The 57671-nt window shown below is 39.4% G+C and carries 50 protein-coding genes (2 of these 50 running past the window's edge); 11 read left to right on the top strand and 39 right to left on the bottom strand.

All coding sequences use genetic code 11. The features are described 5' to 3' along the window. Together E7274_RS07440 and E7274_RS07435 are read right to left on the bottom strand one after the other, a co-directional pair. Window positions 1-1278 carry the 5' end (the start) of a hypothetical protein gene (locus E7274_RS07440; RefSeq protein ID WP_304174928.1) on the bottom strand. The gene continues 3255 nt to the left of window position 1, outside the view, so 1278 of the gene's 4533 nt are visible here — the first part of the coding sequence; it begins with the start codon at window positions 1276-1278; its stop codon lies beyond the left edge, outside the window. 10 nt (window positions 1279-1288) lie between these two features. Continuing rightward, complete coding sequence (locus tag E7274_RS07435; RefSeq protein ID WP_304174925.1) at window positions 1289-2785, bottom strand: glycoside hydrolase family 32 protein; 1497 nt, start codon at window positions 2783-2785, stop codon at window positions 1289-1291. A gap of 229 nt (window positions 2786-3014) precedes the next feature. Between E7274_RS07435 and E7274_RS07430 the strand changes: the two genes are divergently transcribed. Beyond that, window positions 3015-4070, top strand: a complete 1056-nt coding sequence (locus tag E7274_RS07430; protein ID WP_304174923.1) for a LacI family DNA-binding transcriptional regulator — start codon at window positions 3015-3017, stop codon at window positions 4068-4070. Between the two features lie 16 nt (window positions 4071-4086). On the opposite strand, the gene E7274_RS07425 is transcribed toward E7274_RS07430, so the two are convergent. The 11 genes from E7274_RS07425 to E7274_RS07375 all read right to left on the bottom strand — a co-directional run bounded on the left by E7274_RS07425 (window position 4087) and on the right by E7274_RS07375 (window position 18832). Beyond that, window positions 4087-4983, bottom strand: coding sequence for an alpha/beta hydrolase (locus E7274_RS07425; RefSeq protein ID WP_304174921.1), 897 nt, complete (start codon window positions 4981-4983; stop codon window positions 4087-4089). Between the two features lie 21 nt (window positions 4984-5004). Beyond that, window positions 5005-7584: an ATP-dependent chaperone ClpB gene (gene clpB, locus E7274_RS07420; RefSeq protein WP_304174919.1), complete on the bottom strand. Its 2580-nt coding sequence runs from the start codon at window positions 7582-7584 to the stop codon at window positions 5005-5007. Window positions 7585-7699: 115 nt separating this feature from the next. After that, a complete protein-coding gene (locus E7274_RS07415; RefSeq protein WP_304174917.1) occupies window positions 7700-8440 on the bottom strand; it encodes a hypothetical protein in 741 nt (246 codons plus the stop codon). 443 nt (window positions 8441-8883) lie between these two features. Continuing rightward, window positions 8884-9324 carry an Hsp20/alpha crystallin family protein gene (locus E7274_RS07410; protein WP_304174915.1) on the bottom strand — a complete coding sequence of 147 codons (441 nt, stop codon included), beginning with the start codon at window positions 9322-9324 and terminating at the stop codon, window positions 8884-8886. Window positions 9325-10042: 718 nt separating this feature from the next. Beyond that, a complete protein-coding gene (locus tag E7274_RS07405) occupies window positions 10043-12607 on the bottom strand; it encodes a heavy metal translocating P-type ATPase (protein ID WP_304174913.1) in 2565 nt (854 codons plus the stop codon). Between the two features lie 12 nt (window positions 12608-12619). Beyond that, on the bottom strand, window positions 12620-12949 hold the full coding sequence (locus E7274_RS07400) for a metal-sensing transcriptional repressor (protein ID WP_177175699.1): 330 nt from the start codon (window positions 12947-12949) through the stop codon (window positions 12620-12622). 149 nt (window positions 12950-13098) lie between these two features. Then, entirely contained in the window at window positions 13099-13794 is a 696-nt protein-coding gene (locus E7274_RS07395; protein WP_033151561.1) for an L-ribulose-5-phosphate 4-epimerase, read from the bottom strand. Further along, complete coding sequence (locus E7274_RS07390; RefSeq protein ID WP_304174911.1) at window positions 13794-15389, bottom strand: xylulokinase; 1596 nt, start codon at window positions 15387-15389, stop codon at window positions 13794-13796. The genes E7274_RS07395 and E7274_RS07390 overlap by 1 nt, the downstream gene beginning before the upstream one ends. A gap of 129 nt (window positions 15390-15518) precedes the next feature. Further along, window positions 15519-16175 (bottom strand): fructose-6-phosphate aldolase, encoded by a 657-nt coding sequence (gene fsa, locus E7274_RS07385; protein WP_090478366.1) that lies wholly within the window; start codon window positions 16173-16175, stop codon window positions 15519-15521. 119 nt (window positions 16176-16294) lie between these two features. Next, complete coding sequence (araA, locus tag E7274_RS07380; protein ID WP_090478363.1) at window positions 16295-17794, bottom strand: L-arabinose isomerase; 1500 nt, start codon at window positions 17792-17794, stop codon at window positions 16295-16297. 135 nt (window positions 17795-17929) lie between these two features. Then, entirely contained in the window at window positions 17930-18832 is a 903-nt protein-coding gene (locus E7274_RS07375) for an AraC family transcriptional regulator (RefSeq protein WP_304174909.1), read from the bottom strand. Window positions 18833-19160: 328 nt separating this feature from the next. Between E7274_RS07375 and E7274_RS07370 the strand changes: the two genes are divergently transcribed. The 4 genes from E7274_RS07370 (at window position 19161) to E7274_RS07355 (ending at window position 23262) form a co-directional block, all read left to right on the top strand. Further along, window positions 19161-20444, top strand: coding sequence for an ABC transporter substrate-binding protein (locus tag E7274_RS07370; RefSeq protein WP_304174907.1), 1284 nt, complete (start codon window positions 19161-19163; stop codon window positions 20442-20444). A 105-nt stretch (window positions 20445-20549) separates the two neighbouring features. Then, window positions 20550-21434: a carbohydrate ABC transporter permease gene (locus E7274_RS07365; RefSeq protein WP_090478357.1), complete on the top strand. Its 885-nt coding sequence runs from the start codon at window positions 20550-20552 to the stop codon at window positions 21432-21434. Window positions 21435-21449: 15 nt separating this feature from the next. Then, window positions 21450-22277 carry a carbohydrate ABC transporter permease gene (locus E7274_RS07360; protein WP_304174906.1) on the top strand — a complete coding sequence of 276 codons (828 nt, stop codon included), beginning with the start codon at window positions 21450-21452 and terminating at the stop codon, window positions 22275-22277. A 10-nt stretch (window positions 22278-22287) separates the two neighbouring features. Then, complete coding sequence (locus E7274_RS07355; protein WP_304174904.1) at window positions 22288-23262, top strand: glycoside hydrolase family 43 protein; 975 nt, start codon at window positions 22288-22290, stop codon at window positions 23260-23262. A 46-nt stretch (window positions 23263-23308) separates the two neighbouring features. Here the strand turns inward: E7274_RS07355 and E7274_RS07350 are convergent, their stop codons facing one another. Genes E7274_RS07350 through E7274_RS07310 form a run of 9 tightly spaced genes read right to left on the bottom strand, consistent with a single transcriptional unit; the run spans window position 23309 to window position 34545 of the window. Further along, window positions 23309-24673, bottom strand: a complete 1365-nt coding sequence (locus tag E7274_RS07350) for a PFL family protein (protein ID WP_074790153.1) — start codon at window positions 24671-24673, stop codon at window positions 23309-23311. A gap of 8 nt (window positions 24674-24681) precedes the next feature. Next, a complete protein-coding gene (locus E7274_RS07345; RefSeq protein WP_033151571.1) occupies window positions 24682-24957 on the bottom strand; it encodes an ACT domain-containing protein in 276 nt (91 codons plus the stop codon). A gap of 30 nt (window positions 24958-24987) precedes the next feature. Then, the gene (locus E7274_RS07340) at window positions 24988-25788 is read right to left on the bottom strand and encodes an MBL fold metallo-hydrolase (protein ID WP_090478349.1); all 801 of its coding nucleotides are present in this window, start codon (window positions 25786-25788) and stop codon (window positions 24988-24990) included. Window positions 25789-25806: 18 nt separating this feature from the next. Then, window positions 25807-27885 carry a cell division FtsA domain-containing protein gene (locus E7274_RS07335; RefSeq protein ID WP_304174902.1) on the bottom strand — a complete coding sequence of 693 codons (2079 nt, stop codon included), beginning with the start codon at window positions 27883-27885 and terminating at the stop codon, window positions 25807-25809. Window positions 27886-27906: 21 nt separating this feature from the next. After that, the gene (gene coaE / locus E7274_RS07330) at window positions 27907-28500 is read right to left on the bottom strand and encodes a dephospho-CoA kinase (RefSeq protein ID WP_097076702.1); all 594 of its coding nucleotides are present in this window, start codon (window positions 28498-28500) and stop codon (window positions 27907-27909) included. After that, window positions 28500-31205 carry a DNA polymerase I gene (gene polA, locus E7274_RS07325; protein WP_304174901.1) on the bottom strand — a complete coding sequence of 902 codons (2706 nt, stop codon included), beginning with the start codon at window positions 31203-31205 and terminating at the stop codon, window positions 28500-28502. Before polA ends, coaE begins: the two co-directional genes overlap by 1 nt. Continuing rightward, complete coding sequence (locus E7274_RS07320; RefSeq protein ID WP_044935930.1) at window positions 31205-32998, bottom strand: aminopeptidase P family protein; 1794 nt, start codon at window positions 32996-32998, stop codon at window positions 31205-31207. The genes polA and E7274_RS07320 overlap by 1 nt, the downstream gene beginning before the upstream one ends. Continuing rightward, window positions 32998-34317 carry a glycoside hydrolase family 5 protein gene (locus tag E7274_RS07315; RefSeq protein ID WP_304174899.1) on the bottom strand — a complete coding sequence of 440 codons (1320 nt, stop codon included), beginning with the start codon at window positions 34315-34317 and terminating at the stop codon, window positions 32998-33000. Before E7274_RS07315 ends, E7274_RS07320 begins: the two co-directional genes overlap by 1 nt. A 21-nt stretch (window positions 34318-34338) precedes the next feature. Further along, window positions 34339-34545 (bottom strand): hypothetical protein, encoded by a 207-nt coding sequence (locus E7274_RS07310; protein ID WP_033151577.1) that lies wholly within the window; start codon window positions 34543-34545, stop codon window positions 34339-34341. Window positions 34546-34687: 142 nt separating this feature from the next. On the opposite strand from E7274_RS07310, the gene E7274_RS07305 reads away from it, so the two are divergent. Continuing rightward, window positions 34688-34933 carry a helix-turn-helix transcriptional regulator gene (locus E7274_RS07305; protein WP_033151578.1) on the top strand — a complete coding sequence of 82 codons (246 nt, stop codon included), beginning with the start codon at window positions 34688-34690 and terminating at the stop codon, window positions 34931-34933. 12 nt (window positions 34934-34945) lie between these two features. Beyond that, window positions 34946-35230: a hypothetical protein gene (locus E7274_RS07300; RefSeq protein ID WP_304174898.1), complete on the top strand. Its 285-nt coding sequence runs from the start codon at window positions 34946-34948 to the stop codon at window positions 35228-35230. Between the two features lie 36 nt (window positions 35231-35266). Here the strand turns inward: E7274_RS07300 and E7274_RS07295 are convergent, their stop codons facing one another. Next, window positions 35267-35665 (bottom strand): hypothetical protein, encoded by a 399-nt coding sequence (locus E7274_RS07295; protein ID WP_304174896.1) that lies wholly within the window; start codon window positions 35663-35665, stop codon window positions 35267-35269. A 69-nt stretch (window positions 35666-35734) separates the two neighbouring features. Here E7274_RS07295 and E7274_RS07290 point away from each other — a divergent pair, with 69 nt between their 5' ends. After that, window positions 35735-36946: a 6-phosphofructokinase gene (locus tag E7274_RS07290; RefSeq protein ID WP_033151580.1), complete on the top strand. Its 1212-nt coding sequence runs from the start codon at window positions 35735-35737 to the stop codon at window positions 36944-36946. 167 nt (window positions 36947-37113) lie between these two features. After that, window positions 37114-37608: a DUF2798 domain-containing protein gene (locus E7274_RS07285; protein WP_304174894.1), complete on the top strand. Its 495-nt coding sequence runs from the start codon at window positions 37114-37116 to the stop codon at window positions 37606-37608. Between the two features lie 145 nt (window positions 37609-37753). On the opposite strand, the gene E7274_RS07280 is transcribed toward E7274_RS07285, so the two are convergent. Next, window positions 37754-38929 (bottom strand): hypothetical protein, encoded by a 1176-nt coding sequence (locus E7274_RS07280; RefSeq protein WP_304174892.1) that lies wholly within the window; start codon window positions 38927-38929, stop codon window positions 37754-37756. Between the two features lie 202 nt (window positions 38930-39131). Between E7274_RS07280 and E7274_RS07275 the strand changes: the two genes are divergently transcribed. Next, window positions 39132-40511, top strand: coding sequence for a helix-turn-helix transcriptional regulator (locus tag E7274_RS07275; protein ID WP_304174890.1), 1380 nt, complete (start codon window positions 39132-39134; stop codon window positions 40509-40511). Between the two features lie 48 nt (window positions 40512-40559). Here the strand turns inward: E7274_RS07275 and E7274_RS07270 are convergent, their stop codons facing one another. The 9 genes from E7274_RS07270 to E7274_RS07230 all read right to left on the bottom strand — a co-directional run bounded on the left by E7274_RS07270 (window position 40560) and on the right by E7274_RS07230 (window position 47803). Next, window positions 40560-42779 carry an EAL domain-containing protein gene (locus tag E7274_RS07270; protein WP_304174889.1) on the bottom strand — a complete coding sequence of 740 codons (2220 nt, stop codon included), beginning with the start codon at window positions 42777-42779 and terminating at the stop codon, window positions 40560-40562. Window positions 42780-43095: 316 nt separating this feature from the next. Further along, window positions 43096-43245, bottom strand: a complete 150-nt coding sequence (locus E7274_RS07265) for a hypothetical protein (protein WP_167541192.1) — start codon at window positions 43243-43245, stop codon at window positions 43096-43098. A 275-nt stretch (window positions 43246-43520) separates the two neighbouring features. After that, window positions 43521-43751, bottom strand: coding sequence for a DUF6465 family protein (locus E7274_RS07260; RefSeq protein ID WP_304174887.1), 231 nt, complete (start codon window positions 43749-43751; stop codon window positions 43521-43523). Window positions 43752-43876: 125 nt separating this feature from the next. Beyond that, window positions 43877-44272: a hypothetical protein gene (locus tag E7274_RS07255; protein WP_304174886.1), complete on the bottom strand. Its 396-nt coding sequence runs from the start codon at window positions 44270-44272 to the stop codon at window positions 43877-43879. Window positions 44273-44341: 69 nt separating this feature from the next. Beyond that, window positions 44342-44884 (bottom strand): hypothetical protein, encoded by a 543-nt coding sequence (locus E7274_RS07250; RefSeq protein ID WP_304174884.1) that lies wholly within the window; start codon window positions 44882-44884, stop codon window positions 44342-44344. Window positions 44885-44887: 3 nt separating this feature from the next. Then, window positions 44888-45721, bottom strand: coding sequence for a metal ABC transporter permease (locus E7274_RS07245; protein ID WP_097076695.1), 834 nt, complete (start codon window positions 45719-45721; stop codon window positions 44888-44890). Continuing rightward, on the bottom strand, window positions 45715-46359 hold the full coding sequence (locus E7274_RS07240) for a metal ABC transporter ATP-binding protein (protein ID WP_304174882.1): 645 nt from the start codon (window positions 46357-46359) through the stop codon (window positions 45715-45717). The genes E7274_RS07245 and E7274_RS07240 overlap by 7 nt, the downstream gene beginning before the upstream one ends. Before the next feature lie 8 nt (window positions 46360-46367). Further along, window positions 46368-47378 carry a metal ABC transporter substrate-binding protein gene (locus E7274_RS07235; RefSeq protein WP_304174881.1) on the bottom strand — a complete coding sequence of 337 codons (1011 nt, stop codon included), beginning with the start codon at window positions 47376-47378 and terminating at the stop codon, window positions 46368-46370. A 116-nt stretch (window positions 47379-47494) separates the two neighbouring features. Beyond that, window positions 47495-47803: a hypothetical protein gene (locus E7274_RS07230; RefSeq protein WP_304174879.1), complete on the bottom strand. Its 309-nt coding sequence runs from the start codon at window positions 47801-47803 to the stop codon at window positions 47495-47497. 267 nt (window positions 47804-48070) lie between these two features. On the opposite strand from E7274_RS07230, the gene E7274_RS07225 reads away from it, so the two are divergent. Continuing rightward, window positions 48071-48643: a cytidylate kinase-like family protein gene (locus E7274_RS07225; RefSeq protein WP_304174878.1), complete on the top strand. Its 573-nt coding sequence runs from the start codon at window positions 48071-48073 to the stop codon at window positions 48641-48643. 83 nt (window positions 48644-48726) lie between these two features. Here E7274_RS07225 and E7274_RS07220 read toward each other — a convergent pair whose 3' ends face one another. From E7274_RS07220 to E7274_RS07195, 6 genes are all read right to left on the bottom strand, one after another. Continuing rightward, window positions 48727-50133 (bottom strand): M15 family metallopeptidase, encoded by a 1407-nt coding sequence (locus E7274_RS07220; RefSeq protein ID WP_304174876.1) that lies wholly within the window; start codon window positions 50131-50133, stop codon window positions 48727-48729. A 91-nt stretch (window positions 50134-50224) separates the two neighbouring features. Beyond that, window positions 50225-51394, bottom strand: a complete 1170-nt coding sequence (locus E7274_RS07215) for a MalY/PatB family protein (protein WP_304174875.1) — start codon at window positions 51392-51394, stop codon at window positions 50225-50227. A 47-nt stretch (window positions 51395-51441) separates the two neighbouring features. After that, a complete protein-coding gene (locus E7274_RS07210) occupies window positions 51442-52326 on the bottom strand; it encodes a DUF3737 family protein (protein ID WP_304174873.1) in 885 nt (294 codons plus the stop codon). Between the two features lie 118 nt (window positions 52327-52444). Beyond that, window positions 52445-54070 carry an Mbeg1-like protein gene (locus E7274_RS07205; RefSeq protein ID WP_304174871.1) on the bottom strand — a complete coding sequence of 542 codons (1626 nt, stop codon included), beginning with the start codon at window positions 54068-54070 and terminating at the stop codon, window positions 52445-52447. Between the two features lie 105 nt (window positions 54071-54175). Beyond that, window positions 54176-56152, bottom strand: a complete 1977-nt coding sequence (locus E7274_RS07200) for a beta-galactosidase (protein WP_304174870.1) — start codon at window positions 56150-56152, stop codon at window positions 54176-54178. A gap of 94 nt (window positions 56153-56246) precedes the next feature. Beyond that, window positions 56247-57671: the 3' portion of a ribonucleoside triphosphate reductase gene (locus E7274_RS07195; protein ID WP_304174868.1), read on the bottom strand. The gene runs 957 nt beyond the window's last position; only the last 1425 of its 2382 coding nucleotides appear in the window; its start codon lies beyond the right edge, outside the window; the stop codon is at window positions 56247-56249.

The raw sequence follows: 57671 nt of genomic DNA, 5'->3' as shown, positions 1-57671 counted from the left end.
CTGAACATCTGCTTCTGTAGTTGCTCCTGTTCTATCGATGATGTTGATATCGAAACATCCACCGTCATATGATGAGTTGATTCCTGCATCAACAACAAAATATAGCTTATCTTCTGTTGTTACCTCTAAGTCCTGCTCTCTAAAGGAAATGCTGTTTTCTCCCTTTGCTGGAGCAGCTACCTTCTTGTTGAATAGTTTTTCACCATTCTTGTAAACAGATACAACTACCCCGTCTGGCCATGTTGGATCACCATCGTTTTGCTCAAACTTGGTGTACTTTCCTCTGACCTCAATCTTTCCATCCACTGCTGGCTGCCAGCAAAGCATTGCCTCGTCATTTATAGCTGGATGGATGAAATACTGGCTAATTGTAAGATTTGGAGACGTAACATTCATGTATGCTCCATCTTTTTCTGTGGATACAAGCTTGGCATCCTTTACACTTTTACCGTAAAGATATGTCCAACCATTATTTCCCTGCTTTCCAAAATCTTCCTGAGAATTAGCATTGTTATTCTCTCTTGTGGTATCTACTGAAGCAGTTGGCCCTTTAGCGTTTACATCGTTGATTGCAACATAAAGTGAACCGCCGTCAAATGCATTGTTCATATTTGGGTCGACGATAAAGTAAAGGCTCTCCAATTCTTCCACAGATAAATCCTTAATTGTTTCCTCTACAACCTCTTCCTTATCTGTACTTACATCTACTTCGTATCTGCCAATTGCTTCATCGCCCTTGTACACATAAAGAGTGACACCATCTGGATAAGAAGGATTCTTGTCCTTGTTAGCATTCTTTACGTAAGTCAGCTGTACATTTACCTTACCTGCGTCTGCCGCTCGCCACTCAAGAATTGGCGCCGTTCCTTCGGCAGTGTGTATAAAGTTTGATTTTATTTCCATACCCGTTTTACCAAGCTGGAAATATTTCTCCCCGTCATAAGACTCAAGTCTTCTGGATTTACAAGGGTCCAAGGCTGAACCATATCTATAAAACCAACCGTTATTTCCCTGTTCTCCAAAATCCGCCACATTAAATGCATTGTTTGTTCTGCTTGGATCATCCACAAATTCAGGCTCTACGTATTCGTCTGAAAAAAATGAATCCGGCCATCCGCCTCCTAAAGCTATCACCTCATCCCTAATTTCCATAGGATGATTTGTCATGACAACCGCAGTAACTGCAATAGCTGCCGTGGTTCCCGATGCTATCAGCGCCGTTTTCACCTTGTGAGCCAAGACAGCCTGAAGCACCTTGCTAAAACCCTTTTTTAACATTATTCCCCTCCTACTTACTAATGCTCATATTTTCGAATACCACATTAGAATTAACTGAGAAAATTCCCCATTCCATTCCCTGTGATAAATACATGCGAGTCGTAAAAGCAAGCTCATCGTTTACATACATACAAACAACTCCATCAGAAATCACCATTGATACATGCAGCTCTTTTTCCTTTGACAAATCAAAATCAATATAAGATTGAGCACTTATTTCCATTATGTTGCTGCCGTTGTAAAACTCGATTCTATTATTTGCCCCGTTGAAAATGATGTTGAGATTGCCCACATTTTCAGTGTTTGTATTGAAGCAAAAGCCAAACATACCATCAGCGTCAAAATCCCTAATGTCTGTTTTTACAAGGTAGCTTCCCATCAGATTCTTAAAGCCAACCATTTCGTATTTGTCGCCGCTAAAGGTATAGGTTGTACCGTCTGCTTTCACAGTCTCTGTCATTTTCAGTGGTTCCAAATCAAGTTCATGTATCAGCTTCTTATTAATCTCTGGATTCAATACTGGTGATAATGTTCCATCATCATTTTGATTCAAAAGATGAGAGACCATATTTCCACCCCAATCATACTCTCCAGTATCCTGGTGTTCCTTCTTGGTTCCATTCCAGCCTACTACATAAAGATTTTCTCCATCTGTCTCCAATCTTCCTGCGTAGAATCCATTGCAATCAAATGCATCTCTTTCAGGCTTTTCAAATGGACCATCCAAAGAATCTGATACTCGATAGTGAACAACTCTGTTTGGCCACTGATCAGAAAATGCCAAATAGTATTTTCCTTTATATTGAAGAAGAGATGGACACTCCATATTTGAATCGGTTCCCAAGTCATTCTCAAAAAAGACTCCCCCGTCAGTCCATTTACTCAAATCTTTGGATGTGTATTTTACGATAACTCCCTTATTTTCAAAACGAGTGGTTACAAGCATCTCATAGCATTTATCATCAACCGAATAATAAACATATGGATCTCTGAAATCATCTGTGGAGTACTTGCCCGCACCTGTAAACGTATCTGCTGGAATCTTTTCCCAGTTTTCTAAATCCGAACTTGTGGCATGCATCACAGCTTCCTTGGGTTCATATGTGTCATTATGGCCTGTGTAAAAGGCATGATAGATTCCTTTGTCATCCTTGATTACGCTTCCTGTACCAAGTGCAATATCCTGACTTTCGACAGTATCTCCATAATTAATCACCACACCCTTGTCATCATACTCTGTAAAATCGCTGGTCTGAATCAAAGCCCATGGATGATAACCCTGTTTTCCATTTCGTTGATCAGCCAAATAGAAAACATTATATTTTCCATCATCATAAAAAGGCATTGTATCTCCAATAAATCCTTCTACCGAAGCTGGAAACAACTCATAATTATCATATTCTTCTCCCAGGTACTTCTCTTCCTCTGCCTCTACTGTTTGATTGCCACATCCTACCATGTTTAAACCCATGATACCGGCCAAAATCACTACCGCTGCTTTTCTCATATTACCTCCCTAAGGTGCATTTGCACTATATCTTGCACCATAAATTTTACATTCATGGTGCATATAAATCAATAACGCTTTGCAAAAGTAACATATTTTTGTGCAAATGTAATCAAACGCACCATTCATTTTGTTAGAAATTACATACTAGACTATTTCAAAATGTTACAATTGACACATTTATCACCTTCAAGTATGATTGATATTAGATTAAATTTAGGAGATTACTATGAGTAAAAGGGTTACTTTACAAGAAATTGCAGACGCTCTTGGATTGTCACGAAATACGGTTTCAAGAGCTCTTAATAATACAGGAAATGTTTCAGAAGAAACAAGAAATCAGATATGCCAAACTGCCATTTCAATGGGATATAAGCAATTTAGTATGCCTGATTCAAGAGCCATGTACAATGGTACAGTGAGTGCAAAGTTACCTGCTTCAGATGGAAAAACTGAAATTGCTTTGTTTACACATTCCTTCCCAGGCTACTCTCACTCTGGAACCAAGCTTTTAGAAGCATTCCAGCACAAAATCGATAGCCTTGGTTACAAATTAACTATCAACATTATCAGAGATTATGAAATAGACAATCTATGTTTTCCTAGCAATCTTAACATTGATAATATTGCCGGCATTCTATGTATAGAGCTTTTTTCCGAAAAGTACAGCGAGTTTTTGTGCAGACAAAATATCCCTCTTCTCTTTATAGATAGCCCTATATCCCATCGCTGTGAAATAAATGCAGATGTTTTATACATGGAAAATCTATCAAGCTCGTATCACATGCTTGATACTTTGATAAAAAAAGAATGCAAGAATGTGTCCTTCGTAGGTGACCGTTTCCACTGCCAATCATTCTTTGAAAGATGGCAAGCATACGTGTCTGTTCTTGCAGATAAAGGAATTAATATAGATACAGCAAACTGCATATTAGAGGATGACAGTTGTCCATATTCAGATGTTTTATGGCTTAGCGAAAAAATAAAAGCCCTTAAAACCATGCCAGATTTGTTTTTCTGTGCAAACGACTTCTTGGCAATGTCGGTTTTAAAGGCTCTTAGATTATTAGGCAAGGATGCTCCTGCAGATGTAAAGGTGTGCGGCTTTGATGATGCCCCTGAGGCAGCCCTTTTAGAGCCAAGCCTCACAACCGTTAAAATCCATAGCAGTTCTATGGGTTACACAGCTGCAGAAATTCTTCTTTCTAGAATTGCAAATCCTCTTATGCCATATAAGAAAACATACATCGAAACTGATGTTATATATAGGGATTCCACTAAATAAGTGGAATCCCTTATTTTTATTTTATGTATTTTTTGAAGAAAGCAGCCTCATCCTGGTTGATTTGTTTTGCCTCTTCAAGATTCATATTAACATGGCACACATGTCCCATGTATTCCTGACCTTCCTCTCCATACAGCTTCCATTCTGTATCAATTCCCTTGTCCTTAAGGAAATTGTACATAGGCTCTGCATTAGCTTTTAGGAAATCATAGTAGGATGTCATAACATAGGCTGGTGGGAAGTTTTCAGTAATGTGACCTAAAACATCAAGCTGTTTCTTTACTTCATCATCGTCTCTTCCAACATACATGTTGTACAAATCCTGAGTAAATTTTTCATTTCCCTTTCCACCTGCTTCAAGGCCAAATTTGTACATGCCACAATTGAGAGCAATAGCCCTAACCTTTATTTCCTGTGGGGTGCTGAATGGAAATAGCTTTTCATACTCTGGATTTGTAAAGATAGCTGCATAGTGGCTGCACATCTGTGCTCCAGCAGAATCTCCCACTAAGAATACATTGTTAATATCAATATTGTACTGAGTGGCATTTTTCACAATCCACTGCATTACCTGATTAATCTCACTAAGCTGAGATGGGAACTTAGCTTTTGGTGCCAAATGATAGTTGAAATTAACAACTGTGAATCCAAGGCCTGCAAGATATACACAATAGTGTTTGTAAATCTCCTTTGTGCCGTAGATATATCCGCCGCCATGAATACTGACAATTGTTGGTTGAATTTCATTTATGCCCTTCTTGAAATAAACATCTAAAAGGTTGTATTTATCGCTGTTTCCAAGGTAGTTGATGTTTGTTTCAAGCTCGATATCATCTGGTATTGTCAATGTAGAATCCCTCTTTTTGTCCCCCTTTGCTGCCATGTACTTAAACATGAATGTTTGAAATGACATAATACATTATCCTCCTGTGTCTTAACTAAACAGCTTGGTTCCATCTGAATCAATTGTGATAGTTGAACCTTCGCTTATGTCTCCTGCAAGTATGATTTTAGCTGCCATAGTCTCCACATTTTTCTGAATGTATCTGCGAAGAGGACGAGCGCCATATACTGGATCGTAGCCCTGATCAATGACGAACTGCTTTGCTGCTGGAGTAAGTTCGATCTTTAGCTGTCTGTCTTCAAGTCTACCATTTAGCTCAGCCATAATCAAATCAACTATTCCACCAATATTGCTCTTTGTAAGTGGCTTAAACATGATGATTTCGTCCAGTCGATTTAAAAACTCTGGTCTAAATGAATTTCTCAAATCATTCATTACCAAATCATTTGTCGCTTGGGTGATTTCACCAGTATTTTCATCGATTCCCTCAAGCAAATACTGAGAGCCGATGTTGCTGGTTAGAATAATAATTGTATTTTTGAAATCAACTGTACGGCCTTGTGAATCGGTGATTCGACCATCATCAAGTACCTGTAATAAAACATTGAATACATCAGGATGTGCTTTTTCTACTTCATCAAAAAGTACTACCGAATATGGCTTACGGCGAACTGCCTCAGTAAGCTGACCGCCCTCATCATATCCTACATATCCTGGAGGTGCTCCTATAAGTCTGCTGACGCTAAACTTTTCCATGTACTCCGACATATCAAGACGAACCATGGCGTTTTCATCATCAAATAGTGCCTGAGCTAATGTCTTTGCAAGCTCTGTTTTACCAACACCTGTAGGACCAAGGAAAAGGAATGATCCGATTGGCTTGCTTGGATCCTTTATTCCTGCCTTTGAACGAATTATAGCTTCTGACACAAGCTTTACAGCCTCATCCTGTCCCATAACTCGTTTGTGCAATTCCTCATCAAGATGAAGTGTCTTGCTGCGCTCTGTTTCATTAAGCTTTGCTACAGGAATACCTGTCCATCTTGAAATGATTCTTGCAATTTCTTCCTCTGAAACATTTTCATGAACCAGGCCTGTATCTCTAGCTTTAAGCTTTTCTTCTGCTTCTGCAAGTCGTGCTTCAAGCTCTGGTAGCTTACCATACTGAAGCTTTGCAGCCTCCTCCAAATCGTATTTCTGCTGTGCAACCTTTATCTGGCCCTGCACATCATCAAGCTCTTCTTTGATTTTTGCCACATCCTCAACAAGCTTTTTCTCATTATCCCATGCAGCCTTCTTTGTGTTGTATTCATCACGAAGCTCTGACAATTCTTTTTGTAAATCTACAAGTCGCTCCTGAGATAATCTATCTGTCTCTTTCTTAAGAGCAGCCTCCTCGATTTCCAACTGCATTACTCTTCGATTCATCTCATCCATTTCAGCTGGCATGGAATCAAGCTCTGTCTTAATAAGTGCACAAGCCTCATCTACAAGATCGATAGCCTTATCTGGAAGGAATCTATCGGAAATGTATCTGTTAGAAAGTGTTGCTGCGCTAACTAATGCACCATCTGTAATCTTTACTCCATGGAATACTTCGTAGCGTTCCTTAAGTCCTCTAAGAATAGAGATTGTGTCTTCAACTGTTGGCTCGTCAACCATTACAGGCTGGAAACGTCTTTCAAGAGCAGCATCCTTTTCAATGTACTCACGGTATTCATCAAGAGTTGTGGCACCGATACAATGAAGCTCGCCACGGGCAAGCATTGGCTTAAGCATGTTTCCTGCATCAAGACCACCATTGCCATTTTTACCAGCACCAATGATCGTATGAAGCTCATCTATGAAAAGAATGATTTCTCCATCAGAGTTTTTAATCTCATCAAGAACAGCTTTCAACCTTTCCTCAAACTCACCCTGGTATTTGGCACCTGCAATCATTGAGCCAATCTCAAGTGAAAATACCTTTTTGTTTTTAAGTGCTTCAGGCACATCACCTCTAACAATACGCTGAGCCAAGCCCTCTACAACTGCTGTCTTACCAACACCAGGCTCACCAATAAGAACTGGATTGTTCTTTGTCTTACGGCTAAGGATTCTGATGACATTTCTGATTTCTTCATCACGGCCGATTACAGGATCAAGCTTATTTTCTCTAGCTCTTTCTACCAAATCGTATCCATATTTTTCAAGTGTGTCATAGGTTGCTTCTGGATTATCCGTATTTACGGTTTGGTTCCCTCTGACAGTTGCAAGCACTGCAAGGAATGAATCCCTTGTAATATTGAATGCCTTAAAAATATTCTTAATAGGTGTGCTTGGTTTCTTAATCATAGCAAGCATCAAATGCTCAACTGAGACGTAGCTGTCGCGCATTGATTTTGCTTCGTCCTCAGCATAAGTAAGAACATAATTGAGATGCTGACCTACTCGAAGCTCACCACCCTGCACCTTTACTCTGGCTTGAAGTGCTGCATCTACAGCATTTTTGAATTGTTCCACATCGATGTTCATCTTGCTAATCAATGATGGAATCAATCCATTCTCCTGGCGTAACAGCGCCATCAGCAAATGCTCCTGCTCTATCTCCTGATTGCCATAATCCATGGCTATTTTTTCGCATGCATTAATTGCTTCGATTGATTTTTGTGTAAATTTTTGGATGTTCATAATCTCACCTCCACCCGTTATTTATCTTGTAATTATGTTCTAACACAAAAATTAGCACTCGACAAGTCCGAGTGCTAATAATTAATAATTATTTAAGAATTTGTGGAACAGCTTATCAATTAGTTCTATCGTATACATGTAAATCATAGTGGTTGGAATACATATCTTCCAAACTTTCTACATCTACATCCCCACTAATTAGAAGTCTATCAAAAGATTGCGATGCACGATGCTGACGATAGTCTTCATAACACATGTAAGCAAATGCCTCCATTAATGTGGCATTAGGCTTATAAATAAAATGAATATCTATAATATCCGGATTAAACAAATATGTTTTTGTACCAATAGAATATGAACGAACTGCAACAATTGGCCTTTCTTTTGTGCTACTTTCATGGAAATATGCAGTCAGTTTATATGCATCAATATTTGCTCCACCGACTACACAGCTACCTAATTCTTCGTATACTGGTGGCTGAGGATCAAAATCGTATTGATTTATATTGCTAAGTTCTATAGCACTAGCCAGCTTTTGCAGTTCATTAAATAATGTCATATTACCAATAGTGATTGCCGTGTGCTTTGCATAGTCCGTTAAAGATACAAAATCATATTTTTCATTTTCATTAAAGCCTGTTGGCTTAACTGCCTCGATAGCAGCATCACTAAAATAATAATCTGGGTAATTGTCTCGAATGTAAGCAAGAAAAGTTTTGAAGTCAGAGAAAGTACAGCGATGTAGGTCAATGTTTTCGATTTCGTCCCGTGTGACTTTCCGGACTTGCACCTCATCGCTATTTGCTCCAATTTGATATTTTAAATGCGTTCTAAATAAAATATCTGTTGTTTCCATAATTATAATCTCCCCTTCTACAGCATAATAGCACATATAGTGCCATCTGTATATACCCCTACAAAATGTTGTAAGAACTTTATTAAATTATACTAAAATTAAATATTGGGGTTTATACAAGTTTAATATGTTTTAATGTTTAATGTAGGTAAAGCTAGGTCACATCATACATGGCAAAGCCTCTGGTCAGCATTGGGGGCTACTGCCTAGGATGAAAAATAAGAAATAGGCAGTAGCTTTTGAGGTCAGTGTGGCGTAACTAGACCACATATGCTAGTGCTAAGTTGATTAGTCTTTGGCTTGCGAAAGTGTTTTTCTTTAAACTGCCTCAAAACAGTAAAAAGACTACTATCTAATCTAGAAAATCTATTTTAGATAGTAGCCTTTGAGAGCTTTTGATAAAATTACGCCACATTGAATGATTTGAGCTTGAGTTAAACAAGTTATCCTTCAATAGCTATGTATTTTGTTTCATCTTTCTGAGGAATTTCTTCCTTCTTAGGTACGCTTAGGGTAAGAACTCCATCTTTGTATGCTGCATGAATATCTTCCTGTGTGATGTTATCACCTACATAGAAGCTTCTGCTGCAAGAGCCTGTGTAGCGCTCGCGACGGATGTAGTTGCCATCATCGTCCTGACTGTCGTTGTTCTGATTTGTTTCAGCTTTGATTGTAAGATATCCATCTTTCAACTCGGCTTTAATATCTTCCTTTGAGAATCCTGGAAGATTCATATCTACTTGATAACCGTTCTCGGTTTCTTTCACATCTGTTGTCATCATTCTTGCGAAGTCATTATCGAAATTTCTTCCAAATCCTGTGACACGTGGTACTCCAAAGAAATCATCCATAAAATCATTTGATAAAATACTAGGCATTAACATAATACTTACCTCCTTTTATTTACGGGCTTCTTTGAGCCTGATTGTTAATGTGGTTAAAGAAGAACTTCTTTTGTTCCTCTTTGTGATTATGTTATAACTCCAAAATTAGCACTCGTCAAGTGCGAGTGCTAATAATTTATAATTATTTAATATTTTGTTTATAATTTGTCTGACACTTCCTACACTCAACATCTTCACTAATCATCGTAAACTTGCTTCTTTAAACATATATCATCCATCTTTGCAATCAATTATTTCTGATACCCCTAATGCCTTAAGGAAGAAATCCTTAGTGTGGCATAACTTTTTAAGAGACTACTGCCTAAACTAGATTATCCTAGATTAGGCAGTAGCCTTTTTGATATTTGGGGACAGATATAATCGAAATACTTTTGTATGCTAAAAACTAATCAACTTATCATTAGGAATGTCGTCTAGTTACGCCACACTTCCCTTGAAAACTACTGCCTATTTCTTATTTTTTATTCTAGGCAGTAGTCCCCTAGTGATGACTTGTGGCTTCGCCACAATCCAAGTTTCAAACCTGCTTGACTAACATTTATCTGCCAAAAGTTATGAAGTCAAGGGAGCGAAGCTCCGAAGGCCTGCCCTTGACTGAAATAGCTTGGCAGATATGATGTGTCTAGCAGGTTGAAACACAAAAGAGACCAGACGAAAGTCTGGCCTCACATTATACTAATATAGCTATATTCAATTACTATTTAATGCCTACGAATTCGTAGCCTGCGGCTTCTACTGCAGCCTTAAGATCTGCCTCAGCAACATCAGCTGAAGTCTTAAGTGTAACAAGGTTTGCCTCGTGATTTGCTGTAGCCTCTTCTACTCCGTTGATTTTCTCAAGGGCTTCCTTTACGTGTGCTTCGCAGTGAGCGCACATCATTCCTTTTACTGTAATTTCCATTGTTGATTTGTCCTCCTTTATTTCTCCAGCTGATAAGCGCTGGCTGTTTACTAATAATTTTTCATGACCAAGAGATTTCTTGATTGCTTTATCCTTGCCATGCTCATGCATCTTAAATAGATTCAAGCGCAGGGCATTTGTTACAACGCAGAAGCTTGATAAGCTCATGGCCGCCGCGCCAAACATTGGATTCAAAGTCCAGCCGAATGCATGTATATATGCACCTGCTGCAAGTGGTATTCCAATAACATTGTAGAAGAATGCCCAGAATAGATTCTCATGAATATTTCTTAATGTTGCGCGGCTGAGTCTGATTGCTGCTGCAACATCTGAAAGTCTACTTTTCATAAGAACTACATCTGCTGCATCAATAGCAACATCTGTACCTGCACCAATAGCGATTCCCATATCTGCGCAGGTAAGTGCTGGCGCATCATTGATTCCATCACCTACCATGGCAACCTTACCATACTGCTGCAATGCTCGGATTACTTCCTCTTTGCCATCTGGCTTAACTCCTGCTACAACTTCATCCACACCTGCCTCCGTTGCTATGGCTGCTGCAGTCTTTTCATTGTCACCAGTAAGCATTACAACGTGGATACCCAAGTTTTTCAAATGTTCTATTGCTTCTGCAGAATCTTCCTTTATAACATCTGCAACAGAAATAATTCCTAGATACTTGCCATTCTTTGCAAAGAATAATGGTGTCTCGCCCTTTTCCGCTAGTCTATCTGCAAGCTCAATTATTTCTTTACTAACAGTCACATGCTGTTTTATAAGGTCAAGGTTTCCTCCGTAGACTTTCTCTCCATCCAAAATAGCTGTGATTCCATTTCCAGATAGAACCTTAAAGTCTGTAACCTCAGCTGGCTCCATACCATGTTCCAGACCATTTTCTACAATAGCTTTAGCTAGCGGATGCTCTGATTTATTCTCTACTGCGAAGGCAACTCGAAGAAGATCCACATCATCCACATCCTCGGCTTCAAAGATACCAACCACCTTTGGTTCACCTTTTGTGATTGTACCTGTTTTATCAAGGGCGACAATCTGAACCTTTCCTGTTTCTTCAAGAGATACAGCTGTCTTGAACATGATGCCATTCTTGGCACCCATGCCATTTCCTACCATGATGGCAACAGGTGTAGCAAGGCCAAGGGCACATGGGCAACTGATTACAAGGACAGAAATTGCTCTAGCAAGAGCATAGCCCACAGGCTGACCAACAAGCATCCACACAATAAATGTGATTATCGCAATTACGATAACTGTTGGAACAAATACGCCTGATACCTTATCTGCGATTTTAGCAATTGGCGCCTTTGTAGCTGCTGCATCACTAACCATCTGGATAATCTGAGAAAGTGTTGTATCTTTACCAACTCTAGTGGCTTCGCATACCATGTAGCCACTTTCGTTGCTTGTGGCAGCCGAAACCGAATCACCTACTGTCTTATCAACAGGAATACTTTCACCTGTAAGGGCAGATTCATTAACTGCACTACTTCCATCTACAACGATTCCATCCACCGGGATATTGTCACCAGGCTTTACAACAAATCTGTCTCCTATTTTGACCTGTTCGATAGGTACTTCTGTCTCTACTCCATCCTTTAATACAACTGCTGTCTTGGCAGCAAGCTTCATCAAATCCTTTAGGGCATTGGTGGTTCTTCCCTTTGAAATAGATTCCAGTAACTTGCCAACTGTAATCAGTGTAAGAATCATAGCCGCTGATTCAAAATAGAACTCCATCATATATTCCATGACTTTGTCCATATCACCATCAACCATAGCTGATGTCATTGCAAATAATGCAAATACACTGTATCCAAATGATGCTGTTGCACCAAGGGCCACAAGAGTGTCCATATTAGGTGCACCATGCATGAGCCCTCTAAATCCGCTGACAAAAAACTTTTGATTGATAATCATAATCGCGATTGTAAGAAGCATTTCATACAATCCCATAGCGATATGATTTCCATCCAGGAAACCTGGCAGAGGCCAATCCAAAAGCATATGTCCCATCGACACATACATGAGAGGGATCAGTAGTATCACTGAAGCGATTAATCTATTTCTAATCTTTGGCGTCTCTGTATCAATAAGTTCATTGTCATAATTTGGCACTGAAGCACTTGCTCCTGCAGAACCATCTGCCTTTAAGCTGGCACCATAGCCTGCATTCTCGATAGCCTTTATGATTTCAGCAGGGTCTGCATTTCCCTCAACTCCCATTGAATTCGTTAGAAGACTAACTGCACAACTGTCCACACCAGGAACTGCGGATACGGCTTTTTCCACCCTAGCCTGACATGCAGCGCAGCTCATGCCTGTCACATTATATTGTTCCATATAACACCATCCTTATTTCATTAGTTTTTGAAGAACCGTTACAAGCTCGTCTACCACCTCTTCGTCGCCATTGCGGATGTTGTCGGCAACGCATGTCTTTACATGATTTGCAAGCAACACCTTGTTGAAGCTATTGAGAGCTGATGTAATGGCAGAAACCTGCATGAGAATATCTGTGCAATACGCATCCTTCTCAAGCATACTTTCCACTCCGCGAACCTGTCCCTCAATTCTTTTGAGACGATTCATCAAATCCTTAAATTCTTTATCCTCGCGACTTTTGTGCTTGCCAGAGCAACAGCATTCGCAAGTTTCCTCTATTAATTCGTCCTTATTTCCCATGATTAGCACTCCTTTATATACCCCCGAGGGGTATCCTCTTCGTTAAGACGATAATATACCCCCATAGGGTATTTGTCAACAATTAAATTTTATACAATGAAAAAGGACCACATCACCTACTGGCAATGCGGTCCCAACATTATTTTTATTTAGTTCTGTCCGTAGTAAGCATTTGCTCCGTGCTTACGATAGAAGTGTTTATCTCTGATGCAATCTGGAGCTGGCTCAACCTTTGGGTTAACCTGCTCTGTGAAGAGTGCCATCTTTGCTACTTCTTCGAGCACTACTGCATTATATACTGCCTGGTCTGCATCCTTGCCCCATGTAAATGGGCCGTGGTTCTTGCAGATAACACCTGGAACATACTTTGTATTAACACCTCGCTCTTCGAATGTTTCGATGATTACTTTTCCAGTGTTTACTTCATATGCTTCATCGATTTCTTCTGGAGTAAGGTTTCTTGTACATGGAATAGGGCCGCAGAAATAATCTGCATGAGTTGTTCCATACAAAGGAATATCTCTTCCTGCCTGTGCCCAAGCTACTGCGTATGTAGAATGTGTATGAACTACACCACCGATGTTTTCATACTTCTTATAAAGCTCAACATGAGTAGCTGTATCTGAGCTTGGCTTGTACTTTCCTTCTACAACCTCTCCATCAAGGTTTACAAGCACCATATCCTCAGGCTTAAGCTCATCGTATTCAACACCTGATGGCTTAATTGCAAATATTCCAGACTCTCTGTCGATTCCAGAAACATTTCCCCAAGTATATGTAACCAAGCCTCTCTTAGGAAGCTCCATGTTTGCCTCATAAACCTGCTTTTTTAATTCTTCTAACATTATCTCCATTCCTCCACTGCGCATGCCTCAGCCTTAAGTGCCTTGCGGTAGTCAACCATCCACTCATCGTAACCCTTTACCATATCAGCATCTGGCTCCATTGTTGTAGATTCCTGACCTGCGAATACGTTTTCATCAAGATAATCCTGTAACTTCTTGCTCTTGTCTTCACGGAGAAGGTAATTAGCAAGAACGGCCATTCCCCAGGCACCACCTTCGCCTGCTGTAGCCATTACAGTGATAGGTGCGTTGAGCGCTGCTGCAAGAACAGACTGACCAACACCCTTTGTCTTAAAAAATCCACCGTGACCAGTGATAGACTTTACCTTCACATGCTCTTCCTTTAGAAGAATATCGTTACCAATCTTTAATACTCCAAGTGCACCGTAAAGGTTTGAGCGCATGAAGTTTGCAAGACTAAACTTGGCATCCGGTTGTCTAACTACCATTGGACGACCTTCGTTTACATTAACTACAGGCTCGCCACCAAAGTAGTTGAAAGAAACAACGCCACCGCAATTTGCATCTTCTGTAAGTGCCTTGCGATAAAGTGTGCCGTAAATATCGTTCATCGAAACATCCATTCCAAACGCATCTGCGAACTCTTTGAAGATTCCAACCCACGCATTTAAATCGGATGTACAGTTGTTGCAGTGAACCATTGCAACTGCCTCGCCAGTAGGAGTTGTAACCATATCGATTTCCTCGTAAGGCTTTGATAATGGCTTGTCCAAAACTACCATCGAGAATACTGATGTACCAGCAGAAACATTTCCTGTACCTGCTGAAACTGCATTTGTTGCGACCATACCTGTACCTGCATCACCTTCTGGTGGAGCAAGTGGGCAGCCTGGCTCAAGCTCTCCTGTAGGATCAAGAAGCTTTGCACCTTCCTCTGTAAGAGTTCCTGCATCGTCACCTGCAACTAAAACAGCTGGCATTAAATCCTCAACCTTTGTTGTTACACCATGAGCAGCTGCAAGCTTGTTGAACTTTTCAAGCATTGCTGTGTCATACTGGCATGTCTTTGAATCGATAGGGAACATACCAGATGCTTCACCAACACCTGCAACCTTCTTGCCTGTCATCTTAAAATGAACATAGCATGCCAGTGTCATGAAGTATGCAACATCTTTTACATGTGGCTCCTTGTTAAGGATGCACTGATAATAATGTGAAATGCTCCAGCGCTGAGGCATATTGAAGTTGAGCTCTTTGCTAAGCTCTGCTGCAGCCTCTCCTGTGATAGTATTTCTCCATGTTCTAAATGGAACCAAAAGATTGTCATTCTTATCGAATGCAAGATAACCATGCATCATAGCTGAAAATCCGATGGCACCAATCTTTGTAAGCTTAACATCATATTTGTCGTTTACATCTTTTTTAAGCTTTGCATAGCAATCCTGAAGTCCAGCCCACACTTCATCAAGAGGATATGTCCAGATACCATTTTCTAAATGGTTTTCCCATTCATGGTCTCCCTGAGCCAAAACCTTATTCTCCTCATCAACGAGAACAGCTTTGATTCTTGTCGAGCCAAACTCAATACCAAGGGCTGTCTTCTTGCCCTCAGCAATTATCTCATTAATATTCATGTGTAAATTCCCCCAATATATCTCGCTGGTTACGGCTACAAGCCTACTGATTTCTCCGCTCGGTGACATACCTCGCTTGAGAAATAGTAGAGCTTGATGCCTACCAGCTATTTATACTTTATGAAAAAATTACTCTCCGAAGACCGCTACGTAGTCCTTCTGGAATTTCTCGATACCAGCAGTTGTAAGTGGATGATTAATCATCTGCTCGATAACTTTGTATGGGACTGTTGCGATGTCAGCACCTGCAAGAGCGCAGTCTGTAACGTGGATTGGGTTACGAACTGATGCAGCGATGATTTCTGTATCATATCCATAGATATCAAAGATTTCTGCGATATCGCGGATGAGGTCGATACCTGGCATATTGATATCATCCAATCTTCCAAGGAATGGAGATACATAAGAAGCACCTGCATTAGCTGCAAGAATTGCCTGGTTTGCAGAAAAGATTAATGTAACGTTTGTCTTGATGCCCTCAGCTGAAAGAACCTTTACAGCCTTAAGTCCTTCTGCAGTCATAGGAATCTTTACTACCATGTTTGGATGCATTGCTGCAATCTCACGGCCCTCTTTAATCATACCTTCTGCATCAACAGTTGTTGCCTTTACCTCACCTGAGATAGGTCCGTCTACGATAGATGCGATTTCCTTAAGGATTTCTTCCTGGCTACGTCCACCTTCCTTAGCAATCAATGATGGGTTTGTTGTAACTCCACAGATTACTCCAAGATCGTTAGCCTTCTTAATGTCCTCAATTTTTCCAGTGTCAACAAATAACTTCATTTTATTTCTCCTTCTTTCTGTGCTGGCAATTTTGCCAATTTCTTCTAGTTTTTAACTACTAAAAGTTTAATGCTTTTAACATTTGCCTTCAATCAAATTTATGACTTTCTAATGGCAATTTATTTACCGTATACAAGATTTCCAAGTGCAAGATCACGCTTGAAATCACGAATCTTTGTATCCTTATCAATGTATACTGCTTCGATTCCCATTGCTGCAGCCCAGTCGCCCATCTGCTCTGCTGTCAAATCATAAGAGAATGCTGTGTGATGTGCGCCACCTGCAAGTAACCAAGCTTCTGTTCCTGTATAGAAATCTGGCTGTGGTGTCCAGAAATTGATAGCTGTAGGAAGCTTTGGAAGTGGCTTCTCAACCTTCTTGCAATCAACGTCCTGAATAATGAGACGGAATCTATCACCAAGGTCGATAAGAGATGTAGCAATACCCTTGCCTTCCTTTGACTGGAATACAAGACGAGCTGGATCTTCTCTATCGCCCATTGAAAGAGGCTGAACCTTAATCTGGATAGGGCCATCTGCAAGTGTTGGGCAAACCTCAAGCATGTGAGCCTGAATGATTCCTTCCTTGCCCTTTACAAGGTTGTATGTGTAATCCTCAAGCATTGAAGTTCCCTTAGCATCCTTCATGCCTGTTGTCATAATCTTCATAAGACGAACCATGGCAGCAACCTTCCAGTCACCTTCTGCGCCAAAGCCATAGCCCTTTTCCATAAGTCTCTGGATAGCAAGACCAGGAAGCTGTTTGAGAGAACCAAGATCACCAAAGTGTGTAACGATGGCCTGATAGTTCTTCTCCTCAAGGAATCTTTCAAAGCCAAGTTCAATCTGAGCCTGAACTGCAACATGCTTTTTGAATTCCTCTGGGTCTCTACCTTCAAGGCAGATATCATATTTGCTGTAATACTCATCAACAAGAGCATTTGTATCAGACTGTGATACAGCTGCAACTGCCTCTGCAATTTCATTTACAGGGTAAGCATCAACTTCCCATCCGAACTTAAGCTGAGCTTCTACCTTATCACCTTCAGTTACTGCAACATTCCTCATGTTGTCAGCTACTCTCATTACTCGAATGTGGCTAGACTCAACAACACCAACTGCTGTACGCATCCAAGAAGCAAGCTTGTCCTGAACCTCAGCATCCTGCCAATAGCCAACAATTGTCTTTCTCTCGATACCCATTCTTGAAAGAATATGAGCATACTCTCTATCACCATGAGCAGCCTGATTCTCGTTCATGAAATCCATATCCATTGTTGCGTATGGAATCTCACGATTGTACTGTGTGTGAAGATGGCAAAGTGGCTTTCTGTATTCCTGATGTCCAAGAATCCATGACTTTGCAGGTGAGAATGTGTGCATCCATGTGATGACACCTGCACATGTTGGATCATTGTTTGCCTCATTAAATGTACGTCTGATTACCTCGTTTGTAATCATTGTTGGTTTCCAAACTACCTCGAAAGGAAGACGTCCCGACTTGTTTAAAGTCTCAACAATCTCCTTTGAGTGTGCTGCAACGTGCTCTAAGCACTCGTCTCCATATAAATCCTGAGAACCTGTGCAGAACCAAAACTTGTAGTTAAGCTGTGTTTTCATAAGATTTACCCTCCTCCTAAATCGTTTACCGTATATAAATAAAATACAACTTGTCCAAGTATTGGCACAAGTTGTATTTCTTTGATTTAAAATATCATATTTTAGCCATTTAGAGAGAGTGTACAAGTTGTAAAATCACTGTACAAGTTCTGCTTTTTCTCCATTTCTTTCAATTTCAAGGCTCCAATACATGCTTTTAAACTCTGTAGGAGTGCATCCCTTTTGAAGCTTAAACATTCTAATAAAAGAAGAAATAGACATGAATCCGCAGTTAAGCGCTACATCAGTAACAGAATTTCCCGGTTCAATCAAAAGCTCTGACGCCTTAGCAATACGCTTTTGATTTACGTATTTATAGAAGCTAGTACCCGTAAACTGCTTGAACAGTCTTTCAAAATAGAACTTACTAAATCCACTCATATCTGCCACCTCATCCAGCTTCAAATCTTCTGAACAATGGCTATCTATATAATCACAGATTTCCACAAACTTGTTGGCATAATCCTCCTTCGAAGAAATACTAGTGTCGTTTGTTTTGTTGGACTTGCTTGAATAGTTTCGTCCTATCAGCTTAAACATTTCCAAAATCTTACTATATATACTAAGTTCTGAAAAAGATGTGCCCGCCATATACTCCTCTTTTATTTCTATCAGCATCTTTACAAGCTGCTCATGAATGCTTGGATATTCCTCTGGCGTGATGATTGCATATGGTGACATAAATGAGATTAAAACCTCGAATTCTCTAAGAAATCTCAGATATGTAGTATTTGGTTGAAAGATGATTCTACGACCGGTTTCGGGTGCTTTTATAGCATGAACGCATCCAGGACATATAATACAGATATCCTTTTCCCTTAAATACACTTCTGAATTTGAAAACTGCATTGTATATCCATTTTCCACTGGCATTACTATTTCAATAGCAGGATGCCAATGCTTTGGATAATCCTCATATTCTCTATTGTCATAAAGCTTTAGCGTGGTGCTTTGCTTATAATGGACAGTCTCAAATATGCCATCTAAAGTCTCTATCATTTGCAAATTCCCCCTATAGCAACAATTAGCAATAATTCTTGTTTTCAATTTTTGCTCTAATTGTCAAAAAAATCAAGACATTTTTTATCAAATTCGAATTATATTTCTCTCATTTTGTGCATAATGCATATTTTATACTATAGTCTTTCAGAAATCATATACAAATCACCAATAGAATGTCGTACCACTATGGCAAGATTTGATAATCAAGAAACAACAATTTATAAGAATGTGAATAATCTGTGTGCTACATTTAGGTTAACAACAACGAAGCAGTTTATTTGGGGTTTTTATAACAAACTGCTATCTAAGAAAAAAGGAGAAAGGTATGAGAAAAAAATTATTATCAGCAATCTTATCAACAATGATGGTCGCTTCTTTATTTGCAGGTTGTGGCCAGTCAAGCAGCTCTAGCTCATCAACATCTGCTGATGGCGTAGAGGAAATCACTTGGATGTTCTGGGATGACTTAAATGCAACTGAGGATCTTATCTCTCTCGGTTACAAAGATGTTATCGACAGATTCAATGCAGACTACGAAGGACAGTATCACGTAAATGTAGTTACAACAAACCTTGAAGAGTATTACGCAAAATTAAATGCTCTTGTAGCTGCAGGTGATACACCTGATGTATTCATTGTCAGCCCTGGTCCAAACCTTACAGATTATGTAGAGCCAGGCGTTGCCGCTCCACTTGATGATTATCTCGCACAGGATGGTTGGAAAGATACATTCACAAGCGACGCAGTATTTACACAGCAGACATATGATGGAAAGATTTACGCGGTACCTCTTAACACAGCTGCAGCTTGCTGCTTCTACAACACAGAGATGTTCGAAGAAGCCGGTGTAGAAGTTCCTACAAACTGGGATGAAATGCTTACAGCATGTGACAAGCTTCAGTCAGCAGGTTACACACCAATCTCAATCTCAGCTGGTACAGCATGGTGCCTTTCAATGGTAGCTGGTTACCTTTGCGAAGAGGAAGGCGTTGACCTTGCAGCTCTTGCAGACGGTAGTGCTTCTTGGGAAGATGGAAAGCTCGAGTCAGCTGCAACAAAGCTTGTTGAACTTTCTAAGTACTTCCAGCCAACAGCTGCTGGTGATACAAACGATGTAGCTACAGCAAACTTCTACAACGAAGAAGCTGCTATCCTTATCCAGGGTTCATGGGCAATCGCACAGATCAATGGTTCAAACCCAGACTTCGAGTCTAAGTGTGGTGTATTCCAGTTCCCAGGTTGTGACAGATTAATTGCTAAGTCTGATTCACTTGCTATGAGCTCTACAACAGAGCATCCAGAAGCTTGTGCTGCTCTCATGAAGTACTTCACAGATGACACAGCTCAGAAGTACACAGCAGAAGTTGGTGGAAAGATTCCTGTAACAAACGTTGAGTACGATGAATCTAAGGCTCCTGCACAGCTTGCATACGTTATGGATGTATTCCAGAACGCAAAGGGAACATTCGGTTTCTACAACGAGTCAATGCCTACAACTGAGACAGGTTCTCACTTCGATGACACAATGGTTTCTGTATTCCTTGGCGAAATAACCCCTGCTGAGGCAGCTACAGACATGGAAGAATATTACGAGGCAAACTGTAGATAAAAACTAACTTCTTCTTCATAATCTCATTCTTTTTGGGGCACTTTAATGTGCCCCAATTTTAAAAAAGGAACCAATTCAGACTAACTAATTAATAAGGATATTGTTATGGATAAGCTATTAAGAAATAAAAAAGCCATATTCATCTTTATGGCGCCAGCATTTATACTTTTTACATTTGTTCTATTTATACCTATTTGTCAGTCAATCTATTATTCATTCTGTGACTACAATGCACTCACTCCTCCTAAATTCATAGGACTTGAGAATTATAAAAACCTTTTACAAGATAAGACTTTAGCAATTGCATTAAAGAACTCATTGTTCTTTCTTATCTTCTCTTGTGTAACACAGCTAATTATGGGTCTGTTTCTTGCAGCCCTTCTCACAAATATAGACAAAGGAAGAAACGTATTTAAAAACATTATTTATTTACCATGCGTTCTTTCTTCTGCAGCATTAGGACTTTTGTGGATGTTTATCTTCAGTCCTAAGCTTGGTATCAACCAATTACTTGCAAAGCTTGGTATCGAAGGCCCTCTGTGGCTCATGGATATAAACGGATTCATAATCCTTCCTATGTGGGTAATCGCTTTCGTAGCCCTTTGGCAATATGTTGGTCAATCTATGATGCTTTACATGGCCCAGATATCAGGCATTAGTAAGTCTCTTTACGAGGCTAGTTACATTGACGGATGCAACAAGGTCAAAAGTTTTCGTTACATCACACTCCCCCTTATCAGACCTATGGTTGCAACCGCAATGTCACTTAATGCTATTGGTTCATTAAAGTTCTTTGATTTGATCTTCAACATGACTGAAGGCGGACCAAACCACAAAACTGAAGTTCTTGCAACACATCTTTATCAGCAAGGCTTCAAATACTTTAAATACGGTTATGCAAGTGCCATCGGTGTACTCTTACTAATCCTGTGTCTGCTTGTAACAGCTTTCATAAATAAAGTTGTAAAAACCGAGCAGTACGAAATGTAATAGGAGGGTTTAGTAATGAAAAAAATATCAATTCCTAAAATTATTATTTATATATTTTTAGTACTCATGGCTGTGCTTTACCTTGCACCACTACTTTGGGTATTTAACGTATCTTTTAAAACAAATGCAGAAATATTTACAGCACCATTTGCTTTGCCACAGGCTCCTACCTTTGAAAACTTTTCATTTGCCTGGACAGCAGGAAAGCTAGGCATTGCCACATTAAACTCTTTCCTTGTGTGTGTAATTACACTGGCATTAAGCATGATTATCGGCTCTATGGCAGCCTTTGGAATCGCAAGACTCCGTTGGAAATTTGCAAAGCTTTCACTTACATATTTCCTTCTTGGAATGATGATTCCTGTTCACTGTGTAATGATTCCTTTGTTCACTCGTTTTGCAAAGGTTCATCTTACAAACAGCCTAATCGGTTTGATATTGCCATACCTTACATTTGCACTTCCAGTTACTATCTTCATCATGGTTGGCTTCTTCGAAGGTATGCCAAATGAACTTATTGAAAGTGCTTGTATCGATGGTGCTACTATTTACCAGATTTTCTTTAAGGTTTGTCTTCCACTTGGAAAGACTGGCTTATTTGTAACAGGTCTTATGACTTTCATTGCAAACTGGAACGAACTTCTTTTAGCAATGGTATTTATATCAGATGATTTGAAGAAAACCCTGCCAGTTTCACTTTCAAAATTCGTAGGACCTTATAACACTAATTATTCCCAGATGTTTGCTGCAATCATTATCGCTATCGTTCCTACAATAATTGTGTACTGTGCATTCTCTAACCAAATTGTTGATGGATTGACCGCTGGTGCAGTTAAGGGCTAAAGGAGACAAAATGAAAAAACAAAACACACCCCTAGTGACACACATTTTTACAGCAGATCCATCTGCACATGTTTTCAACGACAGAATTTACATTTATCCATCCCATGATATTCCTCATGATGGTGAAGACAACGACAATGGTGATGAATACAAGATGCGTGATTATCATATCCTATCAATGGATGACAAAAGCGATGAGGTTATAGATCACGGCGAAGTTCTACATCAAGATCAGATTCCTTGGGTTAAGGAACAGCTTTGGGCACCTGATGTAGTTTACAAAAACGATACTTACTATTTAGTTTTCCCAGCAAGGGATAAGGATGGAATATTTAAACTTGGAATTGCAGAAAGCAAGAATCCAGAAGGCCCATTTACTCCAAGAAAAGAGCCAATTCCAGGAAGTTTTAGCATCGATCCATGTTCTTTCATGGATGACGATGGAAAGGTTTATATCTACTTTGGCGGTCTTTGGGGCGGTCAGCTTGAGAAATACAGAGAAGGCAGCTTTAATCCCAACGGAACAGAGCCTGAGAAAAATGAACCAGCTGTATGTCCAAAGGTCGCTGTAATGACCGATGATATGGAAGGCTTCGCTTCTACTCCTGCTGATATTGTAATCCTTGATGAAAATGGCAAGCCTCTTTTAGCCGGAGATGAAAACCGTAGATACTTTGAAGGTCCTTGGATGCACAAATACAATGGTAAATACTACTTCTCTTACTCTACAGGCACAACACATACCATTGCTTACGCCATCGGAGATAATCCACTTGGACCATTTAAATATGCAGGCAAAATTCTTGAGCCTGTTATCGGTTGGACAACTCACCACTCAATCGTTGAGTATCATGATAAATGGTATCTCTTCTATCATGATTGTGAGTATTCAAAAGGAATCAACCATCGCCGTTGCGTAAAATACTGCGAACTTACCTACAACGCAGACGGCACTATCCAGACAATAACTCCTCAATATAATTAATCAAAAAACTCCTAGCAATAACGCTAGGAGTTTTTTGTATCTTCTTTTAGTTTTTAAATGAATGAATAGGTGCTGGGATTCTTCCCTGACGATTTACAAAATCAGCACATGAGAATTTGTTAACTGGCATGATTGGAGCATATCCAAAGAGACCACCAAACTCTACTGTATCGCCTACGCCCTTTCCGATTACAGGAATAAGACGAGCTGCTGTTGTCTTTTGATTTACCATACCAAGAGCCATTTCATCAGCAATCATACCTGAGATTGTTGTGGCTGGAGTATCACCAGGGATTGCAATCATATCAAGACCTACAGAACATACGCATGTCATGGCCTCAAGCTTCTCTAGAGTGATTGCACCTGCCTCCACTGAGTTAATCATACCCTGATCCTCTGAAACAGGAATAAAGGCACCGGAAAGGCCTCCTACGTATGAGCTTGCCATTACGCCGCCCTTCTTAACCTGATCATTAAGCATAGCAAGAGCTGCTGTTGTACCTGGAGCGCCTGCATACTCAAGACCAATTTCGCAAAGAATATCAGCAACGGAATCACCGATAGCTGGTGTTGGAGCAAGTGATAAATCGATGATTCCAAATGGAATGTTAAGACGCTTGCTTGCTTCCTGTGCTACAAGCTGACCAACACGTGTAACCTTGAATGCAGTCTTTTTGATTGTCTCGCAAAGAACCTCGAAGCTTTCACCTCTAACCTGCTCAAGGGCCTTCTTTACAACACCTGGGCCAGAAACACCTACGTTGATAATAGCATCTGCTTCTGTTACGCCGTGGAAAGCACCTGCCATAAATGGGTTGTCATCAGGAGCGTTGCAGAATACTACAAGCTTCATACAATCAACTGAATCTCTGTCCTTTGAACGGTCAGCAACCTGAAGAAGAATATCTCCCATAAGTCTGACAGCATCCATATTAATACCAGTTTTTGTGGAAGCTAAATTAACTGAGCTGCAAACTCTTTCTGTTTCGCAAAGAGCCTGTGGAATTGAACGAATAAGTAATTCATCAGCTGTTGTCATTCCCTTTGAAACAAGAGCTGAATAACCACCGATAAGATTTGCACCAACTGCTGCTGCGGCCTTGTCCATTGTGTGCGCCAAAGTAACGAAATCCTCTGGTTTCTTGCAAGCTGCACCGCCAATTAAAGCCATTGGTGTAACAGAAATACGTCTATTTACAATAGGAATACCGTAATCACTTTCAATTTCCTTTGCAACTTTATCTAAGTCCTTTGCAACTGTAGTGATACGGTTGTAAACCTTTTCATTAAGCTTATCTAAATCTGAATCTATGCATTCTAAGAGACTGATACCAATAGTAATAGTACGAACGTCGAGGGTCTGCTCCTCAACCATTTTGTTTGTCTCAAGTACTTCCTGTAGATTAACCATATTCCCTCCTATAATCTGTGCATTGCGTTGAAGATGTCTTCCTTCTGAGCTTTAATCTGAACTCCAATTTCATCTCCAAGCTTTTCCAAATCACACTGAATATCGTCAAAAGCACGTGAGCTTGAATTGATATCTACAATCATCATCATATTGAAGAAGCCTTGAACTATAGTTTGAGTAATATCCAACACATTAACACCGCTCTCTGCCAGATAAGTACAAATACGCGCAATAATACCTACTGTATCTTTGCCAACTACAGTAATAATAACCTTATTCTCCATCTTTTCCTCCTATAGTCCATTATCTACTAGTTATATAACCACCAATTGGGAAACCTCGCTGCGACTTGCAACTGTGATATTGAAATCATTTCCCTTGTATGGAGTGGTTTCATCCATGGTAACTTCGAGTCGGACAGTCTCGTAAGCTAAATCTGGATAATTATTTTCATGGCTTAAATGCCCTAAAAATACGTGTTTAACGTTGTCATTTAAAACCTTGCTTAAAAGCTTACCGCTAGTTTCATTTGACAGATGACCATAATTTCCAAGAATTCTTTGTTTTAAATGATATGGATATGACCCAACTTCTAGCATGTGGATATCGTGATTGGCCTCTAATAGCATAGCATCAAGGCCTGTTAAATTCTCCACAATATTGTTGTCATAATACCCTAAGTCAGTGCAGACTGCAACCTTAGATTTATCATTTTCTATACGATATGCAACTGGATCAGCCGCGTCATGGCTGATGTGGAATGGGTGAATTTTAAGACTACCTAAGACGAAGTCCTCATCGGGCTTGATAACATGAAAAAGAGTGTCATCGATAGCCCCAAGGCTCTTCATAGAACGTATTGCTCTGATGGTACCAGCTGTAGCATAAATCGGAATGTGATATTTACGAGAAACAACACCGAGACCAGAAACATGGTCTGAATGTTCGTGGGTCACAAGAAGACCAGCCATATCGGCTGTGGTGTAATCGTACTGATTCATACCAGCTTCTATGCGTTTTCCAGAAATACCAGCGTCAATCATTACGTGGGTGCTGCTGTCACCCACGCAAATGCAATTACCGCTGCTACCACTTGCAATACTAAAAAAATCCATTACTAAAATACTTCCTTACTAACTTTCGCTCCATCTAATTTCGACTTCATCGCCAGCGTTAAGATCCTTGGCGTAGCCGCATGGCTGTCCATTAACCTTTGTGATGAGCTGTCTACCGCCGCCTGTGCTTGGGTCGAAATTGATGAGATTGTATACATCTACAAAGATGTAATCCCTTTTACCTGCCAAGACCATGTCCTTGCCATTGACCTTGATAGGGATTTCAACGGTTTCGATTTTCATTCTTGTGCGAGCATCCTCTGCTGGTGCCTCAGGTGCTGCTGGAGCTTCATAATCCTCTGGCAAGCCTTCTGAATCATCAACAAGATAATCTGCTCTGTATGCAATTTGATTTGTAGTGGTCCACTCGATTGCAAAGTTCTCATACACGAGAGAATCCTTGGTAGATGGACGATTGTTTACAAGGATTTCATATCTGTCATCAATTGTAACATCCATAAACTCTGCCAACTGGCCAACTGTGTAGAATGGGCGAGTCTCAATAACATCTCCATCCTTAACTGAATATGTAGGTGGTTCCATAGAACCATTAACCTCAACAAACTTTGGGCACTTAACTCTGTGACCACAAACATTGAAATAAAGGTATTCTGTAGTGAACTCTGCCAAATCAGCAATTGTACCGCGTCCACCTTCGCCAACTGTAGAAGGCACTACTGTAACATCTGCATTGAACTCAAGTGGAGTGTTAATTCCAACTGTTTTACCATTCATTGTAACAACTGCAGATTCCCCTTCTGTTCCACGAATCATACGTGATACACCATTGACTGTAAAATTGATTTCACGGCCACGTCTTGGGAACAGCTGGTCAGCAGAGAAGCCTGCCTGCATAGCTGCATCTACAATTGAAAGCTGTCCATTATCGTAAAGCTTCATCATCTCACCATTGAAGTGAATCATAATGAAGTTGTTCTTTGTCTCGTAGTAATTCAAGCAGATACCGATTGGTGTAACAAGAAGAGAATCCTTTGCAATATCCTCCTGCTCGAATACAATGTTTTTCATTACTTCCTCGCCACGAAGAGCAACACGCTCTGGGACGATTTTCAAATCTGCAGCAAGAGCTTCTGTAAAGCCGTGGATTTTTCCACCACCACCAACAACAAATGCTGCTGATACTGATTTACCTCCATTAAGCTCCTTAATCTTTTCTGCAACCTCAGAAGCAATTTTCTTCATAACCGGTTCTGTAAGCTTCCAAACATCCTCAGATTTGATGGTATGGCTAAGACCCATAATATCCTCGTATGTGATTTCTCCGCCTTCCGTAGAAGCACGCTTGATTTTTTCTGCTGTAGCAAAATCTACAAGGTATTCATGAACCAATACCTCTGTAAGCTCATCACCAGCCATAGGAATCATGCCATATGCGATGATGCTGCCGTCTCTGGTGACACAGATATCGGATGTACCTGCACCAACATCGATAAGGGCAATATTAAGCATTCTGAAGCTCTGTGGGATTGCAACATTGATAGCTGCAATAGGCTCCAATGTAAGGTTGGCAACTGAAAGATCAGCCTTGCCAACTGCTGAATAAAGACCATCAACTACATCCTCTGGAAGGAATGTTACGATGATGTCCTCTCCGATTGTATCGGCCTTGTGGTCCTCAAGGGATGTGAAAACATCTCCGTTTAAGTAATATTTAACAGTAGAATAACCTACACAGAAGAACTTGTATTTATTGTCCTCGTCGCCTTTGATTTCCTTACCAGCCTGCTCGATACCCATCATATCAAGTGTATGTAAGTCCTCTCCGGTAACAACTGTTTCCTCTGGAAATTCCATCTCTACGTGAGTAGTGATTGTACGAAGCACACGACCAGCGGCAGCGATACATACTTCTGATAATGCAAGACCTGTCTGTGCTTCAAGGTCCTTTTTCACCTCATCGCAAGTAGCACCTACTCGACCGATGTCGTGAATCTGACCATCAAGCATGGCTCTGGTATCGTGTTCTTTAAGATTTTGAGCGATAACATGGAATTCATCGCCATCAAGATATCCTACTGTACCAATGACATTTCTGGTACCAATATCAAGTCCAAATACAATATCTTTCTTCTCCATATAAGTTACTCTCCTCGGGAATTATTCGTGAATAATCTGGCGCAGCTGAGCAAGCGTCTGCTCCTTTGTGCCACTGTTGTCTATGATTCTGTTGCAGTGAGCTCTGAAGCTCTCCTCACTGCGTTGTGTACTGATTGTTTTTGCGATTCGTTCTTTGGAATATCCGCGAGTCTCCATAAGGCGTTTTTCCCTTACTTCCTGGCTTGCATAGATATACCACATCTCATCCACAAGTTTACCATAACCGCATTCTATGAGCAATGCAGCTTCAAAGAAAAAATACTCTATATTGTGCTTTTCTTTCTCAGCTTCCACTTGATTTAGTACTTCTGTTTGTACTGCTGGATGTACTATTCCATTTACTGCCTCGCGAAGACTGTTGTCAGCAAACATAAACTTTGCCATCTTAGGTCTGTCAATTTCCCCCTGAGGGTCTAAGATGCTTTCTGGCCATGGCAACGCCACCACCTTATCAAAGCATTCCTTACCAGGCCTCATTAAATCGGCAGCAACTAAATCTGCCAGTAAGACCTTACAATTAAAGTTTTCCTCTAGTAAAGAGAGCACCGTGCTCTTACCAGCACCGATGCCCCCTGTGATTCCAATAAATTTCATTAGTGTGCCTCTGCCCAATTCATTCCGGTTTTCATATCGATTTCCAAATCAACTGCCAGTGAAGCAGCATGCTCCATCTCTTCTGCAACAAGCTTTTCAACCTGTGCCTGCTCGTCCTTAAATGTCTCAATAAGGAGCTCATCATGAACTTGAAGCAATAGCTTTGATTTGAGCTTTTCTTTTAATAATCTGTCATGAACATTTACCATGGCAATCTTGATAATATCTGCAGCTGTACCCTGAATTGGAGAGTTCATAGCTACTCTCTCACCAAACTGCCTTGTCATAAAGTTTGAGGATTTAAGCTCTGGGATTGGGCGACGTCTTCCGTACATAGTGGTAACAAAGCCCTTTTCATTGCCCTCTGCCTTTAATCCCTCTAAGAATTCATGCATCTTTGGATATGCAACAAAATAATTATCGATATATTCCTGAGCTTCTTTTCTGCCAACTCCGATGTCCTTTGCAAGACCGAACGCGCTGATTCCATAAACAATTCCAAAGTTTACAGCCTTAGCGCTGCGACGCTGAATATCTGTAACCTCATCGAATGGTGTGTTGAATACAAGTGAGGCTGTAGAACGGTGAATATCCTGTCCAGCCTTGAATGCACCGATAAGATTTTCGTCCCCAGACATATGTGCCAATACTCGAAGCTCTATCTGAGAATAATCGGCATCGATGAATACGCAGCCATCCTTTGGATAAAATACCTTTCGGATTTCACGGCCAAGTTCCATTCTAACTGGGATGTTTTGAAGGTTTGGCTCAGTAGAGCTGATTCGTCCTGTAGCTGTAACTGTCTGCATAAATGTAGAACGAATTCTGCCGTCTGAATCTAAGCAATTTGCAAGGCCATCTGCATATGTACTCTTAAGCTTCGCAAGCTGTCTGTACTCTAAAATATCGTTGATAATTGGATTTTCTGGAGCAAGCTCTTCAAGAATATCAGCTGCTGTAGAATAACCTGTTTTGGTCTTCTTACCGCCCTGGATTCCAAGCTTTTCAAACAAAATCACACCAAGCTGCTTAGGAGAATTGATATTAAACTCCTCACCAGCCTGCTCATAAATGCTCTTTTCAAGCTCTGTGATACGCACTGCAAGCTTGCTTCCGTAGGCTGATAGGGCCTCAGCGTCCATTGCAATACCTGCTATTTCCATATCAAATAATGTATAAACTAAAGGAAGCTCAATATCCTCGTAGATATGAAGCATTCCCTGGTCTTTAATTTCAGAAATAACCTTTTCGAATGAAGCGTAAGCTACATAAGCGTTGTAGCAAGCATATGTAGTTATATGCTCAAGCTCTGAATCATCTTCTAAGGCTGCCTCAAGCTTTTTCTTGCCAAATAAATCTGCCACTGCAGGGATGATTACGCCAAGCATCTCGCTTGCCACGTCATCTGCTGTGTATGCATTCTTTGTAGGGTTTAGAAGATATGCCGCCACTGCAACATCGCAGGCAGTAGGGAAAATTTCGGCCTTACCACCATTTGTATCTACCTGCGTTTTTTCCTCTGATGAAAATAGCTGATAAATGATGTGCATTGCATTCTTTAAGTCCCAGAAGCAAAGCTTCACGCCCGCCTTGCTGATTTCTACAAGCTTGTGACCTAAATAATCAGGAGTAATAAAGCCTGCGCAATCAACATAAACAGTCTCGTCTCCTACAGAAAGAGCAACGCCCTTTATAGATTTATCTGCACCTGCCATAATGCTTGCACCGATAAAGTCTTTTCCACTTTTGCTTAAACCTGCAAAGAAGTTTTCCACATCTGATAAATCAGAAATGTGCTTAAATGTTTCCGATGTAGTATCCTGCACCTTTGATGTGTCAGTATTTTCAAATCTAGGAAGAAGCTTTTTAAGCTCATATCGCTTGCAGAGAAGGTATGCTTCCTCTGTGAATAAGTTTTCAAGCTTTGTAGAGCCTTCCTCAAGCTCGATTGGAGCATGCACGTTGATTGTAGCAAGCTCCTTTGATAATACTGCAATATCCCACTGAGCAATGAAGTTATCAAGGACCTTGCCCTTTTTCATTTCATCCACATGGGCATGGCACTCTTCGATTGAGCCATACTGAGCAATCCACTTTTCGGCTGTCTTTGGACCAACGCCCTCAACACCTGGAATATTATCGCTAGCATCACCCTGAAGTGCCTTAACATCTATAAACTGCTTTGGTGTAACACCATAAACTTCCTTAACATCAGCGGCGTAATACTGCTCGATTTCAGTGCCACCTTTTTTTGTCTTTGGAATTGAAATCTTTACTTTGTCTGTAGCAAGCTGAAGAAGATCTCTATCTCCGGAAACGATAGTTACGTCAAATCCCTTTTCCTCACCAATTCTAGAAAGAGTTCCAAGAATATCGTCTGCTTCCCAGCCCTCTAATGTGATTACAGGCACGCCCATAGCTTTGAGCATTTCCTGAATACGTGGAATCTGCTCTTTAAGTTCTGGAAGCATTGGCTTTCTAGTGCCTTTGTATGCATCATACATTTTGTGGCGGAACGTTGGAGCTGAAACATCAAATGCAACAGCAAAGTTGTCAGGCTTTTCGTCGTCGATAAACTTGAGCATCATATTCAGGAAGCCAAAAATGGCTCCTGTATGCTCTCCCTGACTATTTGTAAGATCTGGAACACCATAGAATGCGCGGTTAGCTATACTATGGCCGTCAATCAGTAATAATTTTCCCATTAAATGTCTCTTGTCTCCTTAGCAAGCCATGCATATTCCTCGTCGGTTAGGTATGGCTTAAGTGTTTCACGAACAAATGCGTGATATTCGTTAAGAGTCTTCTTTTCTGCCTCTGTCATCATCTCTGGGATAACTGGATCAAGGTCGATTGGGCATACTGTAAGTGACTCAAAGTGACGGAAATCACCGTACTCTGTTGTCTCTCCAGCTACGCAAAGAAGCTCATTTTCAATTCTGATACCGAAGCCGTCTTCGATGTAAAGACCTGGCTCGTCTGTTGTAATCATTCCTGGCTGAAGCTCTGCAGCGTTCTTGCCCTGTGGAACTCTCCAGCGGAAGTTGTTTGGTCCCTCATGTACATTGAGGATATGGCCAACACCATGACCTGTACCGCAACGATAATCAAGTCCCATATCCCAAACTGGGCCACGTGAAAGTACATCAAGGTTTGCTCCTGTAACTCCCTTAGGGAAGTTTGCAGCCATAAGTCTTAAGTGACAACGAAGAACTACTGTGTAGTACTCCTTCATCTGCTGTGTAAGCTCACCAAGAGCGATTGTTCTAGTGATATCTGTAGTACCTTCAAGGTAGTGGGCTCCTGAATCAACAAGAAGGAATCCTTCTGGCTTAAGTGTTGCTTCTGAGCCTGGCTTTGCGCTGTAGTGCATCATTGCAGCGTTTGGACCATATGCTGAAATTGTATTAAATGATAAATCTACAAAGTGTTCCTGCTCACGACGTCTAGCTTCAAAGTAATCTGAAGCTGTGATTTCTGTCATTGGCTCCTTTGTAATGTTTTCTTTGATGTATTTGATAGCCTTTGTGCAAGCTACACCATCCTTGATATGAGCTAATCTTGTGTTCTTGATTTCTGTCTCATTCTTTACTGCACGCATAAGCTCTGAAGGGTTCTTGCCATCAATAATCTTTGCTGAGCCCTTTAATGCCTTAACGATGTTGTAGTTAACGATTTCTTGATCAAGAAGGATACGTCTGTCCGCCATATCAGCGCTCTGCATGTAGTGATAAACCATGTCGTATGGATAAAGCTTAACGCTGTTGTCATTGAGGTAGCTCATAGCCTCCTCTGGCCAATTTGTTGTGTCTGTAAATAAGATTACGCTATCATCTGTAATAAGAAGGAATGAAAGGAAAACTGGTACGTTTGCAATATCATTTCCTCTGAGATTAAGGATATATGCAATATCATAAAGGCTTGTTACTAAGTGTGCATCTGCCTTTTTCTTTTTCATCTTTTCGCGGATGCGGTAAATCTTTGCCTGCATGCTCTCACCTGAGAACTCATCCTCAAGTACCCATGTTGTAGCCTTTGGAAGCTCTGGTCTGTCTTCCCAGATAATATCAACTAAATCCTCTGTTGTAGCAAGCTCACCGCCCTTGTCCTGAGCAATATCAAAATACTTTGCTGCATTCTTTGCTGATACGCATCTGCCATCAAATCCGAGACATCCTCCCTCAGGGAAGTTCTTCTCGATAAATTCTTCTACCTCTGGAACCTTTGGCTCACCCATTTTTTCAAGGATAACCTCTGAGCCTGCTATCTGCTTTGCAGCCTGTACAAAGTAACGTCCATCTGTCCAAAGATGAGCCTCGGTCTTTGTTATAACAGCTGTTCCCGCTGAGCCTGTAAAACCTGTCATAAAGCTACGAGCCTTAAAGTGCTCTCCTACATATTCTGATGAATGGAAATCGTCTGTTGGAATCAGGTAAAGATCGATTCCTCTCTCATTCATTAATTCTCTAAGTTTTGCGATTTTCTCATTTGTTGTCATTATCTCTTTTTCTCCATATTACTTTTTTCTTTATTGAGCTTTTGCTCTTTTTCATTTATGTCTTCTGATGTTTCATCAGAGATTTCTTCATCATCCTGCTTGCTTGTATCTATTGATTGAAGCATATTGACGAAGTACTGGCCCTGCTCAGAAAGCTCCTCTTCTTCCCAGTCAGCTGTTTTGTCGCAGTCTGAACTAATCAAAGCAGAACCCTCTGCCTTATTTGAAAGATTCCAAATGCAAGTTGAAAGCTGATACTCATCAATAATATCCTGCCATTTAGCAGCTTCCTTTGTATCAACAGAACCATCGCCATCAGCTGAAACAAAACCGTACTCTGAAATGAATACTGGAAGGCCTGCATCTAAAGCGTCTGTAAGTGTGTTTCTAGCACTGGATTTGTGTGTGCCTGCATAGAAATGATATGTGTACATGATGTTGTCATAATCCAGTGGAGCTTCCACAACTGAATCAAGGTCACTAGACCAGTTTGGAGTACCGACTAAAATCACTGCATCACTATCCACATTTCTGATTACAGGAATTACTTCATCCGCATAAGCACAGATATCTTCCCATGTAGTGTCACCGTTTGGCTCATTGCAAATCTCGTAGATAACGTTTTCGTTGTCTTCGTATTTACGAACCATCTCTCCAAAGAACTGAATAGCCTGTGCTTTGTATTCATTTGGATTGCTATCATTTAAGATATGCCAATCGATGATGACATACATATCGTTTTCTGTTGCAGCTTCAACTGCAGCATCGATGTTGTCCTTTAATGTATTTTGAACATCCTCTCCTGCCACGCAATAGCCATTGTAATCGCTTGTGTACATAGCAAGGCGGATAACATTGATTCCCCAGTTATTTCTAAGAGATTCGATAGTCTCTGGTGTGACATATTCAGGATACCAGCTAAGGCCATGTGAGCTAACACCTGTAAGCACTGCTACATCGCCTGATTCATCTACAAGCTTACCATCCTCTACATGAAGGGCTCCATAATAATCAAGTGAAACACCTGTAGTAGCAGCTGAAGTCTCTGTTTCTTCTGGCTCTTCTTCAACAGGTTCTTCTGGCTCTTCTACCTTTTCTACCTCTTTTTCAAGCTCTTCCTCTTTAGCAGTAGCCTCCTTAACCTCTTCAGCTTCCGGCTCCTCAGCAACCTGCGGCTCCTCTTCCTGCTTTGCAGTTAATTCCCAAGGAAATACCACACTGCCCTTGGCATAGCTTACTCCAAATACTCCAGCGATAATTGCTATCGCAAGAATTATTATTAACAATACTGTTCTGAATTTCTGCTTTTTTGAAACCATACCATTCTCCTTATTTTTAATTTAGTCGAAAGTTACAGCAGCCTCTCCATTGTGAGCATACTGAATATAATCATAGAGGCGTGAACTGGTTAAAAGATCTGTAGCCTCAAGGTCAAAATCGTAATCAGCAAAATCTACTTCTTCGATAAACTTATCTAACTCCTCATTGCTAAGTGAGTTTACATATTCTTTTATTTCTACAATTGTTTTTCCCGTTAAATCGTACATACATAACCTCTTTTCTATAAAACATTCTTCTTAAGATTATAGTACATTCTCCCCTTTTAAAAAAGAATGTTTTTGTTGTGAAACTCATTGTAGTCTGTTATCATATATGATAACATTATAGTATCGAATTGGTGGGTAGCTAATGAAGGAAAGATATTCAGATGGAATCATTTCATCTCAAGCCATAGCAGCCCGGCGTTCCATTGCAAAACAGCTTAAGGACGCTCGCAAATCCCTGCATCTCACGCAGGAGGTTTTAGCTGATATGGCTGGCACGAAAAAATCAAATATCTCCCGCATGGAAAGCGGTAAATACAATCCCTCATTGGATTTTCTGGTGAAGGTTGCAAATTCTATGGGTAAAGAAATAAACATACACTTGGATTGATAGGAAATTGTTATGAGAAAGAAACCAAAGCTTGCCAAAAACATTGATAAAGACGTTGTCTTATGCGAAATCACAAACAGAATAGTATCAAATCGTACTTCTAATCTACTTCTTCATGAATCAGTACCTTTTTCAAAGAATTGGCGCCGTGTCCCATTCTTCAAGCGCAGAACTTACAATGGAGCCAGAAACGTCTGTGTTATTTCAATTAGTCGTACACAATATTCAAGAGCCCGCCGTGTCCTTAATCTTCTAGAAGACCGTGACTACAACAGACTCTTACTTAACATTATATAAAATGAGTGCCAGGTCTTTTAGAAACCTGGCACTTTTTTAATCTCTATTTTTTATTAACTTATATATACCTATTATAATTCCTCGTATCAGGGCATATATCAAGAACATCAGCATAAAGCCCCACACGCCAAACACGATATCCTCAAACTCCATTGCTCCTGAGCCTGTAATCTTTTGCTCGATTTCGATGGCGAAGGTAAGAAGAAGAATTAACGTAAATACGTATATCCAACTGATTACAAGAACGTGACCTGTTTTGGCCAAAAGTGAGAAAATTGGCTGAACAACAAAAATCATAGCCATGCCAATTGCGCCAATCACAAGGAAATGTAGCTCTTTATCTGTGAAATTTGCCTCATATGCATCATTCAGAGAAAGAAGATATGTGTGCATGTCGTTAATAAAATCCAAAATAGCGTATAAAAAGGTGTTCATAGTATCTCTCCTTATGTTAGAATAATCCCTAGAAGCTTAATTATAAGCATACGTTCGGGAGGTAATCAAATGGGAAACATCATCGTCGCACAGTCGGGCGGACCAACTGTGGCAATCAACGCCAGTCTTGCTGGTGTTATCGAGGGAGCCTTGTCTTCTAAATACGACAAGATTTACGGCTCCATCAACGGAATTATCGGCATTAAGGATGACAACATCATCGACTTAACCGAAACAATAAAATCTGATTCTAATTTTCTAAAAAAACTAAAAGTTACTCCAGCCATGTACCTTGGCTCATGTCGTTTCAAGCTTCCAAGCGTCACTTCAAACGACCCTATCTATAATACCCTATTTCAGCAATTTAAAAAATATGATATCGAAGCATTTTTCTACATCGGTGGAAACGACTCCATGGATACTGTAGACAAGCTTTCAGCATATGCAAAATCAATAGAATCTCCTATTAGATTTATCGGTGTGCCAAAGACTGTAGACAACGATTTGTGTGTAACAGATCATACTCCTGGTTTTGGTTCAGCTGCTAAATACATTGCTACCACCACTATGGAGGTTATCTATGACGCTAAAATCTACAACTCTCCTAGTGTTACTATTATAGAAGTAATGGGACGAGATGCCGGATGGCTTACAGCTGCCACATCTCTTGCAAGAAATAACTGCTGCTGTGGACCAGATTTAATCTATCTTCCAGAGGTTCCATTTAACACAGAGGTATTTGTAAACGATTTATCTCGTCTTTTAAAGGAAAAGACAAATATAGTTGTAGCTGTATCCGAGGGAATTCGCGATGCTAATGGTGAATATATCTCTGCATCTACAGGCCAATTAGACAACTTTGGTCACGCTCAGCTTTCAGGTGCTGGCAAGACCCTTGAATACATTGTTAAGGATAGACTTGGCGTAAAGGTTCGTTCAATAGAAGTAAATGTTCTTCAAAGAGCTGCTGCTCATATGAGCTCACTTACTGATTTAAAAGAATCTGTAGAGCTTGGTAAGCACGGAGTGCAGTATGCAGAAGAAGGTGTAACAGGTGCAATGGTAGTTCTTAACCGCACAAGTAACGCACCATACACTGTAGACTACAGCTATGCTACTATCCATGATATTGCAAACGAAGCAAAGGAAGTTCCTCAGGAATGGATTAATGAAAGTCACAACTGGGTTACAGATGAAATGTTAGAATACCTCAAGCCTCTAGTAATTGGGGAGCCTGAGCTTGAATACGAAAACGGCCTACCTGTTTACGTAACAAGATAATTTTGCACATTTCACAAAATTTACACTTACATTTTGTTGAAAATCATGTTATCATTGCTGACGCAACAAAAGATAATATGGTTTAATTGGAAACGCACATCCTCCGGATGATAACGAACAACACATGTAATTTTATGTATTATTCATTATCAGAAGGAGGATTTATTATGCCTAAAAACAAATTTCAAGACGTAGTATTAACTATAATTATGGCCACTGTTATGGTTTACGGAATGGTGGTTTACAACGTTGCCTTAAACACAGGTGGAGTAACAGGACAGACATTCTTTTTAGCACTTCATGAGCTTCCTATCATGGTGCCTATCGCATTCATCCTTGAGTTTTTCATCGTTGGTAAGCTTGCACGTGCTCTTGCATTCTCTGTAATGAAACCTACTGACAGACCTCAGTTCATTACATACGCTATCTCAATTTGCATTTGCTGCATCATGTGCCCAACAATGAGCCTTGTAGCTACTATTCTTTTCAAGGACACTCACACATTTGGAACATGGATTCAGACATGGGCTATGAACTTCCCAATGGCACTTCTTTATCAGTTGTTCTATTGTGGACCATTTGTAAGACTTATCTTTAGAACTATTTTCCGTGAGAAGAAAGTAGAAACTTCTAATGAAATCGAAGCTGTTGAGGCTGCGTAAGATTTATAGGGAATAAGATAAGAGCTGTCACATTTAAAATGTGGCAGCTCTTTTTGTTCTTGCTTTTGGATCGCAGCATGTGGGGTTGTGGCTGTTCTCTTTTTACATGCCGCTATTTAGGGCTAGATTTTTCTATAAATAATTATTATTCTCCTTCAAAGGTATATGTATCAGATATTGCTAATCCATCGTCACCTTCTATAGCTACATTAACAGTAACACTTTCTGCTGAAGATTCAACAAAACCAACTCCTACAGTATATTCTGTACTTGTTGTTCCATTTTCATCTGCAACAACAGGTGTACCTTCACTGCTGCCAGAAAAAGTTACAGTAGTTTCTACACCATTTGTTTCTCGCGAATCTGGTTGTATATTGTAGTCTGTCTCTGTCTCAGCATTAGCCATAAGATAAACATCTGCTGATGAATTATTTAAAGTTGAATAAGAACTTGTAGCTTCAGTAGACCATGCATAAACAGGTATAGAAGCTATTCGATATGTTGGATCTAATTCATCATTCACATCCTTTACAGCAACGTAACCATCAGTACTAGATATAAGTGTTATAGCTGCTAGTGTATCTCCATCCAATTGCCATGCACCATACGACTCGAGGTTCTGTCCTACATAAATTCCAATATGTAAACCATTACCAGCAGTAATTGTACCAACTTTTTCCAATCCTTCTAATGCTGATCCCCCACCAGATGCATCATCTGCAACTATAACGACTGAACCGCCTGTGGCTGCTGCCCTCTGCTGTGCGATTGCGATAGACTGTCTTACCACCCCGTAATCATTTGTTCCTAGATAAACAGCAACTCTATATACCTCAGGAGTGATTACTATAGAATCGTTAGCAAGGCCGATTACTGTAATGCCAGCTTCTGCGCAAGCTGCAATTGTTGTGATATTTCTGCCGACGGCTTTACCTTCCGTTGCATAGTGTCTATAGTAGCTTAAAATATCAGCACCAAACTGAGCTTTCAAATCACCATATGCACTAGCGTATGCCGCAGGGTCGAAGTCTGCGCTACCTGTTCTTCCTTCAAACACGCCCTTAGTACAGAAATGATTAAAGAGTGCTTCATAGCTATCTCCGTATTGTTCAACTACATCAGGATTTTGCTCCTTATAGTATTCATAATCAAAGAAGCTCTTTAATATCTGAGCATCCTCATCAGTGATTGTTCCATAATGAACAAGTTCTGGAAACTGTGCCTGTGTCAAACCAGCTGCACTAACCTCAAACCCAGAAAATGCCAACATTGCCACCATGGCAATCGCCATTGCAAACCCCAAAACATTTTTTCTATTCATAGACTGTCTTCTCCTTTCCATCTTTGCCTTGATGCAAAGATTTTGCTACGAATGAGTTGACTGTTAGCATAGATGGAATTAGTGAAAAAACTGCGAATAATCCGTGATTCTGGGGGATAGTTTTAGTATAGGAATCAGAACAAAAGCCCACAAATTCAATATTTCTTTACCTATCCCAATTGGAAAGTGCTAGAATTATTTCATGAGAAAAAAGATTGCATTTACAAGTATTTTAATAGGAATATTGTTCTTTTTGAACAGCTCACAGTACCTGTCCTGGTTCTATATTTTGGGCCAATGCAACGATGGAAATTATGTTGATTTTATTGGACAATTTTTAGGAAAGATTTTCCAGGCACTGGGTATTCTATTATTCTGCGGATACGCGTATTTCGTCAAGAAAAAACCATCTAAAATAATCGAATTTTCCATCCTTATTGCTGTCAATTTCCTGCTCACTGTTGTAACAATCATTCCCCAGTTCAGGGATGGTATTGTGGTAACAGGATTGCTGATGAATATAGCGATAGGTCTGCTATACGCATGGTATGTGGCAATAATAGTAGATATTATTGATAAAAATAACTATGGTCTCACCTTTGGTGCCGGTATAGCCCTAAGCTGTGTCTTTTCCTATATTCTTTACTTTTTCGACAAAGATTATAGCTTTATAACCAGTATACAATGCCTGTATTTATATGCATTGATAAGTATTGGCGTTACTGTCCTATATGTGCTGACCTTGTATTCTTACATAAACACAACCAGACTTGTGGAGCAATCTTCTACTTATAAAGTTGCCAGCCCATTTAGCAAAAATTACATTTTAATTATATTTTCTGCCCTACTGTTCGCAAGTATTGTTAACGGACTGGGATTTTTCCAACCTAGCAGCGATATCTCTTCCTTCCATATAAGTGTGGAGGCTATGAGGTTGTTTTACACACTAAGCTTGGTTATTGCAGGTATCCTTAATGATAAAAGCCGTGGGCTGGGATTCATCCTATGCCTTGTGGCATTATCTTTTGCATTCGCATTACCAATTATGCATGACAATACTACAGGTGTTTATGTGACTTGGGTGCTTGCTTATGTGTTTATTGGTTTCATCTCTGTATGTCGAACCGTAATCTTTTTAGATATTGCAAAGGAGAATGACAAGTACTATTTAGCTCCAATTGGTCTTTTTATAGGTCGCGCTGGCGAACCAATAGGCATGCAATTCAGGTTTGGGCTGGCAAACAACAATGCACTTTTGCTTGTTGTTATTTCCATTTTGTTTGCCGTAACAATCGTACTGTTTGCAATACCCTTCACACAGTTTTATGGAGTGAATACCCGTTCAGATGAAGAGATTGATTATCATGGAGTTTTTATTGACAGATATCAGCTATCCTCAAGGGAAGTACAGATTCTTGATGAATTACTATCTGGTAATGCTAACAAAGAAATTGCAGCAAATCTGTATATTACAGAATCAACAGTAAAGTTTCATGTAAAGAATCTAATGAAGAAGACCAACTGCAAAAACAGAAATGAACTTATAAAACTCTATAACACAGAAAATCGACTTAACAAGTAACACACCTTTCGGTGTAGTAATCTAACATTGAGACTAATCCAAATAAGGTTAGGTTTTATTATTTATGTCATCGAAATCTAATAATTCAAAATCAGTTACAGGCATAGGTTTATAAAAATAATATCCTTGCATTTGTTCGCAATCTATATTTAAAAGAAATTGAGCCTGTTCTTTGGTTTCGACACCTTCAGCAATAAAGTTGAATTTAAGCTGCAAAAGCATTTTGATTATATAGTTAATAATGATTTTGCTTTTTTCTTTGTTCTTCTCGTCCTTTAAAAAGATGTAATCTAGCTTTATTCCGTCAACAGGAACCTCTTTAAGCATATTTAATGAAGAATAGCCACTACCAAAATCATCCATTTCAACAATAAAACCATATTTTTGAAGGGCAGTAGTTGTTTTTAGTAGAAGCTCAGTATCTTCAACATATGCGCTTTCAGTAATTTCAATCCTTAGCTGCGACGGTGCGATATCATACTTTCGTATTAGATTGTTGAAATAGTCCGCAATGTTGTTATTTTTTTCAATGTCATAACGTGATAAGTTTACCGAAATGGAATGTTGGATACCTTTTTCATTCCATCTATGGAGGTCTTGACATACTTTATCCCATATTAAGCAATCTAAATCATAGATAAGCCCTGCTTGTTCCAACATAGGTATAAATATGCCAGGACTTATCCAGCCTAACTTTTCGTGCTTCCAACGGCACAATGCCTCGGCACCAACTATTTTGCCTGTCTTATAATTAACTTGTGGTTGGTACCATACTTGTATTTCATTATTCTTTACGGCTGTTGAAAAATGACCACAGATGTCGGCAACCATTTTACCTTTTTCCCATTGGTCAGTATTGTATATTTCATATCCCCCACCTGAGACAGAATTGTGAGCTTTCTTTTCTGCTAAATGGGCATAATCCAACATCTTATCAACATTAATATCTGAGTAATCATCACTTGTTAGAACGTATACACCACTGCATAACTGGACTGTATAGTCGATACCCTGATTTATATAATAGTTTTTTACAGGTTCAAATACAGTCTTTTCTTGATTGAAAAGATTATTGTCATCTGGAACTAGAGCTAAAACTGCAAAATGATCAGCCCCTATTCTTGCAACAGCTTCTTTTTCAGACAGGTAATTCATTGTTTTATCAGCCCAGAAAACTAAAAGTTCATCACCTGAATTCATACCCATTTTATCGTTTATAAATTTAAAGTTTTTAATATTGTTATAAGATATTAAATACGTTAAAGTTGGGTTCTCCCTTAATAGCGTTTTAACTTTTTTACGGAAACCATCAAGACTTAAGGTTCCAGTAAGAGCATCATACTCAATTAATTGGCGGATTTGCTCATCTTGCTCTTTTCTTATTGCATATTGTTTTGAAACGAAATGCAGAATAATAAAAACCAATAATAATCCAAATATAATGATTAGATTGCCATAGATATATAAGTAGTCAAAGAAATCATTTTTATACAGACGCCGAGATGTATAATCCAATATAATCGCCTGACGTTGATTATCATTAATCTTAGAAATGCCCAAATTAATCTGGTTTATTAGCTCCTGACTTTTGGGGGTATCAACAGCACCAACTCTAAAATCCATTGAGAACATTGTTGTTGGTTGAACTTCTAAATCTGAATATGATGGTTTTTGAAGCACATAACTCCATACATAAGAGTTGTAAAGTAATGCATCAACATCACCTTTTCGAAGAGCATTCACACAATCAGGCATAGTTTCATACAAAACAAGATTCATACTTGGATACAAAGTGTGAACAGTATCAGCAACACCTGCCATTGATTGTAGCATTCCAACCTTTATTTGTTCTAAAGATTGAATGTAACCGCTACTCAAAGTGACAAGCGTGAAAGGTGTTGTCATAAGATTATCTGATATGATTGAAGGTTGTCCTGAGGTACTTTTTATAGAACTGCCAAAAGGCATTACCAAATCATAATTAGGGTTGTCTAGTGCGTCTTTAAGTGATGATTCTTCTATGATCTTAAAATTTACATTATAACCAGCATTTTCTGCCGCAAGACTCATTAAATCAATTCCAATACCTACAATATTTTTAGACGAATCATCAGTATAAAAAAGAGGGCATCTATCTGAAGGTACACCAACTATTATGGTTTCCTTATCGGACAAATCTGTAGCCAAAACTGCCCCATTAAACATGGAAGCAATCATTAATGAAATAAGTAAAAGCACTATTATATTAATTTTTGGAAATGTCTTCATATTAAACCAACCCTTGTAAAATTAACATTATTTAATAAGTAGGTTTTACATGGTTCCAAACAATTCACCCACTATATACCGTATCTATATAAGTGTAGCAAATATTTATGAATACTTTGTTAATTACCAGGCTGATTAATTCGTCCAATGAAGAATTGAAGAAAAGATTGAAAGGTTTTCGGATATAATTACTGTTGAAAGAAAAAAGAGAGAATACTGCAAGCTTCGTCTTGCAGCATCCTCTTTATCTACATGCTGATATATAGGAACTAGATTCCCATATCTTACTCCCCAAATCCTTATATTAAACTAACTACTAGCTAGCCTTCTGTGCTGTCATAACTCCAACAATTTTAATAGTATTTCTCGCTACAAATACTGTCTTAACTCCCTTTTGCTGAAGCTCTTCAGCTCTCCTAAAAAGATCCTCTGGACCTGTGCATATAATGATTTCACCTATCGCCATTTCTCATGCCTCCCCTTGGCGTATTTTAATGATTGTTGTTTGCGCCACAGCGCAATTTGTTAACAACCGAACGTCTTTAATGATAGTATCAAATCCATTGTTTGTCCATTGCTGAAATGTGAACAAATTGTGAATTCTGCTTAATCGTTTTCACTAATTGATTTTTTATCTAACTCCTACCAGATTCAGCAAAAGCTGTAAATTTGAGATTATAATTAAGAAGAGCCTCTATCATTTTGTATGACAGAGGCTCATTTTTTTACAAACTGGAATTATTATAAATCTACAGAGCCAACACGGTCTGTATTGCCAACGTAGTAAATCTTATGTTCTTCTGGCTTAATATAAACATCAAGAGATTCAAGCTCAACACCCTTGTAGTCTTTCTTAAACTGAGCGGTTGCCTTCTTAACGCAATCTGCTTCAGAAAATTCAAGACCCTGATACTGGATAACTGATGTACTCTTAACGGTTTTCTTTGTAGTTGTTTTTTTAGTTGTTGCCATTTCTTTTAACCTCCCCAATATGGAATTGAAATAAGTTGATAAATTCTTCGTATGAAGCAATTATAGCCATTTGTCCAATAAAATGCAAAAAACCAGCATCTAGGTAATCCTAGTGCTGGTTATTTTTATAAGTTCATACCCGCATTTTTCTGACGAGCTTTTCTTTCTTTGATCATTTGCTTGTATTGAGCCAAGCTCATCATTTTCTTTGGGCGCTTTGTGTATTTGATTTTAAGTTCCTCTGGCTTGTACATCTTCATGATGCCAGTATATGTGATAAGTGTGCCGTCAGACTTTGTAACACATCGTCTGTTTATATGGATATGATAGTTTGAAACCGAACCGTTAATGATAAGCTCTGCAATACCCTTATCATCGCTGATTTCACCACTCTTAACCTTTGCCTGAAAGGTGTAAATATCCATAATCATGCTGGCTTTATCTTGAATTTTCTTTTGAGCCTCTTTTGCAGCCTGGATAGTCTCCTGGTCTGGGGCCTCTATCGTGAATCTATTACCCATTTCCTTATTCCTCAAAACTTCAGCCATTTTATCACAATTTAGCCACAATTTAAAGATGCACAATTGATTTTACTCCAATACAGAATTAAGTATAGTTATATACTGATATTCTCCTTCTGTGTATGTCGAAAAATCGCCAGAAATCGTGATTTCTTCACCATTTTCTGGATAATCTGAGTCTTCATACTGGCTTTCGTCAAGAACAAACTCTAGCCCCTGTGAACAACACTGTGTAGCATCCTGAACAATACATGCATAATATGTTTTGCCAGTTTCTGAATCCTGATACACATTGCAAACGCCATCCATTTTAATTGTTTTTCCTTCGTATTCTTCCGGCGCCATCATCATGTTGAAAACTTCTGAATAAACCATAGTTGACGAAAGTGCCGTTAAATCTAAATCAACACCTGGGTCTGCCTCAACAGTTTCATCTTCTAGCAGAAGCTCATTTTCTGATACTTCTGTATCTTCTGTTTCCACCTCTGGCTCTTCAATTACCTGTTCTTCTACAACCTCGTTTTCTTCAACTGTCGATGTATCTATAGCACCACAGCCAATAAACAACAAAGCCATCATTATCCCTAATAGTATATTTAATTTTCTATTCATAAATTATCCTTTAATCCTTCCAATTAAATAGCATACGCCAAAAAGGATGCAGTCCACTGCTACAATTGTGGAACCTACTGGTGTTCCTGCCAGTATAGAAATAATGATTCCTACAAGTGCACAAATCATTGATGATACTGCCGAAAAGATTGTCACACTTCTAAAGCTCTTTAAAATGCTCATAGCTGACAATGCCGGGAAAATTACCAAAGCAGATATAAGTAACGAGCCCACCAAATTCATTGCAAGCACAATTATTACAGCTATTACTGTGGCAATAAGCAGATTGTAAAGATTAACCTTTGTACCTACCGCATTAGCAAAATTCTCATCAAATGTCACAGCAAAAATCCTGTTGTAAAACAATATGAAAATCAAAATCACTATAACAGCAAGAATTCCACAAGCCCATACATCAGCCTTTGTAAGTGTAAGGATAGATGTTGAGCCAAAAAGTGTAGAACAAACATCTCCGGATATATTAGAAGATGTAGGGAACAGATTCATAATCAAGTAACCAAAAGCCAATGCGCCTACTGACAACATCGCTATTGCTGCATCTCCTTTGATTTTTGCATTCTGGCCTTTTCGTAGCAAAAGGATAGCAAACAAGATTGTCAGCGGAAGCACAATAATCATCTTGTTTGTAAGCTGAAGAACTGTTGCTATAGCAAGTGCGCCGAATGCTACGTGTGATAATCCATCTCCAATAAATGAATATCTTTTAAGAACAAGTGTAACTCCAAGAAGAGATGAACATAGGGCGATAAGCACGCCTACGATTAACGCATATCTTACGAATGGGAATCCCATATACAAAATAAGTTTATCTAACATGACATTCCCTCCATATCATTAACATTTAAAATACGAGTTGCGTAGTCTTTTACAGCAACCATGTCGTGACTAATCATGATAATTGTAAGCCCCTCATCGTTAAGCTGCTTTATAAGCTGATACATTTCCTCTGTAACAATAGGATCAAGACCAGCTACTGGCTCATCTAAAAGCAGTACTCGTTTTGTTGCACATAAAGCTCTAGCAAGAAGTACACGCTGTTGCTGCCCTCCCGAAAGCTCTCTATAGCATCTGTCCTTTAAATCTTCAATGCCCATTCTTTTAATATTTTCCATAGCTAAGGCTTTATGCTCCTTAGTATAGAAAAACTTTTTCTTTAGGCTATTCTGGCAACCTGAAAGAACAATCTCAAATACCGAAGCAGGGAAATCCCTTTGAACTACTGACTGCTGTGGTAAATAGCCGATTTCATTTTGAATAAGACCATCCCCAAACTCAATGCTACCGGAAATAGGACTTTGAAGTCCTAACATAGTCTTCATCATTGTGGACTTTCCTGAGCCATTCTCCCCGATAATGCAGAAGTAATCTCCTGCATTAATCTCGAAATTAATATCTGAAAGAACTGCCTGACCTTCATAGCCAACGCATAAATCCTTTGCTGTTAAAAGTGCCATATTGCCTCCTAATTTAGTCCCTGACTAAGTACATCCAAATTTCCTTCCATCACTGAAAGATATGTCACCCCTGCATTTACGTCATCCATAGTTGTGGACTGTAGCGAATCAAGGGTAAGAATCTGAGCATCCTTAGCTGCTGTGTTTTCAATAATAGTTTTAGCTATTTTTTGATCTGAGTTTTCTATCGTAAATACAGTATTAAGATTAAGCTCATCCACCTTTCCCGCAAGGAATGTGACAGTTTCAAAGCTTGCCTCTGTCTCTGCTGAGCAACCTACAAATGCCGCATAATAATCAAGACCATAATCATCTACTAGGTATCTAAATGGAAAACGATCTCCAAATAGAACTGTTTTTACTGAAGCTTCATCGATAGTAGCCTGATATTTTTCATCAAGCGCAGCAAGCTCCTCGATATAAGCTGCTGCATTGGCTGCATAAGTATCTGAGTTATCAGCATCTACTGTTGCGATAGCCTGTTCAATGGCATCCACAAGAACCTGCGCATTCTTCAAAGAAAGCCATACATGCTCATCGTACTCAACCTCTTCCTCTTCGCCTTCTTCCGCCTCTGTTTCTTCCTCTTCTGCCTGCATACCTTCAACTACTTCTTCCTCTTTAGCAGCTTCACCAAGAGATTCTAGAAGATTGACAACCTGCATGTCTTTATTGGTAGCCTCTGAAAGCGCATCTTCAACCCACTCGTCAGATTCGCCGCCCACATAAATAAACACATCACATGTAGCGATTTTCATAATGTCATCTGCTGTTGGCTGGTAATTATGAAGATCCACTCCATTGTCCAAGAGCATTGTTATATCCACATTATCATTGTCACCAACGATTTCTTTAACCCAATCGTATTCTGGGAAAATAGTAGTCACTACAGAAATCGTATTATCTGAATTTGTAGTATCTGCTGATGAATTATTGTCTGCGGTTGCACCACATCCTGTAAAAGCTGAAACTCCAAGTGTTGCAGCTGCAAGTAAAGAAATTATTTTATTAGTTTTCATTTTTATTATCTCCATTCTTAAAAAATTTTAGATTTCTATTTTTCTGATGAAAAACAAAAATCTATACCAAAACAGAACCTGCATTGTGTTAAATGCAGAGTGAAAGGAAGCATTTTTCAAGAATCCATTCTTACTTTTTGCGAAATCAATGTAGTCTGAACAGACTGGAATGAATAGCCCTGGCTAATATCTGTAAGTAATACAAAGGAAACAAGGGCTATTACAGCAACAGCTAAGCCTGTGCCAAGTGTCTTGAGAGAACGCTCGCACTGAACCATCATTGTACATACAGGACAGTGACTGCTGTCCTCACAATGATGCGAAGCATGCTCTGTAAGATAAATACTAGAAAAGAGCATCATAAATAGAGTAGCTGCAAGAGCTACTACAGCAATCATTCTGTTTTTATAATTGCTTTGTCTCATGATTTCTCCTTTTCAGCAGATTAGCTGACTCTAACTAAATATCACTGTCATGATACTTATATCCAGTTTCTTTGTCAATTTGCAAAACTCCACATTAAAAGGCCTAAATTAAAAGAAAAGTTTTGTTATTATTTCTTGACATATGAGTAGCTGTTCAAATTAAAGAATTAGTTGTTAGAATATTCACACAACTAGCAAAGTTTTATGATATTATACTAATAGGATTTTTTGAGCGAAAACTAGAATTTAATGAGAGGAGGCTCTTTTATGTACGACTACATAGCAATAGAACGTAAATATGGTAGTGGTGGTCATGAAATTGCTGATAAGCTTGCAAAGAAACTTGGATATCAGCTTTACGATCGAGGGGTTGTTGTAGAAACCTGTAAACGAATGGGACTTCCTTATGATCAGGTTTCTGGAATGGACGAACAGACTCCGGTAAAAGCTCTTTTTAAGGCTTCAGGAACTGACAACACTTCCATGGAAGAAAAAATCTATAATACCGAAGTAGAAATCATTAAAGAAGCTGCTGAAAAACCTGGTTGTATTTTTGTAGGTCGTTGTGCCAGCGAAATACTAAAAGACAAAAAATGTTTAAAGGTCTTCATTACTGCAGACACAGCATTTCGTATGAAACGTGCAATTAGTGTTGAAAATATCGAAGCAGATAAAGCTGAAGATGTTATGAAGCGTTTTGACAAAAAGCGAGAAAAATTCTTCACGACACACTCTGGATATAAATGGGGTTCTTTGGACTATTTTGATTTAATCCTTAATTCCGACAAACTAGGTGTAGATGCATGTGTGGCAATTCTCGAAACGCTGGCAAAGCTTTAACCCTCGTAAACACAAATTGTCTATATAATATCTACTTTAATTAAATCGAGCCCGAGATTATTCCTCGGGCTCGTTATTTTTTATTAGAATTCCCCACCAAGATTTTCAAGTGTATCAATTACAACCGTACAATCTGGTTTTACATTTTGCATTACTACCTTCATTTGATTTTCAGGTATTGCTACACACCCACCGGTATATGGCTTACTAGGGCCCATGCAATGTAGAAATATTGCAGAGCCAAGACCAGGTACACCTGCTTCATTATAGCTTATATTTAAACAATATTGATATTGACGGGTATATTCAATTAAGTGTTCGCTATTATCTGTATCCAAATTTGGATATTGATTAATATTAACCATTTTGTTGTATTGCATTCCAGGGTTAACATCACCAGACCAGTACAGTTCATCACTAACCTGTATATAAGGTATGGCACATCCTGGATCAGAAGCTATACCAAAGGCAGCATTAAAGCTATAAGTTCCAACCGGAGTCTTACCATCACCCTCTATAGTCTTGCCAAGACCATTTTTTCCTATATATCCAGGGGTGCTCATAACCAAGTGCCATTTGCCATCTACCCCTTTTTCATTTAAAGTTACCCATGCCGTTGTTCCTTCATAATTTGCAACAACAAGCATCTGTGTAGATGTTCCTGCCTGTGGTAGCTTTGAAATCCACTCAGGAGAATCTCCCAGCATTGTTGTAGTCGATGCAGTATCCCCATTGGTATTTGCAGATGAAATCACAGATTTTGTTGTAACTGGAAATGTGAAGTATGTATCCTTATATGGCTCATCCTTTAGTGTAAAATGCCACCATTCTTCTTCTAATGGCTGAAAGCCATGACGAAGCATGACATCTCTTAAGAGCATTCTGTTTGCATATTGCTCCTCAGTAATACCGGTATAATCCGGATGACTAAGTTCACCAAAATAATCAAAAGTTCCACCCATGTCTACTTCTTTTTCTGTAGTCATGTCGAAAAGAGTCAAATCTACAGTGCTGCCTCTACTATGACCTGAGTGTTCAGCAATATATCCCTGAGGAAATAATACAGATTTATCCAACTCTGGATAAAAATATTGCTTCATACGAACATCATTCTCATCTAAAGCCCAATTCATAAATTTGGTAACAGCCATCTGTGGGCGATATGCATCATATATTTTTAGCCTATAGCCCTTTTGTACCAACTCATCACTGGCTCCCTTCAGTGCAATTGCCGCTTCTTTCGTGAGGAGTGCTACTGGCTCTTCGTATCCGGCTATTCTATCTCCAACAAAATTATATGTGGAATAGTATCTAATTTCCTGAATCGCATCAGGCACAACATCACTTAGCAATACAAAGTCTGAAGAATCAGAAGATAACTTTACATCATTAGTTTCAGCACTAACCTCTAGCATATTATAATTAAATATACTAGCCAAAAGTGCCATAGTCATTAGCACACTTGTAAAACTTCTAACTATTTTTTTCAAAACGACCTCCTTTATATTGTTAACCTTTTTAGTAATAAAATATTACTCCAAAAACTTTAACAATAGTGGAATGTCGCAGAAAGTTCATACTTTAGTTTTTTAAAAATAATTCCACACCTTTTTTCAGACGTGCCAATCCATCTTCGAGTGTCGCTTTTGTACAAGCTACATTCATGCGCAAAAAGCTGCCACCTGTACCTCCATAAGCAGTACCTGCAGACAAATATAATCCTGTTTCTTTTCTAATGAACGCAGCTAGCTTATCGCTGGAAATATTTAAAGTTGAAACATCAATCCACAAAAGATATGTGGCATCTCCACGTACCACATGAAGCTGTGGAATGTTGGCATCCACATAATCCTCCACGATACGTCTGTTTTCAAAAAGATACTCTCTTAGTTCATCAAGCCACTGCTCACCCTTTGTAAATGCGGCAACTGCTGCATGTGCCGCAAAAACATTTGGCTCAGCAACTTCGTCAGTATTGATTCCTCTCCATACCTTATGTCGAAGAAACTTGTTTGGAACAAAAATAGCTGCAGTCTGAATTCCAGGAATGCTAAAAGTCTTTGTAGGTGCGATGCAAGTGATGCTGATATCCTTACATGTTTCTGACACCGAAGCAAATGGTACATACTCCTTGCCTGGTGCTGTCAAGTCACAGTGGATTTCATCTGAAACTACAATTACACCATGCTTCTTTGCTAGCTCTCCCACCTTGGCCAAATCTTCCTTCGACCAGATTTTGCTGACTGGATTGTGTGGATTGCAAAGTACCATAAGACTAGCCTGTGGATCAGACATTTTCTTTTCAAGATCCTCAAAATCCATTGAATACACACCGTTTTCATACTTCAACGGATTTTCAAGGACTCTACATCCATTATTTACAATGCTATTAAAAAAGATATTGTAAACAGGTGTCTGGATAATAACCTTTTCATTTGGAGTAGTAAGCTTTCGTACTATTGATGATAGGGCTGGAATTACTCCTGTACAAAACATCAACCAGTCCTTTTCAATTTTAAGACCATGACGGCGGTCCCACCATGAAATATAAGCCTGATACCAGTCATCGTCTACATCAGTGTATCCAAATACACCGTGAGCAACGCGCTGTTGAAGCGCCTCTATTATTTCTGGGGCGGTCTGAAAGTCCATGTCCGCAACCCACATAGGTAGTTCATTTTCCTTCACGTCCCATTTCATGGAATCTGTACCACGTCTGTTTGTGTCTAAATCAAAATTATACTTTCCCATAATTGTCCTAAACCCTGTCATATTCAAAATCTTCGCTATGCTCGATTTTAAATATGAGCTCTCCACTCTACGACCTCTTCCTTTTTGCCTACTGCCTGGCATTTGATAATAGTCTTTTCAGGATCAACGAAATCCTTTTCTACAATCAAAGTCTCGATTTCAGGTGCTGAAATAGTACCGCTGATTGGGTTAAATACGCTATCAATCTTGTTTGTAATCTCTGCATCGATATTCTTTGCATACTCGAATGAAAGTGTAGTATTGATAAGCTTACAGTTTTTCATTGTAAGATTGTCGATGTAGCAAAGTCCCTGGAGACTCTCGATAGTACAATTTACAAATGTAAGATTCTTAGCATTCCATCCAAGGTACTCACCGCAGATGTATGAATCATATACAGTAACATTCTCTGTATTCCAGAATGCATCCTTTGAAAGGATAACTGAATTTCTGATAGTGATATTCTTGCCACCATCAAATGAATAGTTACCATCAAGTCTGAGATTATCAATTTCGATATTCTCAGAGTTCATAGCAAAGTAATGTCCCTTTGCTGTAACATCCTTAAGATTAATGTTCTTACACATCCAGAATGTTTCTTCTGCATTTGTAAGATCTACATTATTAAGTGTAACTCCATCACATCTTCTGAAATTCTTTGGAGCTGTGATAAGAGAATTCTTGATTTCGATATTGTTTGTGTACCATACACCAGAACGAGCCATCTCGAACCAGTTACAGTTTTCTACCTTTACATTGTTTGAATACCAAATTGGATACTTCCACTTAAACTGAGAGTGGTATACCTCTATATTTTTGCTTTCCTTTAATGGTGACTCACCCTCATCAAAGATAGAGTCGTAAATAACAGCATCCTCAGCTGCATAAAGGGCTCTCTCTCCTTTGAAAAATTCCTGTCTATACTCTTTCATATTACTATAACCTCCGAATTCATACTTATAATACTTCCTAAAGTTAACTTTAGGTCAAGGTATGTTTTCAATTTTATTCACGACATATATTCTAACATCTAAATTTGATTTTGTAAAATTAAATAGCACGCCTTGATGTTAAAATTCTGTTAAATATCATTATAAGATTGATAATTCCGTCGGTAAGTAACACAATTCCAAGAAATACCATATACCATCCCAAAGTATCCTTTGGCGCTACTAAAATGAAGCCTCCCAATATGATAAGTAGAGAAATTTCGGCAATAAGCTTTATCTTTTCCCCTCGTCTTTCCTTCTTTTCTGTTCTCTCGCAAAGATTTCTAAAAGCAATGGCATTGCGGTAGGCCCAAGCTAAAAATGATACGCCAATTACTGCACTACCTATCAAGAAAATGGCATCTTCTTTTACAAGTAGCATAGCGTATACACCAATCATCACAAGACATATATATACTCTTGCAGATTCTTCCTGCAGATTCCATTTTGCCTTGTATAGGTGCCTGATAGTAACCCCTACCTCAAATACGATTACTGCAAAAAGTCCTAAGCTGATGGCGGTTTGCAAAATATATTCTGGTATAAGGAATAGCACCACACTGCATAAGATCATACCTACATATGGAAGCCAATCCTTCTTTTTTATTTTTTCCTTAATCTTTTTAGCCTTCTTTTCATCAGGTGCTTTATCCAAAGCAGCTGTAATTGGCAGCTTCATAAAGGTCTTTACAGTCTCTTTATCAAGAGCTAAAAGCTCAATCATAATCTTTTCTATGGCAAAAGGCCCCTTCGCCACTACCTGACTGGTTGTTTTAATGCCTGCTTTGTCAATAGCATTAAATAGGTCGTTAACAAAGCTTGTTCGCTTAGTATTGTTAACACTTTCAATCCATTGATTGAGTACCTGATTTATAAATACACATCCTGGATCAAAGCTTTCGCTAATAAAAACATTTCCATGATCTACAGCCCAGGATGTAGGGTCATGCTGCATGACACCTTCGTTTGTGCTCTTTACAATTACCTGTGGGATATCATGCTCCTCAAACAGCTGTCCAAAGATGGAATACTCTGGAACATATCGGGTTGCTTTATCCTTTATCTTCGAAACACATGATTTATCGCATACTTCTGGGCAAAGTCCTGGCCCGTCATCTAAAAATACATGCTGAATCCACTTTTGATATTTATCATCGATGTGAGTAGATGCATATAGAGCAAGATTCGCCCCCTTGCTGTGACCTGCCACTATTACTTGGTGCTCTTCATCGAAGGATTCTTCCAGATAAGCTAAGGCTTTCTTCTGTGCCTCAGTTTCTGTGAAGCTTATCATAAAATCTTCCTTCCAGCCCGCCATGGTATCATCCGTGCCTCGATATGCTATGAATCTAATCTCATCTGTTAAATCAAAGGTCATGGCTGAAAACTGGGCTGATATTGATTCATCCAATACGTCCTCATGCTTAACTAAAAGCATTTCGCCATATCTTTTAGAATCAGCAGCTAAAGTAACAATTTCTTCTCTGCCATAGAATGTGCCCTGGATTCCAGTTCTTGCCATTACTTCATAGACAACATCCCTAAAAGCCCTAGGCTTATCAAGCTTTACATCCTCTAGTATCAGATATGCAAGCTTGCAAAGGATAAAATTGTCCACCTCTGTAAGTGGCTTTTCCTGAAATGAATAGTCTTTGTACCATTTTATATAATCAATTACGTTATCCATATTATGCTCCACAGATTATAAAAAAATAATAGTCACTATAAAAATAGTAACTATTACTTTTCCCAAATACAATAAAGCAAATATTAAATTTTTGAAAACTTTTTGTTACTGAAGGTTTTCATCATAATCCATATAAATTTCCTTATTCACTGGTGTGTAAACCATGTATGTTTCTTTACCATAGATAAGTGATGCTGGCACCTCCCATGGCTTGCCATAGTAATAACAGTCAGCCACCAACTTTCCATCTGCAATAATCTGTGCCACATCGAATTCCATATTAATAGAAACTAGTCCATCTGGACTATCCACAGATAGCTTTTTGCATTGCAACTCTTTTCCGCCACATACTGAAAACTCTTCTGGATAATCTAGCTCTGGAATATAAACACTGTCCTCAATCATAAGATTTGTGTGGCATATTTCCTTGTTTATTTTTCTTTCAACAAAGACTTTTCCATCCACTTTTCGCAAATATAACGCAACCTCCCATGGAATAGTGACTATAGTTAAATCTCCTACCTGGTTATGGCTTACATTGGTAGAATCATCCACCGCAATCACCTTTCCATCCACAGAATACTCAGGCTTTACCCCAGGCACTGCTGCAAAGAACAATGTATTATCATACTTGCACAGTAATTGAGCAGTAGCATATTCAATGTTGTGTTTTGCAAATGATAAATTGAAAGGCAGAATAAATGCCACATCCCCCTGCACATCAAACTGTGGGAACTTTACACTTCCAGTGTCTATCACTACATTCTTTACATCATTTAGCTTCAAGCTTCTCTGATGATGATTTATAAACACAAAACCACTGTGTCCATCAGTACGCATAGCATATCTTAGGCTATCTGCATCATCAGCTTCCACAAAAGTCTGACTTCCTACGTGCTCCATTGGTGCCAGAATATCACCAAAATCATTTATAAACATGTGAAGCAAATTGCATAGTTTGTATTGATCACGAACCTGGCCATACTGACCAATGCAAGTCATGAAATCGTAGTTCAAGATTGCATAATCATTAGGATATCCAGTAGCCTTGCTTTCATGTAATGTGGAAAGCGCACCAAGCTTGTTAGTGCCACCATGATACATGTAGTAACCTACCAGATTATTTCCACATCCTAGTTTTACCAGGCTAAGTGCATAGGCATCCATTGGGGCCACATATGGCCTACGTATATACGAAGTAGGAAGTCCACTACCCAGCTCACAAGTAGCAAATGGATAATCCTCATAAGGAAGTCTCCAGCCCTCGTCATCTGTTTCATTAATCAAATCTACACCTATGGCAGCATCATTTCTGATGGTATTAAATGTGAAGTGATGTGATGGAGGAAGCTGCTTTGTATGATCTAGCCATGGAGCATCCACATATCCACCAAACACTGGCAGAAATTCCTTTACTGGAAACTTTGCTCCGTACAATCTATCCCATCCTGTCACAGTCCAAATAGGCACATCAAAACCAATTGAAACAGCTATTTCCTTGAGCTTTCCTAAGTGTTCGCACTGATCTACAAGCTCATTTTCAATCTGAATACCTATAATAGGGCCACCGTCTTTGAAGAAAAGCCCCTGCACCTGCTCATAAATCTTTGAATACCAGCCTCTGACACATTCCAAATATCCAGCGTCATTCGTTCTCAGCTTGTAGCCCTTTTTCAAAAGCCAATCAGGGAAACCACCATTTCTAACCTCTCCATGGGCCCATGGCCCAATCCTTAGCATCACAGTGAGACCCAGTTTTTGGCACAGCTCTACAAAATATCGCAGATCTCTGTCTCCAGTAAAATCATACTGCCCTTCTATCTCCTCATGATATATCCAAAACACATAGAAAGCCACCGTTGTAATTCCACCAGCCTTCATCTTGGCCAGCTCCATCTCCCAGTCACTACGAGGATATCGCACAAAGTGAAACTCCCCCATTATTCCAATCCAAGGCTTACCATCCTTCTCAAGGTACAAGCTGTTGACCTGGTAACTTCTTCCATCTTCTCTAACCTGCCCCAAGTTGAGATGATTACGTTTTATCTCAGCCTTCTTGTACTCCTTAAACCCATATTCCATTTTCCTTCTCCCTAATATTTAAACTACTCCTATAATAACAAAAAAATACTCTTATGGCTTGCCATAAGAGTATTTTTCATTTTATAATCTTTGTTTAGTTTTCATCCACATACTTCTGGATGTTGCTTGCGTTAGCATAACGCTTAACATCATCGCCATTAACTACTACAAGAGTAGGCGCCTGCATAACGCCATATTTCTTTGTCATATCAACCTGTTCCTCAGCATCTACAAGGATGTAATCCTCATCCTCAAGGATCTCCTTCGCTCTAGCGCAGTTTGGACATGTTTTTGTAGTGAAGAGGTATTTAACACCTGTTGTAGGCTCCTCTGAAACTACCTCAAGGTTGATTTCAGGCTGTTCAGCCTTTGCTGCCTGCTTTTCTCCAGCACGGCGGCATATAGAACCTGCAATATCGTAAAGCTTACGGTTCTTGTATTCCTGAGCCTTTCCTTCGTTCCAGTTCTGTACTGGACGATAGTAACCAGTGATACGGCTGTAAACCTCTGCTGTCTTGCCACAGTGTGGGCATGTGTAGTGCTCACCAGCGATGTAGCCATGATCCTTACATACTGAGTATGTTGGAGACAATGTGTAGTATGGAAGCTTGTAGTTTTCAGCAATCTTACGTACAAGATTTGCTGCTGATTCCCATGTAGGAAGCTTCTCACCAATAAATGCATGGAATACTGTTCCAGATGTATAAAGTGTCTGGAGCTCATCCTGAACATCAAGAGCATCAAAGATGTCTGATGTGTACTCTACTGGCATGTGTGAGCTGTTTGTATAGAATGGTGTGTCGCCTTCTTTACCTGCTGTAATGATATCTGGAAACTGCTCTCTATCATGCTTTGCAAAGCGGTATGTTGTAGACTCAGCTGGTGTAGCCTCAAGGTTGTAAAGGTCGCCGTACATCTCCTGATAATCAGAAAGACGCTCACGCATGTGATTAAGGACATCCTTTGCAAACTCCTGTGTCTTCTTGCTAGTCATATCTGCACGAAGCCAGTTTGCATTAAGACCTACTTCGTTCATACCGATAAGACCGATTGTAGAGAAGTGGTTGTTGAAAGTTCCAAGGTATCTCTTTGTGTATGGGTATAATCCCTCATCAAGAAGCTTTGTGATAACGCCACGCTTAATCTTAAGTGAACGCGCGCTGATATCCATAAGCTTGTCTAATCTAGCATAGAAATCTGCCTCATCCTTTGCCTGGTATGCAATACGAGGAAGATTGATTGTAACTACACCTACAGAACCTGTGCTCTCGCCTGAACCAAAGAATCCACCTGACTTCTTGCGAAGCTCACGAAGATCAAGACGAAGACGGCAGCACATAGAACGAACATCGCTTGGCTCCATATCGGAATTGATGTAGTTGCTGAAGTATGGAGTACCATACTTTGCAGTCATTTCGAATAATAGTCTGTTGTTTTCTGTGTCAGACCAATCAAAATCACGAGTGATAGAATATGTAGGGATTGGATACTGGAATCCACGACCGTTAGCATCGCCTTC

It is taken from the genome of Pseudobutyrivibrio ruminis (genome assembly GCF_015057245.1).
Classification (GTDB): Bacteria; Bacillota; Clostridia; order Lachnospirales; family Lachnospiraceae; genus Pseudobutyrivibrio; species Pseudobutyrivibrio ruminis_E.
Note: the sequence above shows the minus strand (reverse complement) of the source record. Positions and strands in the feature narration are given on the sequence as shown.

Excerpts from the sequence above, each read along its gene's own strand:
- E7274_RS07290 (WP_033151580.1), top strand. The coding sequence starts at position 35,735 with ATGGGAAACATCATCGTCGCACAGTCGGGCGGACCAACTGTGGCAATC.
- E7274_RS07280 (WP_304174892.1), bottom strand. The coding sequence starts at position 38,929 with ATGAATAGAAAAAATGTTTTGGGGTTTGCAATGGCGATTGCCATGGTG.
- E7274_RS07210 (WP_304174873.1), bottom strand. The coding sequence starts at position 52,326 with ATGAAAGAGTATAGACAGGAATTTTTCAAAGGAGAGAGAGCCCTTTAT.
- E7274_RS07245 (WP_097076695.1), bottom strand. The coding sequence starts at position 45,721 with ATGTTAGATAAACTTATTTTGTATATGGGATTCCCATTCGTAAGATAT.
- araA (WP_090478363.1), bottom strand. The coding sequence starts at position 17,794 with ATGAAAACACAGCTTAACTACAAGTTTTGGTTCTGCACAGGTTCTCAG.
- E7274_RS07340 (WP_090478349.1), bottom strand. The coding sequence starts at position 25,788 with ATGGATTTTTTTAGTATTGCAAGTGGTAGCAGCGGTAATTGCATTTGC.
- E7274_RS07200 (WP_304174870.1), bottom strand. The coding sequence starts at position 56,152 with ATGGAATATGGGTTTAAGGAGTACAAGAAGGCTGAGATAAAACGTAAT.
- E7274_RS07225 (WP_304174878.1), top strand. The coding sequence starts at position 48,071 with ATGTACGACTACATAGCAATAGAACGTAAATATGGTAGTGGTGGTCAT.
- E7274_RS07255 (WP_304174886.1), bottom strand. The coding sequence starts at position 44,272 with ATGGGTAATAGATTCACGATAGAGGCCCCAGACCAGGAGACTATCCAG.
- E7274_RS07205 (WP_304174871.1), bottom strand. The coding sequence starts at position 54,070 with ATGGATAACGTAATTGATTATATAAAATGGTACAAAGACTATTCATTT.
- E7274_RS07405 (WP_304174913.1), bottom strand. The coding sequence starts at position 12,607 with ATGGAACAATATAATGTGACAGGCATGAGCTGCGCTGCATGTCAGGCT.
- E7274_RS07270 (WP_304174889.1), bottom strand. The coding sequence starts at position 42,779 with ATGAAGACATTTCCAAAAATTAATATAATAGTGCTTTTACTTATTTCA.
- E7274_RS07275 (WP_304174890.1), top strand. The coding sequence starts at position 39,132 with ATGAGAAAAAAGATTGCATTTACAAGTATTTTAATAGGAATATTGTTC.
- E7274_RS07415 (WP_304174917.1), bottom strand. The coding sequence starts at position 8,440 with ATGGAAACAACAGATATTTTATTTAGAACGCATTTAAAATATCAAATT.
- E7274_RS07435 (WP_304174925.1), bottom strand. The coding sequence starts at position 2,785 with ATGAGAAAAGCAGCGGTAGTGATTTTGGCCGGTATCATGGGTTTAAAC.
- E7274_RS07240 (WP_304174882.1), bottom strand. The coding sequence starts at position 46,359 with ATGGCACTTTTAACAGCAAAGGATTTATGCGTTGGCTATGAAGGTCAG.
- E7274_RS07400 (WP_177175699.1), bottom strand. The coding sequence starts at position 12,949 with ATGGGAAATAAGGACGAATTAATAGAGGAAACTTGCGAATGCTGTTGC.
- E7274_RS07310 (WP_033151577.1), bottom strand. The coding sequence starts at position 34,545 with ATGTACGATTTAACGGGAAAAACAATTGTAGAAATAAAAGAATATGTA.
- E7274_RS07355 (WP_304174904.1), top strand. The coding sequence starts at position 22,288 with ATGAAAAAACAAAACACACCCCTAGTGACACACATTTTTACAGCAGAT.
- E7274_RS07335 (WP_304174902.1), bottom strand. The coding sequence starts at position 27,885 with ATGGAGAAGAAAGATATTGTATTTGGACTTGATATTGGTACCAGAAAT.
- clpB (WP_304174919.1), bottom strand. The coding sequence starts at position 7,584 with ATGAACATCCAAAAATTTACACAAAAATCAATCGAAGCAATTAATGCA.
- E7274_RS07235 (WP_304174881.1), bottom strand. The coding sequence starts at position 47,378 with ATGAAAACTAATAAAATAATTTCTTTACTTGCAGCTGCAACACTTGGA.
- E7274_RS07410 (WP_304174915.1), bottom strand. The coding sequence starts at position 9,324 with ATGTTAATGCCTAGTATTTTATCAAATGATTTTATGGATGATTTCTTT.
- E7274_RS07360 (WP_304174906.1), top strand. The coding sequence starts at position 21,450 with ATGAAAAAAATATCAATTCCTAAAATTATTATTTATATATTTTTAGTA.
- polA (WP_304174901.1), bottom strand. The coding sequence starts at position 31,205 with ATGGGAAAATTATTACTGATTGACGGCCATAGTATAGCTAACCGCGCA.
- E7274_RS07320 (WP_044935930.1), bottom strand. The coding sequence starts at position 32,998 with ATGACAACAAATGAGAAAATCGCAAAACTTAGAGAATTAATGAATGAG.
- E7274_RS07285 (WP_304174894.1), top strand. The coding sequence starts at position 37,114 with ATGCCTAAAAACAAATTTCAAGACGTAGTATTAACTATAATTATGGCC.
- E7274_RS07315 (WP_304174899.1), bottom strand. The coding sequence starts at position 34,317 with ATGGTTTCAAAAAAGCAGAAATTCAGAACAGTATTGTTAATAATAATT.
- E7274_RS07215 (WP_304174875.1), bottom strand. The coding sequence starts at position 51,394 with ATGGGAAAGTATAATTTTGATTTAGACACAAACAGACGTGGTACAGAT.
- E7274_RS07230 (WP_304174879.1), bottom strand. The coding sequence starts at position 47,803 with ATGAGACAAAGCAATTATAAAAACAGAATGATTGCTGTAGTAGCTCTT.
- fsa (WP_090478366.1), bottom strand. The coding sequence starts at position 16,175 with ATGAAGTTATTTGTTGACACTGGAAAAATTGAGGACATTAAGAAGGCT.
- E7274_RS07375 (WP_304174909.1), bottom strand. The coding sequence starts at position 18,832 with ATGATAGAGACTTTAGATGGCATATTTGAGACTGTCCATTATAAGCAA.
- E7274_RS07370 (WP_304174907.1), top strand. The coding sequence starts at position 19,161 with ATGAGAAAAAAATTATTATCAGCAATCTTATCAACAATGATGGTCGCT.
- E7274_RS07305 (WP_033151578.1), top strand. The coding sequence starts at position 34,688 with ATGAAGGAAAGATATTCAGATGGAATCATTTCATCTCAAGCCATAGCA.
- coaE (WP_097076702.1), bottom strand. The coding sequence starts at position 28,500 with ATGAAATTTATTGGAATCACAGGGGGCATCGGTGCTGGTAAGAGCACG.
- E7274_RS07295 (WP_304174896.1), bottom strand. The coding sequence starts at position 35,665 with ATGAACACCTTTTTATACGCTATTTTGGATTTTATTAACGACATGCAC.
- E7274_RS07390 (WP_304174911.1), bottom strand. The coding sequence starts at position 15,389 with ATGAATATTAATGAGATAATTGCTGAGGGCAAGAAGACAGCCCTTGGT.
- E7274_RS07260 (WP_304174887.1), bottom strand. The coding sequence starts at position 43,751 with ATGGCAACAACTAAAAAAACAACTACAAAGAAAACCGTTAAGAGTACA.
- E7274_RS07365 (WP_090478357.1), top strand. The coding sequence starts at position 20,550 with ATGGATAAGCTATTAAGAAATAAAAAAGCCATATTCATCTTTATGGCG.
- E7274_RS07345 (WP_033151571.1), bottom strand. The coding sequence starts at position 24,957 with ATGGAGAATAAGGTTATTATTACTGTAGTTGGCAAAGATACAGTAGGT.
- E7274_RS07425 (WP_304174921.1), bottom strand. The coding sequence starts at position 4,983 with ATGTCATTTCAAACATTCATGTTTAAGTACATGGCAGCAAAGGGGGAC.
- E7274_RS07265 (WP_167541192.1), bottom strand. The coding sequence starts at position 43,245 with ATGGCGATAGGTGAAATCATTATATGCACAGGTCCAGAGGATCTTTTT.
- E7274_RS07350 (WP_074790153.1), bottom strand. The coding sequence starts at position 24,673 with ATGGTTAATCTACAGGAAGTACTTGAGACAAACAAAATGGTTGAGGAG.
- E7274_RS07300 (WP_304174898.1), top strand. The coding sequence starts at position 34,946 with ATGAGAAAGAAACCAAAGCTTGCCAAAAACATTGATAAAGACGTTGTC.
- E7274_RS07395 (WP_033151561.1), bottom strand. The coding sequence starts at position 13,794 with ATGTTAGAAGAATTAAAAAAGCAGGTTTATGAGGCAAACATGGAGCTT.
- E7274_RS07430 (WP_304174923.1), top strand. The coding sequence starts at position 3,015 with ATGAGTAAAAGGGTTACTTTACAAGAAATTGCAGACGCTCTTGGATTG.
- E7274_RS07250 (WP_304174884.1), bottom strand. The coding sequence starts at position 44,884 with ATGAATAGAAAATTAAATATACTATTAGGGATAATGATGGCTTTGTTG.